Source organism: Sphingorhabdus lacus (assembly GCF_009768975.1).
Lineage (GTDB): Bacteria > Pseudomonadota > Alphaproteobacteria > Sphingomonadales > Sphingomonadaceae > Sphingorhabdus_B > Sphingorhabdus_B lacus.
The window spans coordinates 2453966-2508585 of sequence record NZ_CP035733.1 but is presented as its reverse complement, the minus strand read 5'-3'; the positions used below and the strand labels follow the sequence as shown (position 1 = coordinate 2508585).

Genomic DNA, 54620 nt, shown 5'->3' with positions numbered 1-54620 from the left:
TCCGATGACTGCACAGTGGCAATCGCGTTGCCGGCATAAATCGGGCGCGTGAAGGTATCGGCGCTTTCGACCGAGAGGATATCGCTGATCTGCATCACGTCGAGCAGGGCCGCCACGCGCGGGGCGATGTTCTTGCCGTTCGACGTTGCCGGAAAGACAAAAGCGTCATGATGATCAGCCATGCCCGCAATCAGCGGCGCGACATTTTCGGCAAGCTGGTTGGCATAAGCCGCGTCGTCGGCAACATGGACCTTGGTGACGCCTGCAATCTTTGCAGCTTCTTCAGCCACGGCGCCGCAGCCGGAACCTGCGACCAGCGCATGGACTTCGCCCAGCTTGGCCGCGGCGGTTACCGCAGCCAGCGTTGCGTCCTTCAACGACGCATTATCATGCTCTACAAAAACGAGGATGCTCATGCTGCTACTCCCATTTCCTTGAGTTTCGCGACCAGCGCGTCGACATCGGCAACCTTGATACCGGCGCTACGTACAGGCGGTTCGGTGACTTTCAGGGTCTTCAGCCGCGGAGCGACGTCGACGCCATAATCGGCAGGGGTTTTCTGCGCGAGCGGCTTGGACTTAGCCTTCATGATATTCGGCAACGACGCATAGCGTGGTTCGTTCAGGCGCAAGTCGGTGGTGACAATCGCCGGGGTCTTCAGGCTGACAGTCTCCAGTCCGCCGTCGACTTCGCGGGTTACGCTGACCGTATCGCCGCTGACTTCGACCTTGCTTGCAAAGGTGCCCTGCGGACGGCCGGTCAGCGCGGCCAGCATCTGGCCGGTCTGGTTGCTGTCGTCGTCAATCGCCTGCTTGCCTAAAATGACAAGGCCGGGTTGCTCTTCGTCCATGATCTTGGCGAGGATTTTGGCAACGCCCAGAGGCTCGACATCTTCAGCAACTACCAGGATCGCACGGTCTGCACCCATGGCGAGCGCGGTGCGCAAGGTTTCTTGCGCCTTGTCCGGACCGACCGACACAGCGATAACTTCGGTCGCTACGCCCTTTTCGCGCAAACGAAGAGCTTCTTCGACCGCGATTTCGTCAAACGGGTTCATGCTCATTTTCACGTTCGCCAAGTCGACGCCGCTGCCATCGGGCTTTACCCGCGGCTTCACATTATAATCGATGACCCGCTTTACGGGGACGATGATTTTCATAGCTCATCCTTCCTTACCGACTCACATGACGAGTGAATGCCCGCCAAATCTGTTGCGCCTATGCTTGACGTTTACGTGAACGTCAAGTGGCCTCTTATCTTTCCATTCAAATGCGGTTTGGCGGCGATCAAGCCGCCTTGCGCACCTGCGCCACGATCTTCTCCGCTGCGTCGCCCAGATCATTGGCCGAAACGATGGGAAGGCCGCTATTGGCAAGTATGTCTTTGCCCTGCTGCACATTGGTGCCTTCGAGGCGGACGACGAGCGGAACCGAGAGGTTCACTTCCTTCGCGGCGGCGACGATACCGTCCGCAATGATGTCGCATTTCATGATACCGCCGAAGATATTGACGAGAATGCCCTTTACAGCAGGATCCTTCAGAATGATCTTGAACGCTGCCGTTACCTTTTCCTTGGAAGCGCCGCCGCCAACGTCGAGGAAGTTGGCGGGGAATTCGCCGTTCAGCTTGATGATGTCCATTGTTGCCATCGCAAGACCGGCACCATTGACCATGCAGCCGATGTTTCCGTCGAGCTTGATATAGGCGAGGTCATATTCGGAAGCTTCAACCTCGGCGGGGTCTTCTTCGGTCAAGTCGCGCAGTTCGGCCAGATCCTTGTGGCGGAACATGGCGTTGCCATCAAAGCCGACCTTGGCGTCCAGAACCAGAAGTTCGTCGCCATTGGCACCTTCGCACACTGCCAAGGGATTGATCTCGATCTGCTCGGCATCGGTGCCGATGAACGCAGCATAGAGACCAGCAAGAACGGTCTGCGCCTGCTTGGCCAGATCGCCGGTCAGGCCAAGCGCCTTGGCGACGCTGCGGCCATGATGGGGCATCAGACCAGAGGCGGGGTCGATGGTGATGGTGTGGATCTTTTCAGGTGTGTCATGTGCGACATCTTCGATGTTCATCCCGCCTTCGGTCGATGCGACCACCGCGATGCGGCTGGTGGCACGGTCAACGAGCAGCGCCAGATAGAATTCCTGCTTAATGTCGGCGCCATCGGTGATGTACAAACGGTTGACCTGTTTGCCCGCTTCGCCGGTTTGCACGGTCACCAGCGTATTGCCGAGCATGTCCTTGGCATGGGCTTCAACCTCATCCAGATTGAACGCCAGACGGACACCGCCCTTGGCATCCGGACCCAGTTCCTTGAACTTGCCCTTGCCGCGTCCGCCCGCATGAATCTGCGATTTAACGACATAGAGAGGACCCGGAAGTTGCTTAGCGGCGGCGACGGCTTCTTCGACCGACATGGCGGCAATGCCCTTGGGCACCGCGACACCGAATTTCGCCAACAGTTCCTTGGCCTGATATTCATGGATATTCATGGGAAAAATGCGTCCTTCCAGGTGGCAGAGTCGCAGGCTCTAAAGCACAGACAAGCAGGGAATGGAAGGGTTTGGCACACAAGTTTTTCTAATGGCACATGCCTGCGCCGCTACGGCTCAAGGCATCATGGTTGGTCGGCTCTATCGACACCTATTCATTGCAATAGCCCCAAGCCCACCAGTTCGGCTCGGAGTGTGCCGGCATCGGTGAAATGATGCGCGGCAAAGCCGTTGGCTCGCGCGCTGACGACATTGGCATGATTGTCGTCGACGAAGATTGCTTCACCCGGCTGTAGGCCAAAGCGTTCCAGTGCGAGCGCATAAATTGCCGGATCAGGTTTCGCGAGTTTTTCGACCCCAGAAACGACGATGTCGCCAAATAGGTCGAAGATCGGCTGTGTGGGCCGGAACATATCCCAGAACTCGGCTCCGAAATTGGTAATGGCGAACAGTGGCACGTCTTGCGCGGCCAAGTCATGCACGATGTCCAACGAACCGGGTACGGGTCCGGGAATCGTTTCGTTGAACCGCGTGCGGTACGCTTCAATCAAGGGGCCATAGTGCGGATATTGCGTAGTCAGCTCCGCCGTCATGTCCGCCAAAGGACGGCCGGCATCATGCTGGAAATGCCATTCGGGCGTCACGACATGCGCCAGAAACCAGTCGAGTTCCTCCGAATCGGGGATGAGCTTGGCGAACAAATGCCGCAAATCCCATTCGAACAGCACCCGGCCAACATCAAAAACTACCGTTGAAATCTGTGTCATATTCGCCATTCCCTAGATTTCAGGCACAAAAAAGCCGCCCACGAATCGGATTCGGAGCGGCGTTTTGCTGGAACCATCTGCCTGCGCGGTGCAGGCAGGACCAATTCAGCCCTGACGCGCCTTGAAGCGACGGTTGGTCTTGTTGATCACATAGACGCGGCCACGACGGCGAATCACGCGGTTATCGCGGTGGCGGCCCTTGAGTGACTTCAAAGAATTGACGATCTTCATCGGAATTAACCCGTTTTTCTGTGCATAAAGCTTTAAATGAAGGCGCGCTCCTATGGGCGACACCGGTCAAAGTCAAGCATCATTGGCCGATTTTTGCGGATTCATTCGCCATACATCGCTTGCCATCAAGGATGCGCGGCGTAAGGAGTGCATCATGAATACACGAAATCGCCTTTTACCCCTGCTGTCGCTGGCGCTGCTGTCTGCCTGCGTTGTACCGACCGGCCCCGTCGAGGTTACCCGATTCAACCGTGCATCCGAAGGTGTCGTTTATGGCACTGGATCCGTTTCAGTGGTTTTGGCGGGTGAAACCGATCAGGGCCAAAGCCTCGCGGCGTCCCCCTATCTGGCGGCGGTCGCGCGGGAATTGCAGCGTGTCGGCTACTCCGAAAAAAATGCCGATTCCGATATCGTGGCTGAAATCCGCTACGGGGTCGTCACGCTCGAACGCGAACGCCGCTCGCCTGTTTCCGTAGGTGTGGGCGGTTCGACGGGCAGCTTTGGTTCGGGATTAGGCGTCGGCGTCGGCATCAATCTGGGCGGGGGCGCCTCCGCACAGGTCGAAACGACACTTGCGGTGCGCCTCCTGCGGCGCAGCGACAAACTCGTCATCTGGGAAGGCAAAGCAAGCCAGATTGCGAAAGTCGGTTCGCCTGCAGCCCAGCCGGGCATCGCGGCTGCAAAATTGGCGGAAGCGATGTTTAAGGGCTTCCCCGGTGTGTCCGGTGAGACTATCCGCGTTCCATAATCAAGGAACATCTATGCCCATCACCGACATCAATGCTGCGTTCGATAGCGGCAATATCATCGTTCATTCCATTCAGGAAAATTCCGCCAATCTCTCGATCCGCAAAGACCGGGAATCGGAATTTGCCCAATGGTTCCACTTCCGCGTCGCCTGCACGGCCGGTGAAGAACTGACGCTGCGGATCACCGGACTGGAGGGCAGTGCCTATCCCGGTGGCTGGCCCGATTATCGCGCCTGCGTCTCCGAAGACCGGGACTATTGGGGCCGCGCAGACAGCAGCTATGACAAGGGTGAAGATGGCGGGACGCTGACTATCCGCTATACACCGGCGAGCGCAATTGTCTGGTTTGCCTATTTTGCGCCGTACAGCATGGAACGCCACCATGATCTGGTCTCGGAAACAGCGGGATGCGAAGGCGTCACCTATCGCTGCCTCGGCCATAGTCTGGAAGGACAGCCGATCGATTGCCTCGAAATGGGCTCGGGGGATATTCAGGTCTGGCTCTATGCACGTCAGCATCCCGGCGAAAGCCAGGCCGAGTGGTGGATGGAAGGTGCGCTGGACATGCTGACCGATTTGAGCAACCCGCATACGCGGGTCCTGCTCGAAAAATGCCGCCTTCACATTGTTCCGAACGCGAATCCGGATGGCAGTTGCCGCGGGCATTTGCGTACAAACTATGCCGGTGTGAACCTGAACCGCGAATGGGCTACGCCGAGCCTTGAAAAAAGTCCGGAGGTTTTGGGAATCCGGAACGCCATGGACGAAAGTGGCGTGCACTGGGCCATGGATATCCATGGTGATGAGGCGATTCCGGCAGCCTTCATGGCTGGTTTTGAAGGAATTCCGTCCTGGACCGATGATCAGGGCGAGCGGTATAAACGCTATATCCACCGCCTTGCGGACCGCACGCCGGACTTCCAAACCAAATTGGGTTATTCAATTGCCGCACCGGGCAAAGCCAATCTGACCATGTCTACCAATCAGCTCGCGGAACGTTTCGGCAAAAGCCATGGCTGTGTGTCGATGACGCTGGAGATGCCTTATAAGGATACCGTCCACGGCAATGATCCCGAACAGGGCTGGTCGCCCGAACGGTGCAAATTGCTCGCGCGGGAATGTCTGGCAACTCTGGCGGAAATGGTGTGACCATTGGCAATGCGGATCATCGAAGACGATCTTTCCGGTCCTGAAATTCGCAGCCTTCTCGAAACCCATTTTGCCGGCATGCTGGCAAATTCGCCTGCGGACAGTTGCCATTTCCTCGATTTTGACGGGCTCAACGCGCCCGACGTGACCTTTTGGTCCGTGTGGGACGATGACGCTTTGATGGGGTGCGGCGCCTTGAAAGAATTGTCGCCCGATCATGGCGAAATCAAATCGATGCGCACCCATGCCGACCATTTGCGCAAGGGTGCGGGGGCCGCGATGCTGACGCACATCATCTCGGAAGCAAGGGAGCGTGGATATCAGCGCTTGAGTCTGGAGACAGGTTCATCCGAGGCTTTTGTCCCCGCTATCGGCATGTATCAGGCGCACGGCTTCGAATATTGCCCACCCTTCGGGGACTATGTCGAAGATCCGTTCAGCCGTTTCATGACCTTGTCGCTTTGATCGGCATGATTGTGCCTTGCATCCCCCGACGCTAGAGGCAGAACCGAATCAAGACCGAAGGATCATCTATGCCCAAACTCATCCTCATCCGTCACGGCCAGTCACAGTGGAATCTGGAAAACCGTTTCACCGGCTGGTGGGATGTCGACGTAACCGAAAAGGGTGCAGCGGAAGCTTGGGCAGCCGGCGAGTTGATGAAGGAAAAGGGCATTACCCCCGACGTCGCTTTCACCAGCGTCCAGACCCGCGCGATCAAAACGCTCAATCTGGCGCTGGAAGCCATGGGTCGGCTTTGGGTTCCGGTGACCAAAAACTGGCAATTGAACGAACGCCATTATGGCGGATTGACGGGCCTCGACAAGGCAGAGACTGCCGCCAAACATGGTGAGGATCAAGTGCATATCTGGCGTCGCAGTTTCGATATTCCGCCGCCACCACTGGAGGCCGGTTCCGCCTATGACCTGTCGTCTGACCCGCGCTATGCGGGTATCGCCATCCCGAATACCGAAAGCCTGAAAGACACGATCGCGCGCGTTCTTCCCTATTGGGAAAGCGCCATTGTGCCGGAATTGAAAGCCAACAAGACAGTGCTCATTTCTGCGCATGGCAATAGCTTACGGGCATTGGTCAAGCATCTGTCCGGTATTTCGGACGAGGATATCACCGGGCTTGAAATACCGACGGGGCAGCCGATCGTATATGAACTTGACGCCGCGCTGCAAGGCGAGCGCTATTATTTGTCCGACCGCTAATCGGCGCGTCCGCCTTCTTTGGCCTGCTTGGCCGCATACATGGAACGGTCGGCACGCAGCAGCAGTTCGGACGGCTTAACCCCCGGTTCTATGACGGCATAACCTGCTGAAATGCTGGGTGCCAGTTGTGCGCCATCGTGCGGAATCTTGAGCTTTCCGACCATTGCCGCCACGCGATCCGCTTTGCGGGCAAGCTCGTTTTCCTGAATATTGTCGAGCAATATCGCAAACTCGTCGCCACCAATCCGCGCGATCAGGTCGGAACGGCGGACCGTGCCCAATAGGGCTTTGGCAATGCTGGTCAGCAGAACATCGCCCGCAAGATGGCCGTGGCGATCATTGACCGATTTCAGATTATCGACGTCGATGTAGAGCAAGCCATAATGGCCGCCATAGCGATGCGCGCGCCAGCACCACCGGTCCAATTCTTCCATGAAATGGCGGCGATTGAAAAGCGGTGTTAATGTGTCGCAGGCAACCAGACGTTCCAGTTCGGCGACCCGCGCCTTCAATGCGGCATTTTCGCGCGCAAGATCAGTCGCGGATCTTGAATCGCCTGTCGCCGTCAAATTGCGGGCTTTTTCGTCCAATTGAGCAATCCCCGATATTTGCACGACCCGGGGTATCTTTTATTGTTTTTCCGCTCAACCAAATTTCCCTCAAAAAAGCATGAGTTTACATCCTATTTGGACCTCGGCCCGCTGCGAAACGTCCTGTCCATTCACAATTGCGGTTGCGTTGCTCCCACGCTAAGGGCGGATGCTTCTTATGGTCGGGGGAACGACAGGTGAGTGAAGCGCAACCTCTAGTCGGAATAATCATGGGCAGCCGTTCGGACTGGGAAACGATGCGCGAAGCATCGGCGACACTGGCCGCATTGCACGTGCCGCATGAATGTAAGGTCGTATCGGCCCACCGCACACCTGACCGCCTCTACGATTATGCCAAGGGTGCAGCGGCCCGCGGTCTGAAATGCATTATCGCAGGGGCAGGCGGCGCAGCGCATTTGCCCGGCATGGCTGCATCCATGACGCGCCTTCCGGTTCTTGGGGTACCTGTACAGTCCAAGGCCCTCGACGGTATGGATAGTCTGCTGTCGATTGTGCAGATGCCCGCCGGAATTCCCGTCGGCACGCTTGCCATTGGTAAGGCAGGCGCCACAAACGCGGCGCTTCTGGCAGCGGCGATGCTGGCCAACGAAGATAGCGAGCTCGCCGAACGGCTGGACGCATGGCGCGCGGCGCAGACCGCATCGGTGGCCGAGACACCCGAATGACCGCATTACCCCCGGGTTCGACAATCGGCATATTGGGCGGCGGCCAGTTGGGCCGCATGCTGGCGATGGCGGCGGCACAGCTTGGCTACCGCTGCCATATCTACGCACCGCCCGGCGATAATGTGGCCTGTGAAGTGGCGGCTGACTGCACCATCGCGGAATATGACGACTTGGCTGCGCTCAAGGCCTTTGCCGACGCGTGCGATGTCGTCACATTCGAATTTGAGAATGTGCCGGTGGAGCCGCTCAGATCAATCGCCCATACCGTCCCGATCCACCCGCCGATCCAGGCGCTGGAAGTGGCGCAGGACCGAGTCGAGGAAAAGGAATTCGTGCGCAAACTGGGCGGCGAAACTGCTGCTTTTGCCGTCGCGCGGTCCGAAATCGAAGTGGAAGATGCAGTGGCCGTTGTGGGGACACCGGCGATATTGAAGACAATCCGCATGGGCTATGACGGCAAAGGCCAGGTCCGCGTTTCGGCGCAAAGCGACCTCGCCAGCGCATGGCGGCGGGCGGGCGGTCAGCCGCTGATCGCCGAGGCCATGGTCCAGTTCGACGCCGAATTCTCGGTGGTGCTGGTGCGCAGCGCCGACGGCGAAATCCGCTTTTGGGATTCGCCGCGCAATGCGCATGAAAACGGCATTTTGGCGACCTCCACCCTACCTGCAGGTCCCTTGATTGAAAGCCAGCAGGCGGCGGCACGGGTCATGGCGGCGGCGGTGGCCGATGCTCTGGAATATGTAGGCGTATTCACTGCGGAATTTTTTGCCAGCGGGGAAGGCCCGCTGTTCAACGAAATCGCCCCGCGCGTCCACAATAGCGGCCACTGGACAATCGAGGGCGCCGAGACCAGCCAGTTCGAAAACCATATCCGCGCCATCTGCGGATTACCCCTAGGCAGCACGGCAACAATTGCCGAGCGGGTCGAAATGCAGAACCTGATCGGCAAGGATGGCGAGCGTTGGTTACAGCTTTTGGGTGACCCCGCGGCCAACTTGCATCTCTACGGCAAGGCGGAAGCACGGGAAGGACGTAAAATTGGTCACGTCACCCGCTTGTATAGATAAACAAATGTCGGCAAAGCGGGGGATATGAATCACCCCGAAATCATCCTTGTCCTCGCCCGCGCCGCCAATGGAGTCATCGGGAGCGATGGCGGGATGCCTTGGCATATCCCGGCCGACCTTCGCCGCTTTAAACAGATCACCAAAGGCCGCCCGATGATTATGGGCCGCAAGACCTTCGACAGCCTGCCCGGATTGCTTGAGGGCCGCCGCCATATTGTGCTGACCCGCGACAAATCATGGGAAGAAGAAGGCGCAGAACCGGTCTATTCGGTTGAAGAGGCACTGAAGCGCGCCAATGGCCCCCATGTCTGCGTCATAGGCGGAGCCGAGATATATAACCTGTTCCTGTCGCTGGCCGACCGTATCGAACTCACCGAAATCGCGATCACGCCCGAGGGCGATACGATGATGCCCGCATTTGATACAAAGGACTGGCAAGAGGTCGCCCGCGACAGCCATCCCGCAGAGGGCAAGGTTCCCGCACATGACTTTGTCACGCTGGTGCGGCGCGTCTGACTTTTTCGGGGGGGGGGAGAGAAAATGCGTAAACGGGTCTGGATTCCGCTGGCACTGATCGGCGCGGCCGCCATCGGCTTTTTCGGGGTCGCCCCCGGTTATGTCGAAGGCGCGATGAACCAGATTGACGGCAAGCCGCTGATCAAGGTGAGCGAAGAGGCCAAGGCGCTCCACAAGACACTCAATATTGTCGATCTGCACAGCGATACGTTGATGTGGAACCGCGACCTGAATGACCGTGCATCGCGCGGGCATATGGACGTCCCCCGCTTGCAGGATGGCAATGTCGCGCTGCAGCTGTTTTCGTCGGTCAGCAAGACGCCCAAGAACCAGAATTATGACGGCAATGGCGCCGACAGCGATAATATCACCCTGTTGACCATTGCGCAGTTGCAGCCGATGAAGACGTGGAACTCGCTGGTCGAGCGCTCGTTATATCATGCGCATAAGCGGGATGTAGCGGTCGCGAAATCGAAGCGCGCCTTGCTGGCGGTAAACACATCGGAGCAACTCGACAATCTGCTAGCGCTGCGGTCGAAAGACTCGCGTCCTGTCGGTGCGATGCTGACGATCGAGGGGCTGCAAAATCTGGAAGGCAAGGCGTCCAATCTCAATCGCCTTTACTCCGCCGGTTTTCGCATGGCGGGATTGACGCATTTTTTCGACAATGAACTGGCCGGATCGATGCATGGCCTGAAAAAAGGCGGGCTGACACCCTTTGGCCGCGACGTCGTAAAGTGGATGGAGGCCAGGGGCATGATCGTCGACATCGCCCACCTGTCGCATGCCGGCGTCGCGGAGATACTTGCCATGGCCAAGCGCCCCGTGGTGTCCAGCCATGGCGGCGTGCAGGCGACGTGCAAGGTCAACCGCAATCTGACCGACGATGAAATCCGCGGCGTGGCGAAAACCGGAGGGGTCGTCGGCATCGGCTATTGGGATGCCGCCATTTGCGACACATCCCCGCGCGCCGCCGCAAAAGCCATGAAGCATGTGCGCGATCTGGTTGGCATCGACCATGTTGCCCTGGGATCCGACTATGACGGGGCGACTACCGTACGCTTCGATACATCCCAGTTGGAGCAGGTCACGCAGGCCCTGCTGGATGAAGGTTTCACGGCTGAAGAAATTCGGGCGGTAATGGGTGAAAATGCGCTGCGCGTCATCAAGGCCGGACTGAAGCCCTTGGCAGAGTTACCCGCCACACCATGACCATAAAGCGCCTGTCTGCCCATGATGTCATGCCCGATGCCTTGCGTGGTGCCATTATGGCGCTGGGCAATTTTGACGGCTTCCATCTGGGCCATCAGGCCGTAGCGGGCGAGGCGATTGCACAGGCCAGAGCAGCCGGAAAGCCCGCCATTATCGCGACCTTCGATCCGCACCCTGTGCGTTTCTTTGCCCCTGAAGCGCCATGGTTTAGGTTGACGACCCTCGACCAGCGGCAGCGGCTTTTCGAAGTGGCGGGCGCGGATGCGATGCTGGTCTTTGATTTTGACGCTGCCCTGGCCGCGACCACCGCCCAGGATTTTATTGTCGAACTGCTGGTGAAGCGGCTCGGGTTGACGGGTGTGGTGACGGGTGAGGATTTCACCTTTGGCAAAGGCCGTGGCGGCAACATAAAGGTCCTGCGCGAGCTGGGAGCGGATCACGGATTGCACGCGACGGCGATGGGTCCGGTGATGGACAAGGAAGGCGTCATTTCCTCCAGCCGCATTCGCGATGCCTTGCGCGCTGGCGACTGCGCCACGGCGACCCGCCTGCTGACCCGACCCTTTGCCGTCGAAGGCGTGGTGCAGCATGGCGATAAAAATGGCCGCCTGCTCGGTTTTCCGACCGCCAATATCGACATGGCGCATTATCTGCGCCCGCGTTACGGCATATATGCGGTCAAGGGCCGCTTGCCCGACGGTCGCGTACTCGACGGTGCTGCCAATCTCGGGATCCGCCCCAGCTTTGATCCGCCCAAGGAATTACTGGAACCACATTTCTTCGATTTTTCGGAGGATTTGTACGGGCAAATAATAGAAGTCGAATTTCATGCATATATTCGCGGGGAGGCCAAGTTCGACAGCATGGACGCGCTGATGGCGCAAATGCAGGCGGATTGTGATCAGGCACGCGCAATATTGGGCAATTGATAATCTTTGTGTTCTTTGTGCCTTCGTGTGAGATAATTTTTGCTCACACAAAGACACGAAGACTCAAAGAAGAAGGATAAAGGGAGGAGTTTACGGTGAAACTATCCCGTACCAAAAAGCGTATATTGGGGGTTGTTGCTCTTATCCTCGTCGCGCTGTCGTTGCTGAATTCGAGCTGGCTTGCACCTGCGCCTGTCGGCAAACCCAAATTGATTGCCCATCGCGGCGTCTATCATCTCTATGACAAGCGCGCCGCCTTTGGCCGCGACACCTGCACCGCCCGCTTCATCAACCCGCCCGATCACGAGGTGTTTGAAAACACCGTGCCGTCGATTCAGATGGCGGCGGGATTGGGCGGCGATCTGGTCGAAATTGATGTCGCGCCGACCAAGGACGGCAAAATGGTGCTGTTCCATGACTGGACCGTGGATTGCCGCACCAATGGCAAGGGCGAGACGCGCGATCTGACACTTGCCGAACTCAAGGCGCTCGACATTGGTTATGGGTACACGGCCGATGGCGGCAAGACATTCCCGCTGCGCGGCAAGGGCGTAGGGCAAATTCCGACCGTCGAGGAAGCGCTTGCCGCGCTGCCGTCGCGTCCTTTGCTGTTCAATTTCAAATCCAAGGATGCAGGAGAAGCGGATCAGCTTTTTGCCATCTTGAAGGCCTCGGGCCGGGATTACGAAAAATTGGGCGATGCCTTTTATGGTGCAACCGGCCCTGTCACCCGCATCCGCCAATTGGCGCCGAAAAACTGGGCTTTCGACCTGAAGGGCGAGGCGCAGAAATGCACGAAGGATTATGTCGCCTATGGCTGGACCGGGGTCATTCCGGAAAGCTGCCACAATGGGGTGCTCGTCATTCCGATCAATTACCAGTGGATCATGTGGGGCTGGCCCAACCGCCTGATCGCCCGCATGGAATCGGTGGGGGCAAAGGTCATCGTAATGGGCCCCTATGAAAGCGGGAAGTCCAATGAAGGCCTGACCGATGTGCACCAGCTCGGCAAGATTGCCGGAACCTTTAACGGCTATATCTGGATCGAGGATATTTGGGGCATTGGCCCCGCGCTGAAGAAGTGAAATCGGACCCCGAAACAAGTTGAGGGTGACGAAAGGCAATTTGTTGCGCTAAGGGCGCTTTCGACATGACAGAAGCTATAGACTATCGCGATACCGTCTTCCTGCCGAAGACCGATTTCCCCATGAAGGCTGGCCTTCCGCAGAAGGAACCGGTGATCCTTGCCCGTTGGCAGGAACAGCGCCTCTATGAAGAGCTGCGCAACCGCCGTAGCGGCCGTGAAAAGTTCATCCTGCATGACGGCCCGCCTTATGCAAATGGCGACATGCATATCGGCCATGCGCTGAACCATATCCTGAAAGATACGGTCGTCCGGACGCAGACATTGCTCGGCAAGGATGCGCCCTATGTTCCCGGTTGGGATTGCCACGGTCTGCCCATCGAATGGAAGGTCGAGGAACAATATCGCAAGAAAAAGCTGAACAAGGATGATGTCGATCCGGTCGAATTCCGCGCCGAATGCCGGGCCTATGCGCAGCATTGGGTCGATACCCAGCGCGAGCAGCTGAAGCGGCTGGGCATCAACGGTGACTGGGACAATCCCTATCTGACCATGGATTTCCAGGCCGAGGCAACCATCGTTTCGGAACTGTTGAAGTTCGCCGAAAGCGGCCAGCTTTATCGCGGTGCCAAGCCCGTCATGTGGTCGCCGGTCGAAAAGACCGCCTTGGCCGAGGCCGAGGTGGAATATGAAGATATCACCTCGACCCAGATTGATGTGGCGTTCGAGATTGTCGAAAGCCCGATCCCCGAACTGGTCGGCGCGCATGCGGTGATCTGGACGACGACGCCCTGGACGATTCCGGTTAATCAGGCGATCGCATATGGGCCTGATGTTGAGTACAATTTATTGGCCCCACTAGACGGTGAGGGACCGTCATTATTGATTGCTGCGGATCGGTTTAATGACGCGACGCATCGGATGGGCCTCAATTCAACCGAAAAACTTGGCTACGTTATCGTCAACGACTTCCCCGGCTCAATGCTAGCCGGAACGATCGTCCGTCACCCGATGCACCATCTCGGCGGCTTCTTTGCCAAGCCCCGCCCCATGCTGCCCGGCGATTTTGTTACCACGGACAGCGGTACCGGTTTGGTCCATATGTCGCCCGACCATGGCGAGGACGATTTCGACTTGTGCAAGGCGCATGGTATCGATCCGGTCTTTGCGGTCGAGGGCGACGGCAAATATCGCGCTGACTGGCTCTGGCTGGGCGGTGAGGGCAGCGTCATCAACCCCAAATTCAATGCGCCTGACGGACCCATCTGCTCGGCGCTGCGTGAAGCGGGCGGGCTGCTTGCGGCGTCTGCCGATTACCAGCACAGCTACCCGCATAGCTGGCGGTCGAAGGCCAAGGTCATCTACCGCTGCACGCCGCAATGGTTCGTGCCGATGGACAAGGCCATGCCGGATGGAACCTTGCGCGAAAAGGCAATGACCGCGATTTCGCAAACACGCTGGGTGCCGGAAAAGGGACAGAACCGCATCACCGCGATGGTCGAAGGCCGTCCCGACTGGGTGCTCAGCCGTCAGCGTGCGTGGGGCGTACCGATCACTTTGTTTGTCGACCGGAAGACGGGGCAATATCTCAACGACCCCGCCGTCAATGCGCGGATTGTCGCCGGTGTGCGGGAATCGGGCGTGGATGCGTGGAGCGAGGATCGCGCACAGGAATATCTGGGCAGCGATTACGCTGTCGCCGATTATGAACGCGTCACCGACATTCTCGACGTCTGGTTCGATTCGGGCTGTACGCATGTGTTTACGCTGGAAAGCGGTCGCTGGCCCGACCTGCAATGGCCCGCCGACCTCTATCTCGAAGGCAGCGACCAGCATCGCGGCTGGTTCCAGTCGAGCCTGCTGCAAAGCTGCGGCACGCGCGGGCGTGCGCCATATAATGCGGTGCTGACACACGGCTTTACGATGGACCAAAAGGGCATGAAAATGTCCAAGTCGCTCGGCAACACGATCAACCCGCTGGACCTGATGCGCGATAGCGGCGCGGACATACTTCGGCTGTGGGCGCTGACCGTGGATTTCACCGAGGACCACCGGATCGGCAAGGAAATCTTGCAGGGCGTGTCGGACCAGTATCGCAAGTTGCGCAACACCTTCCGCTATCTGCTCGGCGCGCTCGACGGATTTTCGGATGCTGAAAAGGTCGCCGTTTCGGACATGCCGGAACTGGAGCGCTACATGCTCCATCTGCTGGCCGATATGGACGCGAAGCTGAAAGTCGCGGTCAATGACTTCGACTTCAACAGCTATGTGCGCCTGCTGACCGATTTTGCCAATGAAGACCTATCGGCCTTCTTCTTCGATATCCGCAAGGATTGCCTCTATTGCGATGCCCCGACCGATCCCAAGCGGATGGCCTATCGCACGGTGCTCGACATCCTGTTCCACGCACTGGTGCGATACATCGCGCCTGTGCTGGTTTTTACCAGCGAAGAAGTGTGGCAGACCCGCTTTGGTCCGGATGTGGATAGCGTGCATTTTTCGGATTGGCCGGAGGTTCCTGCCGCGACCGACCAAACGCTTGCCGCAAAATGGGAGAGCATCCGTTCGGCACGCATGGTGGCCACCGAACAGATCGAACCTATGCGCCGGGAAAAAATTGTCGGTTCAAGCCTGGAAGTCGAATACACCTACAATGGTGATTTCGGCGATGTCGATTTGGCCGAGGTCTTTATCGTTTCGGCCGTTCATCAAGGCACCGAAACTGCTGCACGGAAAACCACCAACCATAAATGCGGGCGCTGCTGGCGGCATCTGCCCGAGGTTACCGAAGACGGGGCACTCTGCGCCCGGTGCGAGGATGTGGTCAATGGCTGAAAATCTTCTTCGCGTCTTCGCGTCTTCGCGCGAACAATATGTATTTGGTTCGCGCGAAGACGCGAAGACGCGAAGATTTCTCATTCGCCGTCATCCTGAAATTGTTTCAGGATCTTACTTTCAACGGTGCAGAATTAAGACCCTGAAACAAGTTCAGGGTGACGATGCGGGGTTTGAGGGTGACGGCTTAAGGTTCGCGCGTTAAGGGACGATCATGAATCCCCATTCCAAATTTCGCCTGCAGGGCATCATGCTTGCCAGTCTTGTCTTCATCGCTGACCAGATTGTGAAATATATCATGCTCGGCCCGTTGCAGCTGCAAAGCCGTGGCGTGATCCACATCATTTCCTTTTTCGACCTGCGCTATGCCGAAAATCGCGGCGTATCGATGAGCTTCCTGACCGCCGACAGCGATGCCGAGCGGTGGGCGCTGGTCGCTTTGACCGCGGCGATTGCGGGTGGGGTTGCGATCTGGATGTGGCGTGAAAAACTGCGCGGCGACATGCTTGCGCTTGCGCTTGTTCTGGGCGGTGCGCTTGGCAATATCGTCGACCGGGTCCGCTATGGCTATGTCGTCGACTATGCCGATTTGCACTTCGGAATGTTCCGTCCTTTCTACATTTTCAACCTAGCCGATGCCGCCATAACCTTTGGCGTGCTGATATTACTTGCCCGTGCTTTCCTGATGCGCGAAAAGGCACCCGTTCAGGAACCCGCAAGCAGCGCGGACATAGTGGAGAGAGTATGAAGCGGAAACTTATCCTGACGGTCGTGGCCTTCGCCTTGACCACCCTTTCGGGGTGCGGTTCGACGGGCATTTTGGACCGTCAACGGCCTGATGAATTTGCGGTCACCCGTTCCAAGCCGATTGAAGTGCCTGCCACATTCACTCTGCCCGCGCCGACGCCCGATGCGCCGCGCCCGCAAGATGGTGACATCAAGGAACAGGTTCTCGATGCGCTCTTTGGCGGCACAGCGCCCGCTCCCCGGCCCTAATCCGCGCCCTGAAGGACTGATTATATGAAACAGAAACTGATTTTGGCCTTTTGCGCAACCGCAATGGTAACCCTGTCCGGCTGCGCTTCGGTAAGTCAGGCAGGACAGGCGCTGTGGGATTGGGATATTCGCGGCAATCAGGTGGCAGCGCCTGCAACCGGTCGTGCGGCACCCCTGGTTGTGCCCCCCGATTTCGCGCTTGAACCAACGCCAGCCGTCGCGGCCCGCCCGACAGAGGCCGGTCAGGAGCAGGTTCTTGAGGCGATGTTTGGCGGCGCGGCACAACGTTCGGCTGCAGAACGCGCTATATCGACTACGCCCGGTGCGGCTGAAATGGGTATCCGTTCGTCAGTGGGTGATCCCCAGACAAATACGGTGAACAAAGGCTCGATCACCCGCGACATCATCGCCGCCCCCGAGGGCGACGGTCAAACCGCACAGGCGGTTATTCCCGGCTAAAATAGGGAAGGGCGATTACGCCCTTACCCCGGCTTCCTCTACTTCAACGCCCGCGCTGTTGTGGCGCAGGGCCTTTAGTACGGTTTCGACTATCTGCGGCGCGTTCAGGCCAGCCTCGTCATATTGCTTTTGCGGATTGTCATGCTCCTGAAAGATATCCGGCAGGCGCATCGTGCGGATCTTCAATCCGGTGTCCATCAAACCCAGATCGCTCGCCAGCGTCAGGACATGGGCGCCGAGACCGCCTACGGCCGCTTCCTCCACCGTTACCACCACTTCATGCGTAGCGATCATGTGACGGATCAGGTCTTCGTCAAGCGGCTTGGCAAAGCGCAGGTCGGCGACACTGGTGCTAAGGCCCTTGGCGTCCAGCGTATCGGCAGCCTTGAGCGCCTCGGCCAATCGGGTGCCCAGCGAGAGAATCGCAACCTTCTTGCCTTCCCGCACCACGCGGCCTTTGCCGATTTCAAGGCGCTGGGGAACTTCGGGCAAGGGGACGCCGATCCCGTTTCCGCGTGGATAGCGGAAAGCGATCGGTCCGCTGTCATAGCATGCGGCGGTATAGGTCATGTGGACCAGTTCGGCTTCGTCCGAGGGTGACATGACGACCATATTGGGCAGGGTCGCGAGATAGGTGATGTCGAACGATCCCGCGTGTGTGCTGCCATCGGCGCCGACCAGACCGGCGCGGTCGATGGCGAAGCGCACGGGCAGGTTCTGGATCGCCACGTCATGCACGACCTGATCATAGGCGCGTTGCAGGAAGGTCGAATAAATCGCGCAGAAGGGACGCATGCCCTGCGCTGCGAGGCCTGCCGCAAAGGTGACGCCATGCTGTTCGGCAATGCCGACGTCAAAGCTGCGGTCGGGATGCGCCTGCGCGAATTTATCGACGCCCGTGCCCGAGGGCATGGCGGCTGTGATCGCGCATATGGTTGGATCCGTATCGGCAAGCTTGGCCAAGGTTTCACCGAACACATTCTGATAGGCAGGTGGGCCGCCACCTGGGCCCTTGTCCTGCTTGCCGGTGATGACGTCGAATTTGACAACACCATGATATTTGTCAGCCGCCGCTTCGGCAGGGGCATAGCCCTTACCCTTTTGTGTGACGACATGGACCAGCACGGGGCCTTCCGCATTGTCGCGGACATTTTCGAGAACGGGAATGAGCTGATCCAGATTGTGGCCGTCGATGGGGCCGACGTAGTAAAAGCCCAGCTCTTCAAACAAGGTGCCGCCCATGGCCATGCCACGGGCATATTCTTCTGCCTTGGCCGCAGCATTGTGGATACGGCGCGAAAGCTTCCGGGCCAGCTTGCTCGCGAGGCTGCGTAGCCCCAGATATTCGCTGGAGGATACAAGACGCGAAAGATAAGCCGATAGCCCGCCGACCGGAGGTGCAATCGACATGTCATTGTCATTGAGAATGACGACCAGCCGGTTGCCCGCTGCCTGGGCGTTGTTCATGGCTTCATAGGCCATGCCTGCGCTCATCGCGCCGTCGCCGATTACCGCGATTGCCTTGCCAGGTTTGCCGGCCATCTTGTTTGCGACAGCAAAGCCCAAGGCGGCGGAAATCGACGTGGAGCTGTGCGCGGCGCCGAATGGATCATATTCGCTTTCGCTGCGCTTGGTGAAACCCGAAAGCCCGCCACCCGTCCGCAATGTGCGGATCCGGTCGCGGCGTCCGGTGAGAATTTTGTGCGGATAGCATTGATGGCCAACATCCCAGATCAGACGGTCGTCGGGCGTGTTGAACACATAATGGATGGCGGTGGTCAGCTCCACAACGCCAAGTCCGGCCCCCAAATGTCCACCTGTTACCGAAACGGCGGAAATAGTTTCAGCGCGAAGCTCGTCGGCCAGTTGGCGAAGTTGCGAAACCTGAAGTCCGCGTAGATCGGCGGGTATTTTTACCGTGTCGAGCAACGGCGTGTCTGGAACATGGGTCATGGGTTAATGTGATAGCGGGTAAATTTAGGCCTGTCAGTCACAATCAGCGCACTTGCCGCGCACTTCGATAACCGGACGCACCTGTGCAAAACCGGCACCTTCGGCGGCGGCGCGGACATTATTGGTCAGCTTGTCGTCATCAATATGTGTCGCCGTGCCACAATTATCGCAGATCAGGAATATGCAGTCGTGAAGGCAGCCGGGATGGGAATTGGCCAGATAGGCGTTGGCGCTTTCGACCCGGCGGGCGAGGTTGGTCGCCACGAACAGGTCCAAAATGCGGTACACACTGTTGGGTGCAACACGCTTGCCGCGCTTTTGGGAAACGAGGTCGGCGATGTCATAGGCCGAGGCCGGCTTTTCAAAAGTCGCCAAGACATCGAAAATGTCCGCGCGCATTTCTGTCCACTGCTCGCCCGCGTCGATAAGTGCGGCCTGCGCCGCATGGGTAAGCGATGCGCCTTCATGTTCGTGATGATGATGTGCTGCCATCTAGCGAATTTAGGCGTTCACGGGCACATAAGCAAGCACAGGGTCTTAGTCGGGAGTGAAGATGATCTTCGGGCCTCGATCCGTCATGCATTCGGCGGCTTGGGCAAAGGGCATTACGGAATGGGTCACATGCTCAGGATGCAAGTTACCGCACGCCATGCAATCCAGCACATCCGGTAGCCAGGTACGCGCGCTCGCCCGGCTGGTGTGGAATGTCAGCCCGCGATAATAGGCTTGCGACAAGGGCACAGCCGTGGTCGGCTCCAAATGCATGGCGACGCTCGTCAAAATGGCATTGGGACGGCACGACCGAACGGCAAATGCCAACGCATCGGAAGTCCCCGCGGCTTCGACAACGATGTCGAAAAGCTCTTGAGGCTCCCGCCCGGCGGCCAAGGCCATCGGTCCCGAATCGGCTCCCATATGCCTTGCCCGTTCGCAATTGGCCTGGTTGTCGTCCAGATACAACACGCGCCCCGCCCCCAAGGCGACGGCGGCGCCAGCAGCATATAGACCGACGCTCTGGGCCAACCCTCCGACGATTAGCACGCTGGCGCCGGGATATTGGGCCAATTGTGGCGCGACCGCGCGCCAGCCGTCGGGAATATTGTCGGCTGCACTTGCCGCATGGATGGGGTCAACGCCCTGCGGCAGGGGAACCAGCATGAAGTCAGCATAAGGTACACGGATGGCATCCGACAAAGCGCCGCCATATTCAACTCGGCCACCCCCCAGCCCAAACGCAGCGTAAGGGGGTACCGACTCGCATGATGCAGTGAAGCCGCGCCGACAGGATGTGCAGGAACCGCAGCTTATCTGAAACGGTACAACGACCCGCTGTCCAGGAACGACATTGGCGAGCTTTCCGGCCTCCACCACTTCGCCCACCATTTCATGCCCGAACGCAAAAGGTCCCGGAAAGGGAACCACGCCCGTGGCAATGTAGAGGTCAAGGTCACAGCGCGCGACGGCGAGCGGGCGAACAATGGCATCCCGATCATGCTGAAGCTTCGGCGATGGAACATCGCGCCATTCAAAATGCTTGGGGGCCAGGAAAGTCAGTTGGCGCATTAGCGCTCGCTGCCGTTTTCGATCTGGACGGGGACATCGAACCAGCGGACTTCGGGCTCGCTTCCATAAAGCGACTTGGCTTTGGCGCGCCATGCGCTGCTGTACCAGGCTTCTGCCGATGCGCGATCTTTCCAAAGATACATGCCGCCAAATTGTTCGGCATCAGCGATAAAATATTTGCGAATCAATCCCGGAATCTTTTCATAAATCGGTACGGCACGTTTGAATTCGACCTCCAGCATTGGCCGGCTGATACTGGCGGGGGTTTTAATCGTGACGATTGTGGCGACCGGTGGGGGCGAAGCTTGATCTTGCGCAACAGCGTGGGTGCTGACGCTGAGCGAGAGGCAGAGCGCAGACAGTAAAAGGATTGGACGACGCATACAAAATCTCCTTTTCAATGCCGCTATCTTCACCATTGCCCGGGCAGTTTAAATGCGCGATATTGCAAAACAGATGTCCATTATTGCAAAACATGCTTGATCCGCGTGACCTCGATGATCTCATCGCCATTTGGCAGGCGGGGTCATTAAGTGCGGCCGCAAAAAGACGCCGAGTCGCCATATCGACAATCTCGCGCCGCATTGAATAGCTGGAAAATGCCCTCAAACTCCGCCTCGTCGACCGGCAGGCCAAGGGAACCACGCTCACCTATTTTGGCGAACTGATTGCTAAGACGGCGGAGCCGATTGCCGAGCAACTTGCCCGCGTCAACAGGCTGGCGGATGGTTTGCGAAGCGAAGGCGGGAATCTCCCGGTCCGCCTGTCCGCTACCGAATTTGTAATTTCGGACGTACTCGCGCCCGCTTTGCCGGCCCTATGGACGCAAGGCGTAGACTTTCCTGTACATCTCCAATCGCAGGCAGATGTTGTCAGCCTCGCGGGGCGCGATGCCGACATCGCTGTCCGGATGTCCCGGCCCGAAGGGGCAAGTTTGATAATGCGCAAACTGCCTCCGCTGCATCTCGGCTTTTTTGCGGCGCGCGCATATCTGGACAAAAGACAACCGTCAGACATCGATTTAGTACGCGAACGCTTGATCATCTATGATGACAGCTACGGTCGATTGCCCGAACTTATCTGGATGGAGGAGATGGGACTACGAACTTCTGTAGCCCTCAGGACAGGGAGTACCCGGGCGCTCATGACCGCTGCGATAAGCGGTGCTGGGATTGCCCTGTTGCCTGTTGCCATCGCGCAAAGGGAACAGGAATTGGTGCAAGTCCCGACGACCCATGCCCCGCCGCCAAGAAACCCCTGGCTGATTGTGCACCGCGATTTGCAGCATCAGCCATCGATCCGGGTCGTCCATAACTGGGTGCTGTCGACATTTGCCGCATTAGTCAGCGGGGGGAATTAGCGCGGTAATTATGCCTTAGTGCGACGCGCGGTGATTAAGGTCGTGGCCAAGCGCCAGAACGGCAACGCCCATGACCGTCCAGAGTATCTCGGTCGTTCCGTGCGGAATGGTCAGTGCACCAGCCATCATGCCAATGCCTAAAGCGCCGATAGCGGCGGGCATGACAAAGCCGTGGTCCCACAAGCCCTTGCCCAAGGCGAGCATACCGAAGAGAATCGCAAGGAAAAGGCCAGCTTCATGGATAACCGGATCGAGCAGCAGACCGCCCGCCGAGGCCAGAAATACCAGCAGTACGGATGTCGCGAGGCAATGGACCAGACACAGGCCAGCAATGCTCAAACCGAGCCCGTCCCAACGCCATTTTGTCCAAACCTGTGTCATTCGCAGGCCGCTCTATACCGATTCGGCGCACGTTACAACATATCATTTGGAAGAATGATGGATTGATCAGCCGATTTCGAACAGTGAATAGACGGGGCCAGTGGCTGTTTGCTCGCCAGTTCCGACTGCCACAACGTTGTTGAGCCAAGCATAGCGGTCTTCGCCGCATTCAAATTTTGCGACGATGGCAAGGGAATATTCTTCGGGTTCAAGCAATTCGCCCTTTGAGAAGCGCGACATCGCTTCGGCAGGCGCCAGAAAGCGGCCCTGATAGGACAGATAGATTAAAGCTGAATCATCCGTTCTCAGGGCGAGGCGAACATCGATGACCATCACGCCATCGCTGCGATTTATGACCCAGTCTGCTCCCGGTAAAACCGTGCCATTCAGCCGTTCGCCCGAAAAATGGCCACCCGTGACCGGCGCGATCCGGCGATGCCCGCCCGGGGTTGGTCCTATGACCAGCATAGACCGGAAATCGACATCCAGGGTGAGGGTGACTAAATGCTTGTGCGCCAGATGATCCATTGGCATCACGCTAGCATTTGCCACCAAGAGCAGCAATGGGGGAGACTATGGATATCATCGCACGGCGGCCCGGACCCTCGGTACAGGAAGTGTTTGAACAGGATATCAATCCGGCGCCTTCCATTTTGCGAGAGGAATCCCCTGCGCAAGGGCAGGATATGTCCGACGTTTCCAGCGAGCGCTATTTCTCCAAGCAGTGGCACGATTTGGAAGTCGAGAAGGTGTGGCGCAAATGCTGGCAACTGGCATGCCGGGTCGAGCATATTCCCAATGTCGGCGATCACATCGTTTATGAAATTGTCCATGACTCGTTGATTGTTATTCGGACGGCGCCTGATGAAATTCGCGCCTATGTCAATTCATGCCTGCACCGGGGCACGCTGCTGCGCACTGAAGGTGGCTGCGTAAACCAGTTGCGTTGTCCATTTCACGGCTGGACATGGAAGCTGGACGGAAGCCTTTCCATTATACCCGGACAATGGGACTTTCCCCATGTCGACAAGGACAAAATGCGGCTGCCCGAAGCGAAAGTCGGTATTTGGGGCGGATTTGTATTCGTCAATTTCGATCCTGATTGCGAGCCGCTTGAAAATTATCTTGAAAATCTACCCGAACATTTTGAGGCCTTCGATCTTGAGGACCGCTATGTAGCGGCGCATGTTGGCAAGATCATGCCGTGCAATTGGAAGCTGGCAATGGAAGCTTTTGTGGAAGCCTATCATGTCAGCATCGCGCATCCTCAGGTCATGGGCTATTATGGCGACACGAACACGCAATATGATGTGTGGCCCGATATCCGCCATGTCAGCCGCATGATCAGCGTTCAGGGCGTTCCTTCGCCTTCCATGAAAGGCGTTCCTGCTGAACGTACGATCGAGGAAATGCGCAGGGATGTTCCGTTCTTTGCCGGGAAACCCATCGAAGTGGGCGAGGGTGAAACGGCGCGCGGCAAATTGGCGGAACGTGCGCGCGAGAAAATTTCGCGTAGCTCGGGCCGCGACATGTCGGCCTTGTCCGACAGCGAATCTCTCGATCTCATCGAATATCTCCTGTTCCCGAACATGGTGCCATGGGGCGGACAGGCTTTGCCGATCACATATCGTTTCCGGCCCAATGGCGATGATCCGGAAACCTCGATCATGGAAATCATGTTTCTGTTCTCGAAGGCACCGGATGGCTCGCATCCCGAACCTGCGAAACTTAATATGCTGGGATCGGACCAAAAATGGACTGATGCGCCGGAATTGGGATCGGCCGCCATGGTTGCTGATCAAGATACGGATAATCTCATGCGCATTCAAAAAGGGCTGCGCGCCTCCAAAAAGCCCGGCGTCACCCTGGCCCGTTATCAGGAAAGCCGCATCCGGCATTACCACGAAACATTGGATGCTTATATGTCGCGTCCATAGAGGGCCGCGTTTCGCCCGCCGATTTTCTTCCTGCATGCCGGGTAAGACAGATTCTGCAACTACCGACGCTTAAAAAGCAATGCGTCGTCCCGTTGCCGCACTTGTCTTAATCTTCACGTCCGCGCATATCGGCGCGCATGCAGAACACCTTGGCCGCCGAAAATCTTGCGCTTCCCACGACCACCCGCCCCGATGCGTTGGTTAAATGGTTGATATGTGTCGCCCTGCTGGTGTTTGCGATGGTGGTGGTCGGCGGCATTACGCGGCTGACGGAATCGGGCCTTTCCATCACCGAATGGAAGCCCATTGCCGGAACGCTGCCCCCCTTGAACGAAGCGGCCTGGGTGTCGGAGTTCGAGAAATATAAGCAGATCCCCGAATATACCGAAATCAACGGTCCGGCCGGCATGACGCTGGCCCAATTCAAATTCATCTATTTCTGGGAATGGGTGCACAGATTGCTCGGCCGGGTGATCGGACTGGCCTTTGCTCTGCCGCTTGCCTGGTTCTGGGCCAGGCGCGCCATTCCCGAAGGCTATAAGCCCCGGCTGCTGGCCTTGCTCGCGCTTGGCGGATTGCAAGGAACCATTGGTTGGTGGATGGTTTCATCGGGTTTGACCGCACGTACCGACGTTAGCCACTATCGCTTGGCGGTGCACTTGCTGACGGCGTTGTTTATCTTGGGCGGTCTGGTCTGGACGGCACTTGATTTAAAGGCGCTTGCACGCAATCCGGCTGCGAAACCGGCAAAGCTTACCGGATTTGCGTTGGCCGTTTTGGCCATTTTATTCGTCCAATTGCTGTTCGGCGCATGGGTTGCGGGCCTGAATGCCGGTTATGTTTCAAATAGTTGGCCCCTGATGAACGACCGGTTTGTGCCGGATGGTATCGATACAACAAAGGGCACCTTCTATGCCATCGTGAACGATCCCTTCTTAACCCACTTTGTGCACCGTTGGTGGGCATGGGTTGCGGTAATAGCATTGATCATGCTTGCACGCAGAACCAAAGCGGCGGGGGCGCGTCCTGCGTCTATCGCCATTCACAGCGCCTTTGGCGTGCAAATCCTATTGGGCATTGCGACGGTCCTTACCGGCGTTAACATCGTGCTCGCTGTTTCGCACCAAGCCGTAGGCGCGCTGCTTGTGGCGGCTACGGTGTGGGGTGCCCATGTCATCGGTCGCGATCATGGCACATAAGGCCGCCAACAACGACGTCGCTGTAATCTACGCGGTATTCCCGACTGCGGGCGAGGGGCATGATGTTTGTCGAAAACTCTTGTCCGAAGGCCTGATCGCCTGCGCAAATCGTTTCCCGATGGTGATCTCGCATTTCCGTTGGGAAGGCGAGATTGAGGCGAAGGAAGAACATCCGGTGTTGTTCAAAACCTCCCCCGCCAAAGCCGAGGCCGCCATGCAGCGCATCGCGGCGCTGCACCGCTACAAGGTCCCCGCCGTCCTGCGCTTGTCGAGTGAAGGTGCTTTACCTGCCTATGCCGAATGGGTCGCATCAGAGACGGCATAGCCGGTCTTGGCAGTTCGTTTTCGACCGCCGGAGTGGCAGGGAGGTATTATTATACCTTCCGTAAAACCCCTGCTTTTGCTTGACTATTGGACGCTTCATCGTCATTAGCGCCGCTTCGCGACCAGTTTCCTTGCGATTCTGGTCCTCGTTTTACAAATTCCGAAAGGTTCGATTAGCGATGAAAACGCTATCCAGAGTTACGAAATCGATCCGCCCGCAGGACGTCCAGAAGGAATGGCATATCATTGATGCCGAAGGTCTGGTTGTCGGCCGCGTTGCGTCGATCATTGCCAACATCCTGCGCGGCAAGCACAAGCCAAGCTACACCCCCCACGTTGATTGCGGCGACCATGTTGTCGTTATCAATGCCGACAAGGTGCAGTTCACCGGCAAAAAGCTGGGCGACAAGGTCTACTACCGGCACACCGGCTATGCAGGCGGTATCAAGGGTATCACTGCTGCAAAGGTGCTGGAAGGTAAGTTTCCTGAGCGCGTTCTTGAAAAGGCTGTCGAGCGCATGGTTCCCCGCGGACCTCTCGGCCGTGCCCAGATGCGCGCATTACACCTCTACAATGGCACCGAGCATCCGCACGATGGCCAGCAGCCCAAGACGCTCGACGTCGCTTCCATGAACCGCAAGAACAAGGTGGGTGCATAATGTCCGATACCGCAAATTCACTCGCTGATCTCGAAACCTTGGGCGCCGAAGCACCCGCCCAGATCGCTGCAGTTATCCGTGAACAGGAAATTGACGCGCAGGGTCGTGCCTATGCTACCGGCCGTCGTAAAGACGCCGTTGCGCGCGTTTGGCTGAAGCCCGGCACTGGTAAGATCGTTGTCAACGGCCGTGACCAGGAAGTCTATTTCGCACGTCCTTCGCTGCGTCTCGTCATCAACCAACCGTTCGGCGTGACCGAGCGTACCGGCCAGTATGACGTCATCGCGACTGTTAAGGGTGGTGGTCTTTCGGGCCAGGCTGGCGCCGTCAAGCACGGTATTGCCCAAGCTTTGTCGAAATATGAGCCTCTGTTGCGCAGCGCGGTCAAGGCCGAAGGCTTCCTGACCCGTGACAGCCGTACCGTAGAACGTAAGAAATACGGTAAGGCCAAGGCACGTAAGAGCTTCCAGTTCTCGAAGCGTTAAGAATTTCAACGCACGGGGCCGTCAAGGTCCCGGCCTGTTGGAAACAAAGAGGCGGTCCTTTCGGGGGCCGCCTTTTTTCATTGTGCCCGAGGGCCACGACAGGCACATGGGGCGCATGATAAAAGCAATCCTCCTCACCCTTCTGGTCCTGATCGCTGCCATTGGCCTTTGGTTCTGGTCCAAAACCGATCCGCAAAAACTTGATCTGGTCGACCGGATTGCGCCTGGCGCAACGGAATATCAGGGCAAGGCTTCGGTAGGCATCGCCTATGGCCCCGATGAGCGGCAAAAGCTGGATGTCTATATTCCCACTGAAGTAGCGGATAAACCTTATCCGGTTCTGCTCTTCTTTCACGGCGGTGCGTGGCGCGACGGGGAACGTGATGGCTATGGCTTTCTAGGCCGTGCCTTCGCAGCACGCGGTATTGTGACCGTTGTCGCCGACTATCGCAAAACACCTAAAGTCCGGTTTCCGGCTTTCGTCGAAGACACCGCTGCGGCGATTGCGTGGGTTCAAACGAATATAGGCACCTATCGGGGTGATGCGGGCCGCATATATCTGATGGGGCATAGCGCCGGGGCACATATTGCCATGATGGCTGCCCTGGATCCGCAATGGCTTGCAGCCCAAAAGCTGGACAGCACGTCAATCAAGGGCGTCATCGGCCTTGCCGGACCTTATGACTTTCTTCCCCTGACCACCGATTCCTCCAAGATCGCGCTCGGCCACTGGCCGGATCTCAAGGAAACCCAGCCGATACATTATGCCCGCGCCGATGCGCCGCCGCTGCTGCTGCTCACCGGCGATATAGATACAGTCGTCAAACCGCGTAACAGCAAGGCGCTGGAGGCGAGGATGGCGGAACTTGGCGGCCAATCGAAGTTGAAAATTTATCCGAAAGTCGATCATGCCGATATCATCATGGCGATTGCCCGGCCGTTTCGGTCCAAAGCTCCGGTACTCGCGGACAGCGTCGCTTTCATCAAAGGCGAATAATCCCGCTGCCTATGGTTAACGGCTGCTTTACCATTCGGCGTTAAGGCGAATGGCGGAAATATCCGTCGGAAACCTTGCATGCGCGAATTGCACCATTTGAAAGACATGTTTGCCTTTTTCACCGATTTGACAGGTGAGTGGGCAATATTGCGTCGTTCAGCCAACTCGCAAAATCGAGATTTGATGGTAGCGCAACTGCAGGCGGCCGGTCGGTCGCACGTCGCGGCATTCATATCGGGGCTGGTCACCATGTGGCCTGCGCTCGCCATATTGTGGTTTGGCGGCGCCCAACCGCATTACGCACAATATGCCGCGCCCCTTTATAGCATAGCCGCCATCGTCGGATATCGCGTCCATGTCCGGATCAAGAATTACGATAGCCAGCATGATCCCGACGGGACCTATTTGCTGTTTTTGCGGCGTCTGTTCGTCCTTCAGGTAACCATCGAAGCCTTTAGCTGGGTGTTGTTGCTCGCCGATGTGTGGAGCTATCATCAGGATATCGGCATTCTTGTCGGCAGCGCGATGACGTTCGGGCTTATTGCCATCGGTGCGCTCATCTATCTATGCCTTCCGGCCGCAATGGTCATGTGGCTGTCCGTGATGACGATAGGCAGCACGATATCCGCGAGCTATTCCGGAATGGACATGCCGTGGTTCTTTTACGCCGGCATTGCCTTGTTCGGCGTCTCCTTGCACCGCGTTGCAATGATGCAATGGCGATCGTTCATGCAATCTCTGGACGATGCGCAGAAATTCGCCCGCGAACAGGAACGCTTCTTTGCAGCGGAGCAGGAACGACTGGAGGCGTTGGAAGCCGAGCGTCGTAATACGAGCGCGGTGCGCCAAGAAGAGCGTCTGCGCGCCGATCAGGAACAGCGTCAGGCCATGACGGCGCTGGCCAGCGAATTTGAACATTCGGTGCATGCCATTATCGATGTGATGGAATCGGCGGTCCGCGCGGTGGGTGAATCCTCACAGCAACTGGCGGCCATCGGTACGCAGACGCGGGAGCGGACTGATGCTATGGCTAACATGGCAACTAACATGAGCGGGGCGATCCAGATGGTTGCCGCGGCCGCCCGGCAGTTGAGCGAATCTTCGGACGCCATTTCCCATCAGGTTCATGACCAGGTCACGGCATCCGAAGCCGCAACCAAAAGCAGCAAGCAAGGCAGCGGCGTAATGGCGCATCTTGCGGGTGAAGCGGAAAAGGTCGGCGAGATTGCGGCCATGATCCAGGACGTTGCCGGAAAAACTAACCTGCTTGCGCTGAATGCCACGATTGAAGCTGCGCGCGCAGGTGATGCGGGACGTGGTTTTGCGGTTGTAGCCCAGGAAGTGAAAAGCCTTGCCAACCAGACCCATGGTGCCATCGGGTCTGTCACCACGACGGTGACGACGATCAAGGATCAGATGGACAACGCCGCGCGCATGGTCGGTTCGGTTGCCCATAAGCTGTCTCAAGTGCAGCAGGGCGCCAACAATATCGCGGTCGCTATCACGCAACAGCAGGCAGCCACCCGCGACATTAGCGGCCACGCCCATCATGCGGCGCAAGATGCCGAGCATGTGCGTGAATTCAGCAAGGAAGTGAATGTCGCCGCGGTTCAGGTCGGTGAAGTCGCCGACGAGATGCAGTTGGTGATGGGCGATCTGCAAAGCAGGGCCGGTGCCCTGCGCGAGGCAAGCCGGAATTTCCTCGACCGTTTACGCGCCGCCTGACGCAAGCGCGGCGTCAATTGCTGCCGTTGCCTTCGCTTTGACCGTTGCAAAAGGTTCCCGCCCGTCGAGTTCGATGATTGGCGCGCCTGCAAAGGTGAGCACAGGCGTCACGGCAATCTTTTTTTCCAGCAAATCACGGGCGTGGTCCGGTTTGCGCGCAAGGGCCGTTTCGATGTCGATGTTGATGCGGATCACCAGCGTCGGTAAATGCGCCGCCATCCATTCATATTTGGCCCGCTCGCGCCGAGACAGCCATGCAATAAAGCTGCTGCCTGCCTTTGCGGCTGAAAGACCCGGGCCATCGTAAAAGCCCGGCACTTCCACCTGCGGATAGCGGTCGGTAATGACAAGCCGGCCCGCGCGGCGATGCGCGAGCGTCTGCCGGAAGCGGCGCAAGCGTACGGTGGAAAGCAGATAAATGACGAGTGCCGTCGCTACACCGGGGATTTTCTGCTTCGTATCGCGCGCCTGTGACGCCCGTTTCGACAGCTTTTTCTCCAGCCAGCCACCGATAATTGGCCACTGTTTGATGGCCTCGCCCATCGCACCCGATTTGAGCCCGAGATAAACATAGGCCACAGGACGACGGGCGCTATAGTCGGCGACCAGCGCCTCGGCCAAAGTGGACTTGCCCGACCCGTCGCATCCGATAACCGCAATCAGCGGGGCAAGCGACGCCATCAGCTCAGCTCTTTAAAGAACCCGATCATTTTCAATCCGCCGATGATGAAGCGAAGGACGACCAGGGCGGCATAGGCCATAACCCAGTTGCCGTTCAGTGCCGCGACATCAAAACCGGTGCGGGCAAACCAAGTGAGAAACACACCGGTAGCAAGCAGGAACAGCTTATTCTGTTCGCGCCAAATCATACGTTTCCACCAGAAAGGATATTTGGGCGAGACCCAACCCGACAAGCGCGGAAGCAGGGCCGGGACATGCGCGGCCCAAGCGGCATGCGCTTCACCGAACTTGTCGCGCAAATACTCTTCTTCATAAACCGAAATCCGCTCGTAAACCAAAATGGCGAGTAGAAATACCAGAGCACCGAAGACCCAGCTTCCCGACAACATGGCAAGTCCGGTAAAATTCAGGATGCGGCCGACATAAAGCGGATTGCGCACCAGCGAATAAGGTCCGGTTGTGTTGAGTTCGGCAGCTTCAGCGGCGACCTTTGCGCGTCCCGATGTGCCGAGCGCTGCCCAACCACTGGTAAAGATGCGGACAATGGCGCCAGCGCTGGCGACGGCGAACGAGACCCAGAACCAGGCGCAGTCGGCTTGCGCCGTCGCAAAGGGGCCGATATCGCGGGTTAAAAAGGCGATCAACGTCGAAATCGCTATAATTGTGTAGATATATGTGCCGCGAATGAAGAATAGCGACTTGCCGCTGCGGGCCATTTCCTGTTGATACACCAACAATCCTAACTCGATGCTTTTAGAAGAGGACGTTCCCTTTGAACAACAATGGGGCAAAATCATGACATCCCCTTTAGCGCAGGGCCACACAGGCTGGTCCGCGCTCGTTCTGGCGGGTAGCAGACCCAAGGGCGACGCGCTTGCGGCCCATTTTGGTGTTTCAGCCAAAGCGCTGATCGACTTTGATGGTCTGCCAATGCTGAGCCACGTGCTGAAGGCGCTGCACGCCACCCCTGCCGTGCGCCAAATCATGGTGATCGCCCAGAACACCGACGCTCTGCTTGACGCTGTCGAACAGGGCGGTGGGGCGGTTTTGCGCCAAAGCAGCGCGGGTATCTCCAGCAGTATTGCAGAATTGGCCGGAACCAGCGGCTTACCCTTTCCGATCTTGGTGACCACAGCCGACCATCCCTTGCTTGAAGCGGATCTGCTGTCTGCGTTCATCACCGATGCAGGCGACGCCGATGTTGCCGTGGGCATGGTGGAGCGCTCTATTCTGATTGAGCGCTACCCATCGAACAAAAGGACATGGCTGAAATTTGCGGATGGCTATTGGTCCGGGGCCAACCTGTTTGCGTTGCAGTCGGTAAAATGCTTGCCCGCGCTTGAACTCTGGTCGCGTGCGGAACAGGATCGTAAAACGGCTTGGAAGCTTTTTCTGCACTTCGGCCCGTGGCTGGCCGTGCGGGCGCTAACGCGCACCATAGGGCTGGGTGAAGCACTACGGCAGGCGGGCAATAGACTGGGCCTGAAAGCCCGGCTTGTGCCCTTGGCAACACCCGAGGCCGCCATTGATGTCGACAAGCCGGATGACCACCGGCAGGCATTGGAAATCCGGCTCAACCGGAAACAGTCAAACCAGACGTAATTTGCGGGCCGTTTTGTCGCCAATGGCGCGGCGGTCTGCCTCGGGCAGGGCAAGGCGCAGGGATAGCCACAATGTGCCGATGACGACCGGCAACATCAGGACAATGGTCACCAGACGCGAAAGCAATTGGGCGGGCAAGGAAAACTGCGTCTCGATAACCCATTCAGCAAGCCCCACAAACGCCAGTCCGATAGCCACGCGGGGCGCGAAGGCAAAGGCCACCAGCACTAGGCCGGCGAAAAGCACTCTTTGCGCGAGCAGAGGTACGAACTGGATCGCCACGATCAGGAGCGATCCGGCAATGGCAACGCCCAATGCCTTCAAAAGAACCGCCAGGAAGGGCCGCTCGAACGGGTGGAGGTCGTCATGTAGATTGAGCTGGATCATGGGTATGGCGGACGCGGCTGCAAGGCCGATCGCAACGGCCCACGCCATAGCGTTCAGACCATATTGCGGTGTGAAATATCCCCCGATGACGAACGCCAATACCACGCCGGTGATGCTGCCAACCAGTTGGTGCCGGTGGGCCGACACGACCTGCTGGATCGGTGCCGCTGCGCCGCACACGGCTTCAAAGGCACGCGAGGCAAGCAAAATCCAGACCGCGATGAGCGCCTGTTCGACACCCGGACCAAAGACCGGCAGGATTGTCGGGCCCATCGCGCCCAGAACGGCGGCCAACGGGAGCGCCAGCGTCACAAGGACACGCGTCGAAAAACCATAGATGGAGGATACTTTCTCCTTTCCATCTTTGGAAAGGGCCGACGCCAGGGGTGCCAGCACATAGGCAAAGGCGGTGCGCACCAATTGCACCAGGCTCGATATTTTGCGCGCGACAATATAGAGGCTTGTCGCCACCGCGCCGCTCGCACCCGGCAGGATTGCATTAAGGGCAATGGCAGGGCCGTCGCCGAATATCCGCAAGGCAATGTTGGTCGGAAGAACGGCCAATCCTGCCTTCAGTGTGGCGTGAAACATGTCGTCGACCAGCGGACCTTTGAACATCAGCCGCAATTCGAAATTCTTTGCCAAAAGGCGGACGCATAAAAGGCAGGTTGCGCCCAAAGAAATTAGGTGGCCGATATAAAGCGCCCGTGTCGACCAGCCCGCAAAGAACAGGCTGACGACGACCAGCAAGCGGATCAATTGTTCCCAGAACAGGCGCAGCCGGATCTCCGCGCCAAAAATGCGGCGCGCACGCAGGGCCGATGTTGCGACTTCGACAAAGGACCAGAGCGGAAGCGCCCAGATGAACAGGCGAATGATCTCGGTTGCCTGTGCGGAATCGCGGGCGTCGGCGTTGAAAAATTTCGAAACCGGTTCTGCGAGAATGAATACGGTGATCGCAATGAGGATGCAGGGTATAACGCCAAGGATTAAAGCGGCGCGTAAGGCGGCAGCCTCCTTTTGCGCGGATGTTGCTTGCGGGATGACGCGCTGCATCGCCCCGGTGGTTCCCAAATCCGCTACATTCTGCGTCAGATTTGTCGCGGCCCACAGCGCGCCGTAAAATCCATAGCCTGCCAATCCGAAAAGCCAGATGTAGAGCGGTTGCGCGACGACTTCGAGCACACCGCCCAACCGGGCGAGCAGGGTGGTGCCTGCGCCTTTTGCCACATCGCGTGCGGAGATTTCGTCGTCCGTTTTTGTATCTGTCATTGGTGGCGCCCCGCTACGCCGCGACTTCCCTCTATGGCAAGCGCTATTAATAGGTCCCGACCCTAGGGCCTGTCACCGCCCCATTTTCTTTTGCCGCCGCCGCTGCACCGAAGAACCGATCCCCATGGCTTCGCGATATTTGGCGACAGTCCGCCTCGCAATGTCGAAGCCTTTGGCGTTGAGCAGATCGACTAACGTATCGTCCGACAGGATTTTGGCACCCTCGCCATCGATGAGTGTCTTGATATGGCTCTTGACCGCTTCGGCAGAAACCCCGTCGCCATCGGCGGACTGGACCCCGGAGGAGAAGAAATATTTCAGGTCAAACAAACCCCGGTCGCAATGCAGATATTTATTGCTGGTCACCCGGCTGACCGTCGATTCATGCATTTCGATGGCGTCGGCAACCTGGCGCAGGGTCAGCGGCCTGAGATGCGCCACGCCGCCACGAAAGAAACCGTCTTGTTGCTTCACTATTTCGGTTGCGACCTTGATGATCGTCCGCTGCCTCTGGTCCATGGCCTTGATCAGCCAATTGGCGTCGGCCATGCATTCGTTGAGCCACGCCTTCGTCGCTTTGTCCTGCCCCAGTTCGGCAACATAGGTCCGGTTGATCAGCAGGCGGGGTAAATTCGCGCTGTTCAATTCGATGGCCCATCCCGCCCCGCGCGCGGTTACAAAGATATCGGGGGTAACAGCGACACTGCTTTCGCTTTCAAAACGGCAGCCCGGTTTGGGATCGTAACTGCGCAGCTCGATCATCATGTCCCGCAAATCTTCGTCATCGACGCGGCACATGCGCTTCAACTGGTCAAAGGCGCCTTTGGCAACCAGATCGAGATTGTTGATCAGCTTGGCCATGCACGGGTCATAACGGTCCGCTTCTTTGGCTTGCAGCATGATGCATTCCGCAAGGTCGCGTGCGCCGACACCAGTGGGATCGAAACGCTGCACTTCGGTCAGCGCCTCTTCCATCTCGGCCATGCTGACGCCCAGCCGGTGTGCCATCGCCAGAAGGTCCGCGCCCAAATAGCCGGTTGGCTCGATCTGCTCGATAATCTGTTGCGCCAGAAACAGCAGGCGACCCGAAAGGCTTGCCCCGGCTTGCGCCATCAAATGTTCGCGCAGGCTGATATCGGCGGCGGCGAAGCTATCGAAATCGGGACCTTCCCCGTCGAAGCTGCTGGCCGTGTTTCCACCGGACAGGCCCAGCATGCCATCTGCGCCCCCAACGCTATCGGCAACGCCATCATGGTGGAAGGTTTCCGCGCCGAAATCGACGTCCAATGCTTCCGAAGCGGCCATATCCGTGCCGCCCAAAACATCGTCGCTGCTGCGATCGCCGCTCTCGGTGGTGGGCAATGCGGTAAAGTCATCCGGTGGACTTTCCGCCTGAATCTCGCTGGTTCCGGTTTCGAGCAGCGGATTGCGCTCCACCTCTTCGGCGATGAACGCCTCGATCTCCATTGAGGACAGCGCCAAAAGCTTGATCGCCTGCTGCAACTGCGGCGTCATCACCAGCGATTGGCTTTGGCGTAGGTCGAGGCGGGGCGCTAATGCCACAGGCTAGTTATTCAGACTGGGGATGGCTGGAAATTCTGCATGAGCGCATGCCATTACATCGCAAAACTCTCGCCGAGATACAGACGGCGCACATTGGGGTCGGCGACCAGCGCTTCCGGCGAGCCTGAAAACAGGACTTGTCCGCCATAGATGATGCAGGCGCGGTCAACAATTTCCAATGTTTCGCGCACATTATGGTCGGTTATCAGAACGCCAATGCCGCGTGTTTTGAGGTCTTTTACGAGATTACGGATATCCGAAATCGAAATGGGGTCGATCCCTGCAAAAGGTTCATCGAGCAGCATGATCGACGGGTTGGCTGCGAGTGCACGTGCAATTTCGCACCGCCGCCGTTCACCACCCGAAAGCGCCATGGCGGGTGCGCTGCGCAACCGGCCAAGTCCGAATTCATCCAGCAGGGTTTCCAGCCGTGCCGCACGGGCGCTGGCGTCCGGTTCGGCCATTTCGAGGACGGCGCTGATATTCTGCTCGACGGTCATGCCTCGGAAAATCGAGGTTTCCTGAGGCAGATAACCAAGCCCCAATATCGCCCGGCGGTACATGGGCAGGCCAGTTATGTCGGCGCCATCCAATGTTATGCGTCCGCTATCCGGTTTGACGAGACCCATGATGGAATAGAAGCAGGTGGTTTTACCCGCACCGTTCGGCCCAAGAAGGCCCACGACCTCGCCCTTGGCGACCGAAAGCGAAACATCGGTGAGGACGGCGCGCTTGTCATAGCTTTTGGCAATGGAGACCACGCCCAGTCCCGACTGTACGCTTTCTGAAATGTTCGCATCCGCGGCCGGGCGCTCTGCTGTTATGCTGTCCATATCAAATCATAGTCCGCAATTGACGGGTGGTATCGTTTCAACAGCTACCCAGTCTGCGGACAACATGCAATTGGCATGATTCATGCCTGACCATTTTGGCGCAATTAGTTTTTGCGGGGCGGTACGGTAAATGTGCCGGATACCCGGCCACCCGAGGTGCTTGTTCCGGCAGGGCCACCGCCATTGATCGTCGAACGGCCGGAATTGAGATCAATGACCAGGCGTCCGCCGTTCAGCTTGTTGCTTCCCTGCACGAGGTTCACATTGCCGATTAACGTGATCAGGCTGGAATTTAGGTCGTAGATCGCCGCATTGCTTGTCGCGCGCAGGTCGTCTTTGGTGATCGTGACGCCCCCGGTGGCGTCGAGCCGCTCGACATCGGTGCCTCCGCCATTGCTCGAATAGGCTGCGGTCAGGCGGCTTGATTTCAGCACAAGTCCCGCCTGCGTCACGGTAACGCCACCTGCCAGGACAACCCGGTCGGCGCGGTCTTGCAATTCCAGCGAGCCGGCCGTGAAATCAACGGGGGCGTTGCTGTTGTGGTTGCGGATGGATTGCGCCGAGGATGCGGTAGACAAAATAGCCGCCGCGCCGAGTACCGTGCAAAGACCTGTCATGAAAGAGCGTGTGTTCATTACGGCCTCACTTAATCGCATTCTGGTTGATACGCAAATGGACGCCGCCATCGAGCCGCACGACCCGGGTTTCCAGATCGGCCTTCAACCGCTTTGCCTCAAATGTACCAACTTTTGTCCGTCCGCTGACCGCGCCGAAACTTTGCATGGTCTTATCTTTCAGCGACAGCTCCACATTGCTCGCGACCATATTATAGTCGGGCGAGGTGACGGCGAGCGGTCCATTCACACGCATGGTTTCGCGGTTGAGATTGTAGGAACCCCGCTGCGCTGAAATAGACGCAGGTCCGTCTTTCAAAAGGATGCGGGCGGATAGGGATGTCATGTCCAGCACGGGTTCGGCAGATGTTTTCTGCACGGCGCTACCGGCGCGAAGCGAAAAAGGCCGGCCCTCGCTGTCCTCACCGCGATAGAGCGCCTCGATAAGCCGCATGCGTTCGCGCGAAAGACTGACTTCATCCTTGTTCAAGACAAAGCTGAGCTCCTGGGTGCCGGCGAACGGGCTGAACGCCAGCACGGCGAGCAATATCCCGATGATGCTCGGCAACCCGACGCGCAGGAAACGGATGAGCCGGTCATGCCGTCCGCCGGGCAGGGCCCAACGTTGCCTTTGTGTGCGTTCAAGATCGGCCAGTTCGGACATAGGAGCGTTAAACGCCTTCGAACCTTAACTGTGCCCGAATATATCGATTTCCGGCCATCCCGCCAAATCCAGTTCGGCGCGGTGGGGGAGGAAGTCGAAACAGGCCTGAGCCAGCTGCATCCGGCCTTCACGTTCCAGCCGGACGACAAATTCGGCATGCAGACGGTGCAGATAGCGCACGTCGCTTGCCGCATAATCCTTCTGCGCCTCGGACAAGGCAGGGCCGCCCCAATCGCTGGACTGCTGCTGCTTGGAAATGTCCGTCGCCAGCATTTCCTTCACCAGTTCCTTGAGGCCATGCCGGTCGGTATATGTCCGCGTCAGACGCGATGCGATTTTGGTGCAGAACAGCGGCGCGGCCGTCACATTCAGATAATGCGAAATGGCGGCCAGATCGAATCGCGCGAAGTGGAACAGCTTCAACCGTTGCGGGTCAGCCAGAACGGCGCGCAGATTCGGCGCGGCGTAATCGCTATCCGGGCCGAAACGGACGAGATGCTCGTCCCCTTTGCCATCCGAAATCTGCAACAGGCACAGCCGGTCGCGCGGCGTGATCAAACCCATTGTTTCGGTGTCGACAGCAACAGGTCCCGCAGCCAAAACGTCCGCGGGTAAGTCTTCTTCATGCAAATATACGCTCATGACTGGTCCCTTGCCCGACCATGCCCGTCAACGCAAATAAAACTGCGATTCTGTGCGCCGGAATAGGGCACGTAATATTTGCTATCGCGTAATCTTTTAATGGGATATAGCTTGGGCTTGCGCGATCAGGAAGGGCCGCGCTTGTGATGTGCAGGACTGGCGCCCTCGACTGCATAGACTAATTTGTTTTGGGCGGTGAGAAGGCAAGTACGAAGACATGGGTTTTGATCGCAAGCGTAACGGCCGTGGCCGGGACAAACGAGACGGTTTTGGGGATGACAGCTATGATGGCTACCGGGCACCCCCTCCATTCCAGAGTGATTTTGGCGGCGGACGTCCTAGTGGCGGATTCGGCGGCGGCGCAGGTGGCGGTGGCGGCTTCGGCGGACCCCGTCGTGGTGCCGGCGGACCCCCGATGCCCGCGCAGGTCATTGGCTCCGGCAAGGGAATAGTCAAATTTTTCAATGGCCAAAAGGGTTTCGGCTTCATCCAGGTGGATGACCGCCCCGATGATGTGTTCGTGCACATCAGCGCTGTTGAGCAGGCCGGTCTTTCCGGTCTGGCCGAAGGGCAGCCGCTCGAATTCACGCTGGTGGATCGTGGTGGCAAGGTGTCTGCGACCGATCTGGTCATCGATGGCGAACCCATCGCCGTACCCGAGCGCGCACCGCGTCCTGAACGTAGTTTCGACCGCGATCGTGCCCCCCGCGAAGGTGGTGGTTTCCGTGGTGGCGATCGTGATTCGGCCCCTCGTGGACCACAGCGCGAATCGACCGGCGAACGCGCCAATGGCACTGTGAAATTCTTCAACGACATGAAGGGTTTTGGATTCGTGCAGCGCGATGACGGCGGCGAAGATGTGTTTGTGCACATCTCGGCCCTGGAACGCTCGGGCATGGGTCAGGTGACGCAGGGCGATCGTTTATCGTTCGATATCGAGATTGATCGTCGTGGCAAATTTTCGGCGGCTAACCTCAGCGCGCTTTCCGAATAAGCCGAACGCAAATTTATAGAAAGGCGGGTGCAGCGTAAAGCTTCACCCGCCTTTTTTATGGCTTAAAAAAGGTCAGGCTTTCCCGATGGTCGCCGCAAGGAACCATGCGCGTTGCTCTGCCTGATCCGTCCAATCGTCGAGCAGCCCGTCGGTCGCATTGTCGCCCGCCTCTTCGGCGAGGTCTTTGGCTTCCTTTAGCGCTTTCACCAAAGTCTCGTTATCCGAATGCAGCTCCTTCAACATCTTGGCGGCATCGGTGGACGTGGAATCATGATCCTTTATACGCTGCTTGCCCGCTATGGCGCCGATCGAGGTCAAGGTATCCTGGCCCAATTTCCGCACGCGCTCGGCTACAAGGTCGGTCGTTGCGATCAATTCGGTGGCCTGTTCGTCGAACAGCAGATGATATTCACGGAAATGCGGGCCGGTGACATGCCAGTGAAAATTTTTCGTCTTCAGATAGAGCGCATAATAATCTGCAAGCAGCCCGTTCAGGGCGTCGGCCAATGCCTTTTTGCTGTTATCACCTTCTGCCATTTACAATCTCCGTATCGGGGTTCTTTGATTGAACGCAGTATAGAGGGGCTGGTTCCCTCTTGCCATCGGAGCCTGTCGTTCAGACAGAGTGACGGAGTCGCTTAAGAGATCCCGAACGCCTGCGTTGCCAGCATGAAACCCCATAGCAACAATAGTCCGCCAGAGATCCAGCGAATGGGCTTGAGAGGCACAATTTGCGCGAGGCGTTCGCGCAGCAGGACAGCCGGGATGGTCGCTGCCATGATCCCCGTAAAGCCACCTATAAGCGCCATTCCCCAATAGGGCGTGCGCGCGCTTTGCGCCGCGATGATGAACTGGCTCTTGTCTCCGAATTCGAGAATGAACAATCCCAAAAAGGCGGTGAGAAAAGCGGGTAATTTCCAGTTTGTCAGCGGGTCAACTGTGCGCCGCCACATCAACATTCCGGCACCGGCAAATATATAGGCGAGGCCGGCAAACAGCTTGACCGGCGCTTCGCTGATCCACTGATCTATAACGGAACCTCCTGCGGCAGAAAGGGCGCTGTTGCATAAGGTCGCAAGCGCAAGTCCGGCGAGGATCGCGCCATTTTTATGGTAGCGCAACGCGAGCGCAGCCGCCAGAATCTGTGTCCGGTCGCCCATTTCGGCGAGAAAGACGGACAGGAATGTGGAAAGCAGTGCGTCCATGGCATGCTACTAGCATCGGGGGATTAAAATCTGGAGAAAAAGATATCGGCCTGTTCGGCGTCAGTTGGGGAGGCGAACAGCCACCGATGCCAACAGCGATTGCGTCACCGAAGGGCTGAGTTGCGAACAACCAATCGCATCTTCCAATATGCCGGTAAAGCTGCTGACCACCGAATCGCCACCTCCATGATCAATAACACGCTGCATTGTGGCTTCGAATACGCTGGCAATCTCGGCAACCGTCGCGAACTGGTGGACCGTTGCCGTCTTGCGGATGGCTTCAAGGCGGACGAGGAATTGCAGGGGGTTGGTATCGAACGATGTCAAGCGAAGAGCTTCCAGCAAATCGCTCAATTCTGCGCGAATCAGCATTTGCCGATCATGATCCATTTCCATGGCAAAGCCCCTATGCGCCGTGATAAAGGCAGTTTGCGCCAACATGGTTAACAAGTCGTGAAACTGTGGTCCTGATCGCAGATGACATTCATATGGGCCAGAATCTGGCCAGAACCCGACTCAAGGCTTGACTTTAGGCGCGCGAATCCGCAAAGGCGCGCGTCTGTGAACGGGCCGCGTCATTGCTGCCGCTGTTTTTAACGAAATTCGAACACGAAGGAATGGGCCATGGCGAAGCCAGCCACGATCAAGATCAAGCTGCTCAGCACTGCTGACACTGGCTTTTTCTATGTCACCAAGAAGAACCCGCGCAACATCACCGAAAAGATGACGTTCCGCAAATATGATCCCGTTGTGCGCAAGCATGTCGAGTTCAAGGAAGCCAAAATCAAGTAAGCTTTATAGCTGCTTGTAGTGGTAATCGATCAGGGCGCTTCGGGCGCCCTTTTTGATTCATATCGCTCGCGCCCTTGCGCATGACGGGCTTGCGTCTACATCATATCCCGGATGCACAAATTAATTCACCAATGGACCTGGGCCGCACCTGTGTTGGCCTGGCTACTGATTGCGGCGGCGGTTGGCATGACATTGCCAGCCGGACTTCTGGCAGTGGTCCTGATTGCCACCGTATTGGCCGCTGTGCACCATGCAGAACTCGTCGCGCACAGGGTAGGGGAGCCTTTCGGCACCTTTTTGCTCGCCATTGCCGTTACAATAATCGAGCTCGGCCTGATTATCACCCTCATGTCAGCCGCAGGTCCTGATGCCGCGAGCCTAGCGCGCGATACCGTTTTCGCAGCGGTAATGATCATCCTCAACGGCCTGATCGGCGCTTGCATATTTTTCGGCGCAATCGTGCATAAAGAGCAAAGTTTCAAACAGACCGGTGTGAGTGCGTCGCTCGCAACGCTCTGCGCCTTGACCGTGTTGACGCTCGTATTGCCCAATTTCACCGTCAGCGAACCGGGGCCGGTCTATTCCCCTTCGCAACTGGGCTTTGTGGCGATTGTTTCTTTCCTGCTCTACGCAACCTTCGTGGCCGTGCAGACCGTGCGCCACCGCGACTATTTCTTGCCCGCCAAGACACTGGCGGCGGATGAGGATATCCATGCCGACCCGCCTACCAACGCGCAAACGGTGTTTTCCGCTGTCGCGTTGCTCGCCTGTCTGGGCGCTGTGGTGCTGCTTGCCAAAACACTGGCGCCAACAATCGAAGCAGCGGTTGCCTCGGCCGGTGCCCCGCGTGCGGTTGTGGGGGTGATTATCGCGGCGCTTGTTTTGCTACCGGAAAGCGTGGCTGCGGTTCGGGCGGCTCTGGCCAACCGTCTTCAGACGAGCCTCAATCTCGGTCTAGGGTCTGCGTTGGCGACGATCGGCTTGACGATTCCTGCCGTTGCCGCGCTGTCCTTGATGGTTGGCCTACCGATCGCCCTGGGATTGGACATGAAGGGAATGGTGTTGCTGTTCCTGACTCTGGTCGTCACCACCTTGACGCTTGGCACCGGCAAGACGACGGTACTTCAAGGGGCAGTGCATCTGCTGATTTTCGCGGTCTATCTGTTTACGACCATCGTGCCGTAAAGGCATCGGGATCAACCGATAATAGCCCGGACAGCTTCCAGAAACTTCATCACAGATACTGGCTTTGACAGATAACCGCGCGCGCCTGCCTGCAGGATGCGCTCTTCGTCGCCTTTACCGGCATAGGCGGTGACGGCCATCACCGGAATTGCGGAAAGAACAGGGTCCTTCTGCATGGCCTCGATCAGGTCGATGCCGCTGACATGCGGCAACTGGATGTCCATGATCACGAGATCCGGCGCGAACATCCGGGCCTGTTCCAACGCCAGCCGCCCATCACGCACACCTTCAACAGTGAACTGGTGCGCACGCAGCAGGTCGGTGAAAAGCTTGAGGTTCAATTCATTGTCCTCAACAATCATCACCTTTTTTGACATGTGCGCCCTTTTCCCGCTTTGCGTTCGACCGATGCTTCGCTTAAGCCAAAGCCATGCACGAAACAAATAGCAAGTTAGAAGCGTCGAGTCTGGCGTTCCAGGCCTTGGCTTGGGCGTTGATGGACACGTCGCGCGCCGACCGGTTGCTCGCGCTCACGGGCCTGACACCGGAAGGCTTGCGCACCTCAATCCACCACCGCGGGACTCAAGCGGCCATACTCTCTTTTCTGGAGGCGTATGAGCCCGACCTGATTGCCTGCGCAGAGGTCATCGGTGTGCCCCCGACCCATTTGGTCAAAGCCCGTGAGGAATTGGAAATATGAGCAAGCCTTTGTTGATTTCGGACTGCGACGAAGTGCTGTTGCATATGATTGTTCCGTTTCGTGACTGGCTGGACGAAGCGCATCATATCCATTTCGACCTCGTCCATGGGGATTGGGGGGAGGCCTTGCGCCACAAGCATGACGGCACCGTTGTCGAACGGGGACAGGTCTGGGACTTGCTCAACGGCTTTTTCGATACGGAAATGCACCGGCAACAGGCGATTGACGGGGCGGTGGCTGCGGTTAACCGGCTAAACGAAGTTGCCGATGTGGTGATATTGACCAATTTGCTCGACCATCGTGCCGAACCGCGCGCAGCGCAGTTGAAGGCGGTGGGTATCACGGCGCCTGTCTACACAAATCAGGGCGGCAAGGGCGAGGCGCTCGGCCGCATATTGGACGAGTATAAACCGAGCGTAGCGGTCTTCGTCGATGATCTGGGGCACCAGCATGATTCGGTCGGGGAGCTTTTTCCCGACGTCTGGCGGCTGCATTTTGTCGGGGAGCCTTTATTGTGGGAGAGGGTGAAGTCTTCCAAGGCCGCGCATGCACGTTTGGACCGATGGGCGGACGCTGAGCATTGGATCCGGGAGAAACTGGTGGCAAATGAAGCCGCACCTGCTTTGGAAAAGGGATTGTCATGATTGAAGAAAAACTCACCGAATTGGGCATCATCCTGCCTGAACCTGCAGCTCCGGTCGCGTCCTATGTACCGACGGTCGACGCGGGCGGGATGCTTTATGTGTCCGGGCAATTGCCCTTTGTCGACGGCAAGGTGATTACCGGAAAGGTTGGCGATGCGCGCAGTTTGGCCGATGGCCAACTCGCCGCCCGGGCGTGCGGCATCATGCTGATCGCGCAGATCAAAAAAGCGCTGGGCGGGGATCTGGACCGTGTCGAGCGGATCGTCAAACTGGGTGTCTTTGTTGCATCGACATCCGAATTTACCGATCAACCGGAGGTCGCAAACGGCGCGTCCGACTTGATGGAGGCGGTGTTCGGCGATGCCGGAAAACACGCGCGTGCAGCGGTATCGGTGCCTGTCCTACCGCGCGATGCGACCGTGGAAATCGACTGTGTTGTAAAGGTGCGCGCGATTTAATGGCGCCCTTCATTTCCGTTCGTGTCGAGCGCAGTCGAGACACCCGGAAGGCGCGCACTCCCTCATGGCATCTCGACTGCGCTCGATGCGAACGGTTTTGGGTGGGCTATGTCTGAGGTTACTGCCGAACTGCTGAGCCGGGTTAGCGATGTCGCGCCTGCCGCTTGGGATGCGCTCAACCCGCGCGGCAACCCTTTTGTCAGCCACGCCTTCCTGTCGGCGCTTGAGGAATCGGGTAGCGTTGGCCCGGGTACGGGATGGTCGCCCGCCCCTATCGTTATCCGGGATACGGAGGACACCCCTGCGGCGGCACTACCTGCTTATCTGAAGACGCATAGCCAGGGCGAATATGTGTTCGACCACCATTGGGCCGATGCCTTCGAACGGGCGGGCGGACGTTATTATCCAAAGCTACAAATAGCGGCGCCCTTTTCGCCGGTGCCGGGTCCAAGGCTTATGATGCGCGATCCGCTGCATGCGGCATCGCTGCTGGCGGCTGCCGAAACCGTGGTCGACCAAAATGGTCTGTCCTCGGCCCATGCGACCTTTGTCGACGAGTCCGAGCTGGACTATTATCGCGCGGCGGGCTGGCTTGTGCGCATCGGTACGCAATTCCACTGGCAAAATCGCGGCTATGGCAGTTTTGACGATTTTCTGGGCGAATTGTCTTCGCGCAAACGCAAGGCAATCCGCAAGGAACGGGCGGCGGCGCAGGCATCTGTTCGGATCGAGCAAATTTCGGGGGCGGATATCACCGCCGAAATGTGGGACGCCTTTTGGGTTTTCTATCAGGATACCGGCGCACGCAAATGGGGGCGACCCTATCTTACGCGGTCCTTTTTCGATATCATTGGCGACAGCATGAAGGACAGCATTATCCTGTTCCTTGCCTATGATGGCGCCACGCCCATTGCCGGTGCGTTGAACTTCGCCAGTCCCGAGTGCCTCTATGGCCGCTATTGGGGCTGCACCCGTGACGTCCCCTTTCTCCATTTCGAGCTCTGCTATTATCAGGCCGTCGACTATGCGATCGCGCATAGTCTGCCGCGTGTCGAAGCTGGGGCGCAGGGCGAACACAAGCTGGCGCGGGGCTATGAGCCGGTCCCGACCTATTCTGCGCACTATATTGCCAATGGCGGCTTTCGTTCGGCGGTTTCCGATTTTCTGGAGCGCGAGACACACGCCATGGAACGCGAGATCGAGTTTCTGGGCGAAATGGGGCCGTTCAAGCGGCTCTGATTTTTCGGAATGGAGGCGCAAAACGCTGCTTGCAATCCCGAATTTAATCGCGCAATTAAACATGCAGAGAGGAATCAGCCATGAGCAAACCAAGCCCCCAAGAACTTGCGGATTTCGAAAAGCAATGCGACGCCTGGTTCGCCGAGAATACAGTGCGCGATCCCGGATTCATGCTGCCCCTGACCTTTATGGAAGTGTCCACCGACCAGCAGTTCGACTTTCTGCGCGCATGGCAGCGCAAGGTGTATGAGGCTGGCTATTTCGGCATGAGCTGGCCCACCGAATATGGTGGCTATGGCATGCATCCCGAATATCAGCGGATCGCCACGCGTATCATGAAATCGCATGATGCGCCGATCATGATCAACGCGATTGCCAATGGCTGGACCGGACCTCTGTTGCTCGACATCGGCCGGGAAGAGGACAAGCGCCGTTATATCAAGCCGATGCTGAGCGCGGAGGAAATCTGGTGTCAGGGCTTTTCCGAACCCGAGCATGGCTCCGATCTCGGCTCCGCGCAGACCAAGGCTGTGCGGGATGGCGACGAATATGTGATCAACGGATCGAAAATCTGGACCTCGCTAGGTGACCGCGCGGATTATATGATCCTGCTCGCACGGACCTCGAATGATGGCCCGAGCAAATATGCAGGGCTCAGCTTTTTCCTGGCGCCGATGAAGATTCCCGGCGTGGAAACACGGCGGCTGAAAAAACTGACCGGTGAATATGGCTTTACCCAATGCTTCTTCACCGACGCGCGGATCCCTGCATCGGGCCTTGTCGGCGAAGAGGGACAAGGCTGGATGGTCGCCATGAAAACGCTGGAATATGAGCGCGGCGCGAAGGTCAATCCGGTGGGTGGTTATTTCGTCAAGGAAATGGATGTGATGAGCATCGTCGATTTCGCCCGCACGGCAAAACGGGGTGGCAAGCCGGTGCTCGACGATCCCGTGATGCGTGACAAGCTGGTCGAATATATGATCGACATTCAAGCGCTGAACCTGAACAACCAGCGCCGCCGCATGGCGCCCTTGACCAGTGACCGGCCGATGGGGCTCGCCCTGATGAACAAGCTTGCCCGCACCGAGCTGGTTCGGGAGCTGACCGAATTCTCGTTGCAGTTTCAGGGGAACCGCGCGGGCTATTATGTCGGCGATGAGAATGCGGTCGACGACGGTTATTGGCACCGTTCCTATCTGAACAGCTTTTCCGCCACCATTGGCGGCGGCACCAGCCAGATTCAGAAGAATATCATCGGAGAACATGTGCTGGGACTGCCCAAAGGGCGGTGATTGCGCCTACCCCGCAGCCATGACGATAGTCCGCTCAAGGCTGCCCTGACCAATTGGAGGTAAACATGTCTGAAGTTTTGACCCAGGCGCAAGATGGCGTCCTGATTATCACGATCAACAGGCCCGAAGCTAAGAACGCCGTCAATCAGGCGGTTGCGCAGGGTATTGCGGCGGCGATGGAGCAACTCGATGCCGACAAAAGCCTGAACGCCGGGATCATTACCGGCGCGGGTGGTACTTTCTGCTCGGGTATGGATCTCAAAGCTTTCCTGAAAGGCGAATTGCCGAGCATCAAGGGCAAGGGTTTCGCAGGGTTCATTGAATCGCCCCCCGCCAAGCCCTTGATCGGGGCGGTGGAAGGATATGCCCTGGCCGGAGGCATGGAGATAGCCATCGCTTGCGACCTTCTGGTGGCCAACACCCAAGCCCAATTCGGTATTCCCGAAGTCAAGCGCAGTCTGGTCGCTGCCGCCGGCGGGTTGCTGACATTGCCGTCGATCATTGGCAAAAGAATGGCGATGGAGCTGGCGTTGACCGGTGATTTTATCTCTGCACAGCGCGCTTATGAGATCGGCTTTGTAAATCGTTTAACAGACGGCGCAGCTATCGACGCAGCTTTGGAACTGGCGTCCAAGGTGGCTGCCAATGGCCCGCTGGCCTTGATCGCCACGAAAAGGGTCATCAACGAAAGGCCGGACTGGAACTCGACCGAGATGTGGAAGAAGCAGAATGAAATCTGCAGTCCGGTCTTCACATCAAAGGATTCGCGCGAAGGCGCATTAGCTTTTGCGGAAAAACGTAAACCAAATTGGCAAGGTGAGTAATCATGGGTCATCCCGTCGTCCACGCCGCTGCATATCCCGACAAGCCTGCCGTGATCATGGCAGGGTCCGGAGAGACGGTTACATACCGCCAACTGGATGAACGGTCTAACCAGTGTGCACATCTTTTCCGGTCACTGGGGTTGAAGCATGGCGACACCGTTGCGCTCTGTCTGGATAACCGGCCCGAATTTTTCGATCTGGTCTGGGGCGCGCAGCGTGCCGGGCTGATTTATGTCGCGATCAGCTGCCGTCTGACGGCTTCGGAAATGGATTATATATTAAACGACAGTGGTTCGACCGCGCTCTTTGCCTCCACCTATCTCGGGGCGACGCTGGATCAGTTACAAAGCCCTGTTAAGCGCTTTATTTTGGGCGGTGAACATGCCGGCTGGACTTCTTATGCCGATGCCGTTGCTACCATGCCGACGACCCCGATTGCGGATGAACGGGCCGGTACCGACATGCTGTATAGTTCGGGTACAACCGGTCAGCCCAAGGGCGTCCGCTTCCCTCTACCCGAAGACCCGGACATCGCATCGCCTAACGCATTATCCGGCCTTGCCGCGATGGCGTTCAAATTTTCTTCCAACAGCATCTATTTGTCGCCTGCGCCGCTTTATCATGCGGCACCGTTGCGGTGGTGCATTGCGGTGCACCGGCTGGGCGGAACGGTTGTCGTCATGGAAAAATTTGATCCAGAGGCAGCGCTCGCCGCGATCGAAAAATACAAGATTAATGCCAGCCAATGGGTGCCAACCCATTTCGCCCGGATGCTGAAATTGCCGGAAGATGTCCGGAACAGCTATGATGTGTCGTCGCTGGAAACGGCGGTCCATGCGGCGGCACCATGTCCGATCCCGATCAAAGAGGCGATGATCGAATGGTGGGGCCCCGTTCTGCGCGAATATTATGCCGGCACCGAAGGTCAGGGCATCACCTTCATTTCCAGCGAAGAGTGGCTGACCCATAAAGGTTCGGTCGGGCGTCCGCTTAACGCCGTCATGCACATCTGCGATGAAAATGGCGACGATGTCGAAGTGGGTCAGGAAGGTACGGTCTTTTTCGAAAGCGAGAATGTCTTTAGCTACCACAACGACGAAGAGAAGACGAGGAACGCAACCAACAAACATGGCTGGACGACGCTGGGTGATGTGGGCCGGCTAGATGAGGAAGGCTATCTCTACCTCACCGACCGCAAGAGTTTCATGATCATTTCGGGCGGCGTGAACATCTATCCGCAGGAAATCGAAAACCATCTGGTCACCCATCCCAAGGTCAGGGATGTCGCCGTCATTGGCGGGCCCCATGATGAAATGGGCGAAGAGGTGATCGCTGTGGTCCAGCCACTCGATATGACCGAAGCTGGTGATTCCTTACGGGACGAACTGACCGCTTATGCGCGGGAAAAATTGTCGGGGATCAAAATTCCGCGACGGATCGATTTCCGGGAAGAGCTACCCCGTCACGACACAGGCAAATTGTACAAGCGCCTGTTACGGGACGAATATTGGGCCGAGAAAAAGGCGTGAGTGCAGGCCCGAAAATACCACCCGATCTGGCGGCGACAATCGTCGATCCGCTGGCCTATGGCGCTTGGCAACCGCTGTTGGATGCCTATGCGACGCTGCGCCGTGAGGCACCGATCGCTCTGGCGGAAATTCCCGGTTACCGACCGTTCTGGGTGGTGACACGGCATGCGGATATTCTGAAGATCAGTAAGGACAATACGACATTCCTCAACAATCCCGCGACGGTTGTTCTGGCCCCGATCATGGCCGAAATGTTCGTTGCCCACCTGATGAACGGCAGCCCGCATCTGGTGAAATCGCTCGTCCAGATGGACGCGCCAGAGCATCCCAAATACCGCCGTCTGACGCAAGACTGGTTTATGCCTGCCAATCTCAAGACGATTGAGGCGAATATCCGGACCATTGCGAAAGCATCGGTCGACAAGATGCTGGCCATGGGCGGTGAATGTGATTTTGCGCGGGATGTTGCCTCCATGTATCCACTGCACGTGGTGATGGAATTGCTCGGCGTTCCGGAAAGTGATGAGCCTTTAATGCTCAAACTGACACAGGAACTTTTCGGCGGGCAGGACCCGGACCTGAACCGGACACGCGCGGTGCAGATGTCGGCCGAAGAAGCCACCAAGATCATGGCGCAAACCGTTGCGGATTTTAACGCCTATTTCGAAGCGATGGCGCAGGACCGCAGGGCGAATCCGCGACAGGATCTCGCCACCATCATTGCGACAGGGATGATCGACGGCGCGCCGATCCCTGATTACGAAAGCGCTGGTTATTATACGATTGTCGCTACAGCAGGCCACGACACGACGTCGGCGTCGACTGCCGGAGCCATGTGGGCGTTGGCGCAAGATCCGGAGCAGTTTGCGAAGGTGAAGGCGGACCGCACGCTGTTGCCCGGATTGATTGAAGAAGCCATTCGTTGGACGACGCCCGTGCAGCATTTCATGCGGACCGTAGCAGCCGATACGGAAATTGGCGGTGTCTCCATGAAAGCGGGCGACTGGCTTATGCTCTGCTATATCTCCGGAAATTACGACGAGTCGGTGTTTCCGGAACCCGAGCGGTTCGATGCGACACGCAGTCCCAACCGGCATATTTCCTTCGGTTCGGGTGCACATCAATGTCTCGGCTTGCATCTCGCCCGATTGGAGATGAAGATATTGTTCGAAGAGTTACTCGACCGGCTGGATTCGGTTGAACTTGCTGGTGAACCCAAACGGTCGCAGTCGACTTTTGTCGGCGGGCCAAAAACATTACCGCTGCGTTTCAAAGCAGCTTGAACGAAAGAGGATGCTCCCATGGTAACGCAATATAAGAATCTTATCGGCGGCGAATTGGTCGACAACGGCAAATGGATCGATGTCGTAAACCCGGCGAACGAACAGGTGATTGGACAAGTGCCCGATTGCGGTCAGGCCGAATTGGACAAAGCCGTCGCAGCAGCGCGTGCCGCGTTTCCCAAATGGAAGAAAACAAGCGTCGAAGAACGCCGCGCCTGTTTTGCCAAAATGGCGGATGCCATCAAGGCGAACAGTGATGAGCTGATGCGCTTGCTGACCAGCGAGCAGGGTAAGCCGCATATGCAGGCAGGCAGCGAGATTGCCGGTTGCGTCGGCATGACGCGGGCTTTGCCCACACTGAATCTGGAAGAGAAGATCAGCGAAGATAGCGACAAGCGCCTGAGCCGCACCCGCCGGGTACCCGTCGGTGTTGTGGGCGGCATTGTGCCCTGGAATTTCCCGGTCCTGATGGCCGTGCAAAAGATTGTGCCTGCATTGCTTTCGGGCTGCACCATGGTTCTGAAGCCTTCGCCCTTCACGCCGTTGGCAACCTTGCGGATGGCCGAATTGATTGCCGGTGTCTTCCCCGCAGGTGTCCTGAATGTCATAACCGGAGGTGACGCGCTTGGTCCGTTGCTGACGTCGCATCCCGACATCGACAAGATTACCTTCACGGGTTCAACCGCAACCGGCAAGCGCGTGATGGAATCGGCGTCGAAGGATCTGAAGCGTATCACGCTTGAGCTGGGCGGAAATGATGCGGCGATCGTGTTGCCGGACGCGGATGTCGCGAAGGTGGCTGAAAAGCTGTTCTGGGCCAGCTTCTATAATGCGGGTCAGGTCTGCATTGCGGCCAAGCGCATTTATATCCACGAAGATATTTATGACGAGCTTTCGGCAGCAATTGCGGCCTATGCCGGTGCCGTAAAGGTTGGCGATGGTGCGGAGCAGGGCACCGCCATTGGTCCGATCCAGAACAAGCAGCAATATAACCGCGTTCTGGAACTCATCGCCGATGCAAAGGACAAGGGGTATAAATTCCTTGTCGGCGGCGACCATGATCCATCGATCCCAGGCTATTTCGTCCCCGTAACGGTGCTCGACAATCCGCCGGAAGACGCACGCATTGTGGCCGAAGAGCAATTTGGCCCGGTCATGCCTCTGATGAAATTCTCGACCGTTGATGAGGTCATCAGCCGCGCCAATGCTTCGGATTATGGATTGGCCGGTTCGATTTGGACCAGCAACCCCGAAGCTGCGGTTGAAGTTGCCGAGCAACTCGAAACGGGCACGGTCTGGATCAACGAATCGATGCATCTCGCGCCCAATGCTCCTTTTGCCGGACATAAGCAGTCGGGCTTCGGTGCGGAATTGGGTGAAGAAGGATTGCTGGAATTCACCTATCCGCAAGTCATCACAATCGCGCGCGAAGCCGCCTAACCCCCATTCGCCTTCATACTAGGGCGAAGGGTGATAATCTCAACTTGACTCTCTTGGGTCAAAGTTTAATCGTCTGATTAAATTTTGACCCATAGGAGAGTGAAGATGGCAGATGCCTATATTGTAGACGCAGTGCGGACCGCCGGTGGACGGCGTGGTGGAAAGCTCGCCGGGGTACATCCGGTGGATCTGGGTGCCGCGGTGCTTGATGCCATCGCGGACCGTAATGATTTTGACCCCGCCGCTATCGAAGATGTCATCATGGGGTGCGTCATACAGGGTGGCGAGCAAGCCGGTGATGTCGGTCGCAATATCGTACTCGCTTCGAAATTGCCGAACTCCATCCCGTCGGTGAGCATCGACCGTCAATGCGGATCGTCGCAGCAGTCGATGCAATTCGCCGCACAGGGTGTCATGTCGGGAACGCAGGATATCGTTCTTGCGGCCGGCATTGAAAGCATGACACGCGTTCCCATGGGTTCGACGTCGATGCTGTTCAAGAAAGAAGGTCTGGGCACCTATAAGAGCCCACGGCTCGAAGAAGCCTATCCCGGCATCATGTTCAGCCAGTTCATGGGCGCCGAAATGCTGGTCAAAAAGCATGGCTTTACGCGCGAAGACCTGGATCGCTTTGCGCTCGAATCCCATCAAAAAGCAAAAGCCGCCACGGAATCGGGCGCCTTTGCGAATGAAATAGTGGGCGTCGAAGTGGAAACACCCGAAGGCAATATCATCCATAGCAGCGACGAAGGCATCCGCTTCGACGCCACGATGGAAAGCCTTTCCGCCGTCAAGCTTTTGCAGGAAGGCGGATCGATCACCGCAGCAAATGCCAGCCAGATTTGTGACGGCGCCAGTGCGGTGCTGATCGTGTCGGAGCGCGCCCTGAAAGAGCATGGCCTGACCCCGCGTGCACGCATCGTCAATTTGACGGTGACGGCCGGCGATCCTGTCATCATGCTTGAAGAACCGCTCTTTGCAACCGACCGCGCGTTCCAGCGCTCGGGGATGAAGATCGAAGATATTGACCTCTACGAAGTCAACGAAGCCTTCGCGCCGGTTCCGCTCGCTTGGCTCAAGCATGTCGGCGCTGATCGGTCGAAAATCAACGTAAATGGGGGCGCGATCGCTTTGGGTCATCCCTTGGGTGCCTCGGGCACCAAGTTGATGGCAACGCTGCTCAACGCGCTGGAAGCGCGCAAGGGCAAATATGGTTTGCAGACGATGTGTGAAGGTGGCGGTCAAGCCAACGTTACAATCATCGAACGCGTGTAACGCGCATCACCAAAAACGCAGTCGCCCTGAACTTGTTTCAGGGTCTTAGTCGGCGACGTTGAAAAAAAGACCCTGAAACAAGTTCAGGGTGACTGTGAAAAGAAAAGGAAAGACATCAAAATGAAACTGGATTCCACAATTGCCGCCGTCGTGACCGGCGGGGCTTCCGGCCTTGGCGAAGCCACGGCGCGTCAGCTTGCTGCCAAGGGTGTAAAGGTCGCCATATTCGATTTGCAGGCGGAAAAAGGCATGGCAGTCGCCGCCGAAATCGGAGGCGTCTTTTGTGAGGTGAACGTCACTAGCGACGAGAGCGTGGACGCTGGCTTTGCCAAGGCGCGTGCAGCGCACGGGCAGGAGCGTATCCTGGTAAATTGTGCCGGAACCGGCAATGCAGCAAAGACGGCGAGCCGGTCGAAAGAAGATGGTTCCATCAAGCATTTCCCGCTCGATGCCTTTGACCGCATCATCCAGATCAACCTTGTTGGTACATTCCGGTGCATCGCAAAATCGGCGGCTGGTATGCTGACGCTTGATCCGATGGAAGACGGCGAGCGCGGCGCGATGGTCAACACCGCTTCGGTTGCCGCCGAAGACGGCCAGATGGGTCAGGCGGCCTATTCCGCGTCCAAGGGTGGCGTTGTCGGTATGACCTTGCCGATCGCACGCGACCTGATGAGCGAAGGCATTCGGGTGAACACTATCCTGCCCGGTATCTTCAACACGCCACTGATGAACGGCGCGCCCCAACAGGTGAAGGATGCGCTGGCCGCATCGGTGCCTTTCCCCAAGCGTCTCGGCAATCCCGAAGAATATGCGATGGTCGCGCTGACCATGATCGAATGCGGCTACTTCAATGGCGAAGATGTGCGCATTGACGGCGCCATCCGTATGGCGCCGCGCTAAGGCCATGACCGACTTCACCCAGATCCGTTATGACGTGGCCGACAGTATCGCCACCATCACGCTCAATCGCCCGGAAAAGATGAACGCCTTCACGAATGTGATGATGCGGGAAATGTGCTCGGCCTTTGATCTGGTGGATGCCGATGATGCCGTCCGTGCCGTCATCGTAACGGGTTCGGGTGAGCGGGCTTTCTGCGCAGGGGCCGATCTGACGCCTGATGGCGGCGGTGATGTTTTTGCCAGCGGGTCGAAGGTCGAATCGCTGTCGGATGAGCGGGTGCGCGATTCCGGCGGGCGGCTTACGCTTCGCATCTTCCAATGCAAAAAGCCGGTCATTGGCGCGATCAATGGCGCAGCGGTTGGCATCGGTGCGACGATGCAGCTGCCGATGGATTTCCGGCTGGCGAGCGATACTGCCCGTTTTGGCTTTGTCTTTGCGCGCCGCGGAATTGTGCCAGAGGCGGCATCCAGTTGGTTCCTGCCACGGCTGGTCGGCATGCAGCAGGCATTGGAATGGTGCATGACCGGACGGGTTTTTGACGCGGCTGAAGCGCTGAAGGGCGGCTTGGTCCGGTCGGTTCATGCGCCTACCGATCTGTTGCCCGAGGCGCAGAAGCTGGCGCGCGAGATTGCGGATAACACTGCGCCGGTCTCGATTGCGCTGACCAGAGCTATGCTGTGGCGCCTTCCGTCGGCGGATCATCCCATGGCTGCACATCAGATTGACAGCCGCGCGATATACCGCCGCGCCCGCTCCGGCGATGCGGCTGAAGGCATAGCCAGCTTCCTTGAAAAACGCTCTCCCAACTATCCGGATAAAATATCCACAGATTTGCCGGACTTCTTTCCTTGGTGGGATGAACCTGCTTATAAGTGACGCTACGTCAGGGAGGCGATGGGGAGCATATGGCCAGTAGTGGACCAAAGTTGATTAGCGACGCACCGGAAAGCGGAAATGCGCGCGACCAGTTGATTGAGGCGGCAAGCCAGATCATGCGCGATGGTGACACCATCGATTTGTCGCTTTCGGAACT

The 54620-nt window shown here is 57.7% G+C and carries 64 protein-coding genes (2 of these 64 running past the window's edge); 40 read left to right on the top strand and 24 right to left on the bottom strand.

Annotated elements, in window-relative coordinates; genetic code table 11:
• From EUU25_RS11845 to ykgO, 5 genes are all read right to left on the bottom strand, one after another.
• Positions 1 to 416: the 5' end (the start) of an electron transfer flavoprotein subunit alpha/FixB family protein gene (locus EUU25_RS11845; protein ID WP_158901218.1), read on the bottom strand. 514 nt of this gene lie to the left of the window's left edge; the window shows 416 of its 930 coding nt (coding positions 1–416); its start codon is at positions 414 to 416; the stop codon falls past the left edge of the window.
• Positions 413 to 1159 (bottom strand): electron transfer flavoprotein subunit beta/FixA family protein, encoded by a 747-nt coding sequence (locus EUU25_RS11840; RefSeq protein WP_158901216.1) that lies wholly within the window; start codon positions 1157 to 1159, stop codon positions 413 to 415. The genes EUU25_RS11845 and EUU25_RS11840 overlap by 4 nt, the downstream gene beginning before the upstream one ends.
• A 127-nt stretch (positions 1160 to 1286) precedes the next feature.
• A complete protein-coding gene (gene sucC / locus EUU25_RS11835) occupies positions 1287 to 2495 on the bottom strand; it encodes an ADP-forming succinate--CoA ligase subunit beta (protein ID WP_158901214.1) in 1209 nt (402 codons plus the stop codon).
• A gap of 155 nt (positions 2496 to 2650) precedes the next feature.
• Positions 2651 to 3271 carry an HAD family hydrolase gene (locus tag EUU25_RS11830; protein WP_158901212.1) on the bottom strand — a complete coding sequence of 207 codons (621 nt, stop codon included), beginning with the start codon at positions 3269 to 3271 and terminating at the stop codon, positions 2651 to 2653.
• 96 nt (positions 3272 to 3367) lie between these two features.
• Positions 3368 to 3493 carry a type B 50S ribosomal protein L36 gene (gene ykgO / locus EUU25_RS11825; RefSeq protein WP_033920696.1) on the bottom strand — a complete coding sequence of 42 codons (126 nt, stop codon included), beginning with the start codon at positions 3491 to 3493 and terminating at the stop codon, positions 3368 to 3370.
• A 154-nt stretch (positions 3494 to 3647) separates the two neighbouring features.
• Here ykgO and EUU25_RS11820 point away from each other — a divergent pair, with 154 nt between their 5' ends.
• The 4 genes from EUU25_RS11820 (at position 3648) to gpmA (ending at position 6608) form a co-directional block, all read left to right on the top strand.
• Complete coding sequence (locus EUU25_RS11820) at positions 3648 to 4241, top strand: DUF4136 domain-containing protein (protein ID WP_158901210.1); 594 nt, start codon at positions 3648 to 3650, stop codon at positions 4239 to 4241.
• A gap of 13 nt (positions 4242 to 4254) precedes the next feature.
• Positions 4255 to 5391 carry a M14 family metallopeptidase gene (locus tag EUU25_RS11815; protein ID WP_158901208.1) on the top strand — a complete coding sequence of 379 codons (1137 nt, stop codon included), beginning with the start codon at positions 4255 to 4257 and terminating at the stop codon, positions 5389 to 5391.
• A gap of 9 nt (positions 5392 to 5400) precedes the next feature.
• Complete coding sequence (locus EUU25_RS11810) at positions 5401 to 5856, top strand: GNAT family N-acetyltransferase (protein WP_158901206.1); 456 nt, start codon at positions 5401 to 5403, stop codon at positions 5854 to 5856.
• 68 nt (positions 5857 to 5924) lie between these two features.
• Entirely contained in the window at positions 5925 to 6608 is a 684-nt protein-coding gene (gpmA, locus tag EUU25_RS11805) for a 2,3-diphosphoglycerate-dependent phosphoglycerate mutase (protein ID WP_158901204.1), read from the top strand.
• On the opposite strand, the gene EUU25_RS11800 is transcribed toward gpmA, so the two are convergent.
• A complete protein-coding gene (locus EUU25_RS11800) occupies positions 6605 to 7198 on the bottom strand; it encodes a GGDEF domain-containing protein (protein ID WP_158901202.1) in 594 nt (197 codons plus the stop codon). The genes gpmA and EUU25_RS11800 overlap by 4 nt on opposite strands.
• 230 nt (positions 7199 to 7428) lie before the next feature.
• Between EUU25_RS11800 and purE the strand changes: the two genes are divergently transcribed.
• The 11 genes from purE (at position 7429) to EUU25_RS11745 (ending at position 16982) form a co-directional block, all read left to right on the top strand.
• On the top strand, positions 7429 to 7884 hold the full coding sequence (purE, locus tag EUU25_RS11795; protein WP_158903366.1) for a 5-(carboxyamino)imidazole ribonucleotide mutase: 456 nt from the start codon (positions 7429 to 7431) through the stop codon (positions 7882 to 7884).
• Positions 7881 to 8951, top strand: coding sequence for a 5-(carboxyamino)imidazole ribonucleotide synthase (locus tag EUU25_RS11790; RefSeq protein WP_158901200.1), 1071 nt, complete (start codon positions 7881 to 7883; stop codon positions 8949 to 8951). The genes purE and EUU25_RS11790 overlap by 4 nt, the downstream gene beginning before the upstream one ends.
• A 24-nt stretch (positions 8952 to 8975) precedes the next feature.
• Positions 8976 to 9467 (top strand): dihydrofolate reductase, encoded by a 492-nt coding sequence (locus tag EUU25_RS11785; protein ID WP_158901198.1) that lies wholly within the window; start codon positions 8976 to 8978, stop codon positions 9465 to 9467.
• 24 nt (positions 9468 to 9491) lie between these two features.
• Positions 9492 to 10679: a dipeptidase gene (locus EUU25_RS11780; RefSeq protein ID WP_158901196.1), complete on the top strand. Its 1188-nt coding sequence runs from the start codon at positions 9492 to 9494 to the stop codon at positions 10677 to 10679.
• Positions 10680 to 10681: 2 nt separating this feature from the next.
• Complete coding sequence (locus tag EUU25_RS11775) at positions 10682 to 11608, top strand: bifunctional riboflavin kinase/FAD synthetase (RefSeq protein WP_425505218.1); 927 nt, start codon at positions 10682 to 10684, stop codon at positions 11606 to 11608.
• A 95-nt stretch (positions 11609 to 11703) separates the two neighbouring features.
• On the top strand, positions 11704 to 12693 hold the full coding sequence (locus EUU25_RS11770; protein WP_158901192.1) for a glycerophosphodiester phosphodiesterase family protein: 990 nt from the start codon (positions 11704 to 11706) through the stop codon (positions 12691 to 12693).
• A gap of 65 nt (positions 12694 to 12758) precedes the next feature.
• Positions 12759 to 15527: an isoleucine--tRNA ligase gene (gene ileS, locus EUU25_RS11765; RefSeq protein ID WP_158901190.1), complete on the top strand. Its 2769-nt coding sequence runs from the start codon at positions 12759 to 12761 to the stop codon at positions 15525 to 15527.
• Positions 15520 to 15732: a hypothetical protein gene (locus tag EUU25_RS11760; protein ID WP_158901188.1), complete on the top strand. Its 213-nt coding sequence runs from the start codon at positions 15520 to 15522 to the stop codon at positions 15730 to 15732. Before ileS ends, EUU25_RS11760 begins: the two co-directional genes overlap by 8 nt.
• Before the next feature lie 9 nt (positions 15733 to 15741).
• The gene (lspA, locus tag EUU25_RS11755; RefSeq protein WP_158901186.1) at positions 15742 to 16275 is read left to right on the top strand and encodes a signal peptidase II; all 534 of its coding nucleotides are present in this window, start codon (positions 15742 to 15744) and stop codon (positions 16273 to 16275) included.
• Entirely contained in the window at positions 16272 to 16523 is a 252-nt protein-coding gene (locus tag EUU25_RS11750) for a DUF3035 domain-containing protein (RefSeq protein ID WP_158901184.1), read from the top strand. The genes lspA and EUU25_RS11750 overlap by 4 nt, the downstream gene beginning before the upstream one ends.
• A gap of 24 nt (positions 16524 to 16547) precedes the next feature.
• Positions 16548 to 16982: a DUF3035 domain-containing protein gene (locus EUU25_RS11745; RefSeq protein WP_158901182.1), complete on the top strand. Its 435-nt coding sequence runs from the start codon at positions 16548 to 16550 to the stop codon at positions 16980 to 16982.
• Positions 16983 to 16997: 15 nt separating this feature from the next.
• Here the strand turns inward: EUU25_RS11745 and dxs are convergent, their stop codons facing one another.
• Genes dxs through EUU25_RS11725 form a run of 4 tightly spaced genes read right to left on the bottom strand, consistent with a single transcriptional unit; the run spans position 16998 to position 20881 of the window.
• Positions 16998 to 18935: a 1-deoxy-D-xylulose-5-phosphate synthase gene (dxs, locus tag EUU25_RS11740; RefSeq protein ID WP_158901181.1), complete on the bottom strand. Its 1938-nt coding sequence runs from the start codon at positions 18933 to 18935 to the stop codon at positions 16998 to 17000.
• A 33-nt stretch (positions 18936 to 18968) separates the two neighbouring features.
• Positions 18969 to 19427, bottom strand: coding sequence for a Fur family transcriptional regulator (locus EUU25_RS11735; protein ID WP_158901180.1), 459 nt, complete (start codon positions 19425 to 19427; stop codon positions 18969 to 18971).
• A gap of 45 nt (positions 19428 to 19472) precedes the next feature.
• Positions 19473 to 20498: an alcohol dehydrogenase catalytic domain-containing protein gene (locus EUU25_RS11730; protein WP_158901179.1), complete on the bottom strand. Its 1026-nt coding sequence runs from the start codon at positions 20496 to 20498 to the stop codon at positions 19473 to 19475.
• Positions 20498 to 20881 carry a monooxygenase gene (locus EUU25_RS11725; RefSeq protein WP_158901178.1) on the bottom strand — a complete coding sequence of 128 codons (384 nt, stop codon included), beginning with the start codon at positions 20879 to 20881 and terminating at the stop codon, positions 20498 to 20500. Before EUU25_RS11725 ends, EUU25_RS11730 begins: the two co-directional genes overlap by 1 nt.
• Before the next feature lie 347 nt (positions 20882 to 21228).
• Between EUU25_RS11725 and EUU25_RS11720 the strand changes: the two genes are divergently transcribed.
• On the top strand, positions 21229 to 21858 hold the full coding sequence (locus tag EUU25_RS11720; RefSeq protein ID WP_158901177.1) for a substrate-binding domain-containing protein: 630 nt from the start codon (positions 21229 to 21231) through the stop codon (positions 21856 to 21858).
• 15 nt (positions 21859 to 21873) lie between these two features.
• Here EUU25_RS11720 and EUU25_RS11715 read toward each other — a convergent pair whose 3' ends face one another.
• Positions 21874 to 22239, bottom strand: coding sequence for a MerC domain-containing protein (locus tag EUU25_RS11715; protein WP_158901176.1), 366 nt, complete (start codon positions 22237 to 22239; stop codon positions 21874 to 21876).
• Between the two features lie 66 nt (positions 22240 to 22305).
• Positions 22306 to 22773: a DUF3237 domain-containing protein gene (locus EUU25_RS11710; RefSeq protein ID WP_158901175.1), complete on the bottom strand. Its 468-nt coding sequence runs from the start codon at positions 22771 to 22773 to the stop codon at positions 22306 to 22308.
• Between the two features lie 41 nt (positions 22774 to 22814).
• Here EUU25_RS11710 and EUU25_RS11705 point away from each other — a divergent pair, with 41 nt between their 5' ends.
• The 7 genes from EUU25_RS11705 to EUU25_RS11675 all read left to right on the top strand — a co-directional run bounded on the left by EUU25_RS11705 (position 22815) and on the right by EUU25_RS11675 (position 29565).
• Complete coding sequence (locus EUU25_RS11705; RefSeq protein ID WP_158901174.1) at positions 22815 to 24176, top strand: aromatic ring-hydroxylating oxygenase subunit alpha; 1362 nt, start codon at positions 22815 to 22817, stop codon at positions 24174 to 24176.
• 137 nt (positions 24177 to 24313) lie between these two features.
• Positions 24314 to 25375, top strand: a complete 1062-nt coding sequence (locus EUU25_RS11700) for a COX15/CtaA family protein (RefSeq protein ID WP_158901173.1) — start codon at positions 24314 to 24316, stop codon at positions 25373 to 25375.
• On the top strand, positions 25347 to 25700 hold the full coding sequence (gene cutA / locus EUU25_RS11695; RefSeq protein WP_158901172.1) for a divalent-cation tolerance protein CutA: 354 nt from the start codon (positions 25347 to 25349) through the stop codon (positions 25698 to 25700). Before EUU25_RS11700 ends, cutA begins: the two co-directional genes overlap by 29 nt.
• A gap of 178 nt (positions 25701 to 25878) precedes the next feature.
• Positions 25879 to 26358: a 50S ribosomal protein L13 gene (gene rplM / locus EUU25_RS11690; protein ID WP_158901171.1), complete on the top strand. Its 480-nt coding sequence runs from the start codon at positions 25879 to 25881 to the stop codon at positions 26356 to 26358.
• Entirely contained in the window at positions 26358 to 26843 is a 486-nt protein-coding gene (gene rpsI / locus EUU25_RS11685; protein ID WP_158901170.1) for a 30S ribosomal protein S9, read from the top strand. Before rplM ends, rpsI begins: the two co-directional genes overlap by 1 nt.
• A gap of 115 nt (positions 26844 to 26958) precedes the next feature.
• A complete protein-coding gene (locus EUU25_RS11680; RefSeq protein WP_158901169.1) occupies positions 26959 to 27840 on the top strand; it encodes an alpha/beta hydrolase in 882 nt (293 codons plus the stop codon).
• Between the two features lie 78 nt (positions 27841 to 27918).
• Positions 27919 to 29565: a methyl-accepting chemotaxis protein gene (locus tag EUU25_RS11675; protein ID WP_158901167.1), complete on the top strand. Its 1647-nt coding sequence runs from the start codon at positions 27919 to 27921 to the stop codon at positions 29563 to 29565.
• Here EUU25_RS11675 and EUU25_RS11670 read toward each other — a convergent pair.
• Together EUU25_RS11670 and EUU25_RS11665 are read right to left on the bottom strand one after the other, a co-directional pair.
• Positions 29551 to 30246, bottom strand: coding sequence for a nucleoside/nucleotide kinase family protein (locus EUU25_RS11670; protein ID WP_158901165.1), 696 nt, complete (start codon positions 30244 to 30246; stop codon positions 29551 to 29553). The two genes, EUU25_RS11675 and EUU25_RS11670, sit on opposite strands and share 15 nt — an antisense overlap.
• On the bottom strand, positions 30246 to 31043 hold the full coding sequence (locus tag EUU25_RS11665) for a methyltransferase family protein (RefSeq protein ID WP_158901163.1): 798 nt from the start codon (positions 31041 to 31043) through the stop codon (positions 30246 to 30248). Before EUU25_RS11665 ends, EUU25_RS11670 begins: the two co-directional genes overlap by 1 nt.
• Between EUU25_RS11665 and EUU25_RS11660 the strand changes: the two genes are divergently transcribed.
• The gene (locus EUU25_RS11660; RefSeq protein WP_158901161.1) at positions 31042 to 31848 is read left to right on the top strand and encodes a nucleotidyltransferase family protein; all 807 of its coding nucleotides are present in this window, start codon (positions 31042 to 31044) and stop codon (positions 31846 to 31848) included. The genes EUU25_RS11665 and EUU25_RS11660 overlap by 2 nt on opposite strands.
• Here the strand turns inward: EUU25_RS11660 and EUU25_RS11655 are convergent.
• The 6 genes from EUU25_RS11655 to EUU25_RS11630 all read right to left on the bottom strand — a co-directional run bounded on the left by EUU25_RS11655 (position 31834) and on the right by EUU25_RS11630 (position 37823).
• The gene (locus tag EUU25_RS11655) at positions 31834 to 33507 is read right to left on the bottom strand and encodes a lipopolysaccharide biosynthesis protein (RefSeq protein WP_158901159.1); all 1674 of its coding nucleotides are present in this window, start codon (positions 33505 to 33507) and stop codon (positions 31834 to 31836) included. The genes EUU25_RS11660 and EUU25_RS11655 overlap by 15 nt on opposite strands.
• 72 nt (positions 33508 to 33579) lie before the next feature.
• A complete protein-coding gene (gene rpoN / locus EUU25_RS11650) occupies positions 33580 to 35070 on the bottom strand; it encodes an RNA polymerase factor sigma-54 (protein WP_158901157.1) in 1491 nt (496 codons plus the stop codon).
• A 53-nt stretch (positions 35071 to 35123) separates the two neighbouring features.
• Positions 35124 to 35903, bottom strand: a complete 780-nt coding sequence (gene lptB / locus EUU25_RS11645) for an LPS export ABC transporter ATP-binding protein (protein ID WP_158901155.1) — start codon at positions 35901 to 35903, stop codon at positions 35124 to 35126.
• Positions 35904 to 36007: 104 nt separating this feature from the next.
• Positions 36008 to 36538, bottom strand: coding sequence for an LptA/OstA family protein (locus EUU25_RS11640; RefSeq protein WP_373472364.1), 531 nt, complete (start codon positions 36536 to 36538; stop codon positions 36008 to 36010).
• Between the two features lie 7 nt (positions 36539 to 36545).
• A complete protein-coding gene (lptC, locus tag EUU25_RS11635; protein ID WP_158901153.1) occupies positions 36546 to 37181 on the bottom strand; it encodes an LPS export ABC transporter periplasmic protein LptC in 636 nt (211 codons plus the stop codon).
• A gap of 24 nt (positions 37182 to 37205) precedes the next feature.
• Positions 37206 to 37823, bottom strand: coding sequence for a ribonuclease D (locus tag EUU25_RS11630; protein WP_158901151.1), 618 nt, complete (start codon positions 37821 to 37823; stop codon positions 37206 to 37208).
• 217 nt (positions 37824 to 38040) lie between these two features.
• On the opposite strand from EUU25_RS11630, the gene EUU25_RS16640 reads away from it, so the two are divergent.
• On the top strand, positions 38041 to 38817 hold the full coding sequence (locus EUU25_RS16640) for a cold-shock protein (RefSeq protein ID WP_158901149.1): 777 nt from the start codon (positions 38041 to 38043) through the stop codon (positions 38815 to 38817).
• A gap of 72 nt (positions 38818 to 38889) precedes the next feature.
• Here the strand turns inward: EUU25_RS16640 and EUU25_RS11620 are convergent, their stop codons facing one another.
• From EUU25_RS11620 to EUU25_RS11610, 3 genes are all read right to left on the bottom strand, one after another.
• Positions 38890 to 39354: a Dps family protein gene (locus EUU25_RS11620; protein ID WP_158901147.1), complete on the bottom strand. Its 465-nt coding sequence runs from the start codon at positions 39352 to 39354 to the stop codon at positions 38890 to 38892.
• 101 nt (positions 39355 to 39455) lie between these two features.
• Positions 39456 to 40022 (bottom strand): TMEM165/GDT1 family protein, encoded by a 567-nt coding sequence (locus EUU25_RS11615; protein ID WP_158901145.1) that lies wholly within the window; start codon positions 40020 to 40022, stop codon positions 39456 to 39458.
• A 60-nt stretch (positions 40023 to 40082) separates the two neighbouring features.
• A complete protein-coding gene (locus EUU25_RS11610; protein WP_158901143.1) occupies positions 40083 to 40418 on the bottom strand; it encodes a hypothetical protein in 336 nt (111 codons plus the stop codon).
• A 228-nt stretch (positions 40419 to 40646) separates the two neighbouring features.
• Here EUU25_RS11610 and rpmG point away from each other — a divergent pair, with 228 nt between their 5' ends.
• Together rpmG and EUU25_RS11600 are read left to right on the top strand one after the other, a co-directional pair.
• On the top strand, positions 40647 to 40814 hold the full coding sequence (rpmG, locus tag EUU25_RS11605; RefSeq protein ID WP_125229418.1) for a 50S ribosomal protein L33: 168 nt from the start codon (positions 40647 to 40649) through the stop codon (positions 40812 to 40814).
• 111 nt (positions 40815 to 40925) lie between these two features.
• A complete protein-coding gene (locus tag EUU25_RS11600; protein ID WP_158901141.1) occupies positions 40926 to 41999 on the top strand; it encodes a calcium:cation antiporter in 1074 nt (357 codons plus the stop codon).
• A gap of 11 nt (positions 42000 to 42010) precedes the next feature.
• On the opposite strand, the gene EUU25_RS11595 is transcribed toward EUU25_RS11600, so the two are convergent.
• On the bottom strand, positions 42011 to 42376 hold the full coding sequence (locus tag EUU25_RS11595; protein ID WP_158901139.1) for a response regulator: 366 nt from the start codon (positions 42374 to 42376) through the stop codon (positions 42011 to 42013).
• A 53-nt stretch (positions 42377 to 42429) separates the two neighbouring features.
• Between EUU25_RS11595 and EUU25_RS11590 the strand changes: the two genes are divergently transcribed.
• The 13 genes from EUU25_RS11590 to EUU25_RS11530 all read left to right on the top strand — a co-directional run.
• Positions 42430 to 42699: a DUF3572 family protein gene (locus EUU25_RS11590; protein WP_158901137.1), complete on the top strand. Its 270-nt coding sequence runs from the start codon at positions 42430 to 42432 to the stop codon at positions 42697 to 42699.
• Positions 42696 to 43343 (top strand): HAD family hydrolase, encoded by a 648-nt coding sequence (locus tag EUU25_RS11585; protein ID WP_158901135.1) that lies wholly within the window; start codon positions 42696 to 42698, stop codon positions 43341 to 43343. The genes EUU25_RS11590 and EUU25_RS11585 overlap by 4 nt, the downstream gene beginning before the upstream one ends.
• Entirely contained in the window at positions 43340 to 43801 is a 462-nt protein-coding gene (locus EUU25_RS11580) for a RidA family protein (protein WP_158901133.1), read from the top strand. Before EUU25_RS11585 ends, EUU25_RS11580 begins: the two co-directional genes overlap by 4 nt.
• Before the next feature lie 108 nt (positions 43802 to 43909).
• Entirely contained in the window at positions 43910 to 45040 is a 1131-nt protein-coding gene (locus EUU25_RS11575; RefSeq protein WP_158901131.1) for a GNAT family N-acetyltransferase, read from the top strand.
• A gap of 80 nt (positions 45041 to 45120) precedes the next feature.
• On the top strand, positions 45121 to 46332 hold the full coding sequence (locus EUU25_RS11570) for an acyl-CoA dehydrogenase family protein (protein ID WP_158901129.1): 1212 nt from the start codon (positions 45121 to 45123) through the stop codon (positions 46330 to 46332).
• A 65-nt stretch (positions 46333 to 46397) separates the two neighbouring features.
• Complete coding sequence (locus tag EUU25_RS11565; protein ID WP_158901127.1) at positions 46398 to 47156, top strand: crotonase/enoyl-CoA hydratase family protein; 759 nt, start codon at positions 46398 to 46400, stop codon at positions 47154 to 47156.
• Between the two features lie 2 nt (positions 47157 to 47158).
• Positions 47159 to 48685 carry an acyl-CoA synthetase gene (locus EUU25_RS11560; protein WP_158901125.1) on the top strand — a complete coding sequence of 509 codons (1527 nt, stop codon included), beginning with the start codon at positions 47159 to 47161 and terminating at the stop codon, positions 48683 to 48685.
• Positions 48682 to 49968: a cytochrome P450 gene (locus tag EUU25_RS11555; RefSeq protein WP_158901123.1), complete on the top strand. Its 1287-nt coding sequence runs from the start codon at positions 48682 to 48684 to the stop codon at positions 49966 to 49968. Before EUU25_RS11560 ends, EUU25_RS11555 begins: the two co-directional genes overlap by 4 nt.
• An 18-nt stretch (positions 49969 to 49986) precedes the next feature.
• Complete coding sequence (locus EUU25_RS11550) at positions 49987 to 51408, top strand: aldehyde dehydrogenase family protein (RefSeq protein ID WP_158901121.1); 1422 nt, start codon at positions 49987 to 49989, stop codon at positions 51406 to 51408.
• A gap of 105 nt (positions 51409 to 51513) precedes the next feature.
• Positions 51514 to 52683, top strand: a complete 1170-nt coding sequence (locus EUU25_RS11545) for an acetyl-CoA C-acetyltransferase (protein ID WP_158901119.1) — start codon at positions 51514 to 51516, stop codon at positions 52681 to 52683.
• Positions 52684 to 52803: 120 nt separating this feature from the next.
• On the top strand, positions 52804 to 53586 hold the full coding sequence (locus tag EUU25_RS11540) for an SDR family NAD(P)-dependent oxidoreductase (RefSeq protein WP_158901118.1): 783 nt from the start codon (positions 52804 to 52806) through the stop codon (positions 53584 to 53586).
• A gap of 4 nt (positions 53587 to 53590) precedes the next feature.
• Complete coding sequence (locus EUU25_RS11535; protein WP_158901116.1) at positions 53591 to 54463, top strand: crotonase/enoyl-CoA hydratase family protein; 873 nt, start codon at positions 53591 to 53593, stop codon at positions 54461 to 54463.
• Between the two features lie 29 nt (positions 54464 to 54492).
• On the top strand, positions 54493 to 54620 hold the beginning of the coding sequence (locus tag EUU25_RS11530; RefSeq protein WP_158901114.1) for a TetR family transcriptional regulator. It continues 511 nt past the right edge of the window; 128 of the gene's 639 nt are visible here — the first part of the coding sequence; its start codon is at positions 54493 to 54495; its stop codon lies beyond the right edge, outside the window.

Excerpts from the sequence above, each read along its gene's own strand:
- EUU25_RS11840 (WP_158901216.1), bottom strand. The coding sequence starts at position 1,159 with ATGAAAATCATCGTCCCCGTAAAGCGGGTCATCGATTATAATGTGAAG.
- sucC (WP_158901214.1), bottom strand. The coding sequence starts at position 2,495 with ATGAATATCCATGAATATCAGGCCAAGGAACTGTTGGCGAAATTCGGT.
- EUU25_RS11830 (WP_158901212.1), bottom strand. The coding sequence starts at position 3,271 with ATGGCGAATATGACACAGATTTCAACGGTAGTTTTTGATGTTGGCCGG.
- ykgO (WP_033920696.1), bottom strand. The coding sequence starts at position 3,493 with ATGAAGATCGTCAATTCTTTGAAGTCACTCAAGGGCCGCCACCGCGAT.
- EUU25_RS11820 (WP_158901210.1), top strand. The coding sequence starts at position 3,648 with ATGAATACACGAAATCGCCTTTTACCCCTGCTGTCGCTGGCGCTGCTG.
- EUU25_RS11815 (WP_158901208.1), top strand. The coding sequence starts at position 4,255 with ATGCCCATCACCGACATCAATGCTGCGTTCGATAGCGGCAATATCATC.
- EUU25_RS11810 (WP_158901206.1), top strand. The coding sequence starts at position 5,401 with ATGCGGATCATCGAAGACGATCTTTCCGGTCCTGAAATTCGCAGCCTT.
- gpmA (WP_158901204.1), top strand. The coding sequence starts at position 5,925 with ATGCCCAAACTCATCCTCATCCGTCACGGCCAGTCACAGTGGAATCTG.
- purE (WP_158903366.1), top strand. The coding sequence starts at position 7,429 with ATGGGCAGCCGTTCGGACTGGGAAACGATGCGCGAAGCATCGGCGACA.
- EUU25_RS11790 (WP_158901200.1), top strand. The coding sequence starts at position 7,881 with ATGACCGCATTACCCCCGGGTTCGACAATCGGCATATTGGGCGGCGGC.
- EUU25_RS11785 (WP_158901198.1), top strand. The coding sequence starts at position 8,976 with ATGAATCACCCCGAAATCATCCTTGTCCTCGCCCGCGCCGCCAATGGA.
- EUU25_RS11780 (WP_158901196.1), top strand. The coding sequence starts at position 9,492 with ATGCGTAAACGGGTCTGGATTCCGCTGGCACTGATCGGCGCGGCCGCC.
- ileS (WP_158901190.1), top strand. The coding sequence starts at position 12,759 with ATGACAGAAGCTATAGACTATCGCGATACCGTCTTCCTGCCGAAGACC.
- EUU25_RS11760 (WP_158901188.1), top strand. The coding sequence starts at position 15,520 with ATGGCTGAAAATCTTCTTCGCGTCTTCGCGTCTTCGCGCGAACAATAT.
- lspA (WP_158901186.1), top strand. The coding sequence starts at position 15,742 with ATGAATCCCCATTCCAAATTTCGCCTGCAGGGCATCATGCTTGCCAGT.
- EUU25_RS11750 (WP_158901184.1), top strand. The coding sequence starts at position 16,272 with ATGAAGCGGAAACTTATCCTGACGGTCGTGGCCTTCGCCTTGACCACC.
- EUU25_RS11745 (WP_158901182.1), top strand. The coding sequence starts at position 16,548 with ATGAAACAGAAACTGATTTTGGCCTTTTGCGCAACCGCAATGGTAACC.
- dxs (WP_158901181.1), bottom strand. The coding sequence starts at position 18,935 with ATGACCCATGTTCCAGACACGCCGTTGCTCGACACGGTAAAAATACCC.
- EUU25_RS11735 (WP_158901180.1), bottom strand. The coding sequence starts at position 19,427 with ATGGCAGCACATCATCATCACGAACATGAAGGCGCATCGCTTACCCAT.
- EUU25_RS11730 (WP_158901179.1), bottom strand. The coding sequence starts at position 20,498 with ATGCGCCAACTGACTTTCCTGGCCCCCAAGCATTTTGAATGGCGCGAT.
- EUU25_RS11725 (WP_158901178.1), bottom strand. The coding sequence starts at position 20,881 with ATGCGTCGTCCAATCCTTTTACTGTCTGCGCTCTGCCTCTCGCTCAGC.
- EUU25_RS11715 (WP_158901176.1), bottom strand. The coding sequence starts at position 22,239 with ATGACACAGGTTTGGACAAAATGGCGTTGGGACGGGCTCGGTTTGAGC.
- EUU25_RS11710 (WP_158901175.1), bottom strand. The coding sequence starts at position 22,773 with ATGCCAATGGATCATCTGGCGCACAAGCATTTAGTCACCCTCACCCTG.
- EUU25_RS11705 (WP_158901174.1), top strand. The coding sequence starts at position 22,815 with ATGGATATCATCGCACGGCGGCCCGGACCCTCGGTACAGGAAGTGTTT.
- EUU25_RS11700 (WP_158901173.1), top strand. The coding sequence starts at position 24,314 with ATGCAGAACACCTTGGCCGCCGAAAATCTTGCGCTTCCCACGACCACC.
- cutA (WP_158901172.1), top strand. The coding sequence starts at position 25,347 with ATGTCATCGGTCGCGATCATGGCACATAAGGCCGCCAACAACGACGTC.
- rplM (WP_158901171.1), top strand. The coding sequence starts at position 25,879 with ATGAAAACGCTATCCAGAGTTACGAAATCGATCCGCCCGCAGGACGTC.
- rpsI (WP_158901170.1), top strand. The coding sequence starts at position 26,358 with ATGTCCGATACCGCAAATTCACTCGCTGATCTCGAAACCTTGGGCGCC.
- EUU25_RS11680 (WP_158901169.1), top strand. The coding sequence starts at position 26,959 with ATGATAAAAGCAATCCTCCTCACCCTTCTGGTCCTGATCGCTGCCATT.
- EUU25_RS11675 (WP_158901167.1), top strand. The coding sequence starts at position 27,919 with ATGCGCGAATTGCACCATTTGAAAGACATGTTTGCCTTTTTCACCGAT.
- EUU25_RS11670 (WP_158901165.1), bottom strand. The coding sequence starts at position 30,246 with ATGGCGTCGCTTGCCCCGCTGATTGCGGTTATCGGATGCGACGGGTCG.
- EUU25_RS11660 (WP_158901161.1), top strand. The coding sequence starts at position 31,042 with ATGACATCCCCTTTAGCGCAGGGCCACACAGGCTGGTCCGCGCTCGTT.
- EUU25_RS11665 (WP_158901163.1), bottom strand. The coding sequence starts at position 31,043 with ATGATTTTGCCCCATTGTTGTTCAAAGGGAACGTCCTCTTCTAAAAGC.
- EUU25_RS11655 (WP_158901159.1), bottom strand. The coding sequence starts at position 33,507 with ATGACAGATACAAAAACGGACGACGAAATCTCCGCACGCGATGTGGCA.
- lptB (WP_158901155.1), bottom strand. The coding sequence starts at position 35,903 with ATGGACAGCATAACAGCAGAGCGCCCGGCCGCGGATGCGAACATTTCA.
- EUU25_RS11640 (WP_373472364.1), bottom strand. The coding sequence starts at position 36,538 with ATGAACACACGCTCTTTCATGACAGGTCTTTGCACGGTACTCGGCGCG.
- lptC (WP_158901153.1), bottom strand. The coding sequence starts at position 37,181 with ATGTCCGAACTGGCCGATCTTGAACGCACACAAAGGCAACGTTGGGCC.
- EUU25_RS11630 (WP_158901151.1), bottom strand. The coding sequence starts at position 37,823 with ATGAGCGTATATTTGCATGAAGAAGACTTACCCGCGGACGTTTTGGCT.
- EUU25_RS16640 (WP_158901149.1), top strand. The coding sequence starts at position 38,041 with ATGGGTTTTGATCGCAAGCGTAACGGCCGTGGCCGGGACAAACGAGAC.
- EUU25_RS11620 (WP_158901147.1), bottom strand. The coding sequence starts at position 39,354 with ATGGCAGAAGGTGATAACAGCAAAAAGGCATTGGCCGACGCCCTGAAC.
- EUU25_RS11615 (WP_158901145.1), bottom strand. The coding sequence starts at position 40,022 with ATGGACGCACTGCTTTCCACATTCCTGTCCGTCTTTCTCGCCGAAATG.
- EUU25_RS11610 (WP_158901143.1), bottom strand. The coding sequence starts at position 40,418 with ATGGAAATGGATCATGATCGGCAAATGCTGATTCGCGCAGAATTGAGC.
- rpmG (WP_125229418.1), top strand. The coding sequence starts at position 40,647 with ATGGCGAAGCCAGCCACGATCAAGATCAAGCTGCTCAGCACTGCTGAC.
- EUU25_RS11600 (WP_158901141.1), top strand. The coding sequence starts at position 40,926 with ATGCACAAATTAATTCACCAATGGACCTGGGCCGCACCTGTGTTGGCC.
- EUU25_RS11595 (WP_158901139.1), bottom strand. The coding sequence starts at position 42,376 with ATGTCAAAAAAGGTGATGATTGTTGAGGACAATGAATTGAACCTCAAG.
- EUU25_RS11590 (WP_158901137.1), top strand. The coding sequence starts at position 42,430 with ATGCACGAAACAAATAGCAAGTTAGAAGCGTCGAGTCTGGCGTTCCAG.
- EUU25_RS11585 (WP_158901135.1), top strand. The coding sequence starts at position 42,696 with ATGAGCAAGCCTTTGTTGATTTCGGACTGCGACGAAGTGCTGTTGCAT.
- EUU25_RS11580 (WP_158901133.1), top strand. The coding sequence starts at position 43,340 with ATGATTGAAGAAAAACTCACCGAATTGGGCATCATCCTGCCTGAACCT.
- EUU25_RS11575 (WP_158901131.1), top strand. The coding sequence starts at position 43,910 with ATGTCTGAGGTTACTGCCGAACTGCTGAGCCGGGTTAGCGATGTCGCG.
- EUU25_RS11570 (WP_158901129.1), top strand. The coding sequence starts at position 45,121 with ATGAGCAAACCAAGCCCCCAAGAACTTGCGGATTTCGAAAAGCAATGC.
- EUU25_RS11565 (WP_158901127.1), top strand. The coding sequence starts at position 46,398 with ATGTCTGAAGTTTTGACCCAGGCGCAAGATGGCGTCCTGATTATCACG.
- EUU25_RS11560 (WP_158901125.1), top strand. The coding sequence starts at position 47,159 with ATGGGTCATCCCGTCGTCCACGCCGCTGCATATCCCGACAAGCCTGCC.
- EUU25_RS11550 (WP_158901121.1), top strand. The coding sequence starts at position 49,987 with ATGGTAACGCAATATAAGAATCTTATCGGCGGCGAATTGGTCGACAAC.
- EUU25_RS11545 (WP_158901119.1), top strand. The coding sequence starts at position 51,514 with ATGGCAGATGCCTATATTGTAGACGCAGTGCGGACCGCCGGTGGACGG.
- EUU25_RS11540 (WP_158901118.1), top strand. The coding sequence starts at position 52,804 with ATGAAACTGGATTCCACAATTGCCGCCGTCGTGACCGGCGGGGCTTCC.
- EUU25_RS11535 (WP_158901116.1), top strand. The coding sequence starts at position 53,591 with ATGACCGACTTCACCCAGATCCGTTATGACGTGGCCGACAGTATCGCC.